General features: G+C 66.5%; 42 protein-coding genes and 3 pseudogenes. 14 read left to right on the top strand and 31 right to left on the bottom strand.

Annotated features, from left to right (window positions below; all coding sequences use genetic code 11):
• Window positions 1-136: 136 nt before the first annotated feature.
• Window positions 137-1,003, top strand: a complete 867-nt coding sequence (pdxY, locus tag ABQJ48_RS32030; RefSeq protein ID WP_367841946.1) for a pyridoxal kinase PdxY — start codon at window positions 137-139, stop codon at window positions 1,001-1,003.
• Window positions 1,004-1,130: 127 nt separating this feature from the next.
• Window positions 1,131-1,592 carry a hypothetical protein gene (locus ABQJ48_RS32025; protein WP_367841953.1) on the top strand — a complete coding sequence of 154 codons (462 nt, stop codon included), beginning with the start codon at window positions 1,131-1,133 and terminating at the stop codon, window positions 1,590-1,592.
• 210 nt (window positions 1,593-1,802) lie between these two features.
• Here ABQJ48_RS32025 and ABQJ48_RS32020 read toward each other — a convergent pair whose 3' ends face one another.
• The gene (locus tag ABQJ48_RS32020; RefSeq protein ID WP_367841945.1) at window positions 1,803-3,701 is read right to left on the bottom strand and encodes a DUF3857 domain-containing transglutaminase family protein; all 1,899 of its coding nucleotides are present in this window, start codon (window positions 3,699-3,701) and stop codon (window positions 1,803-1,805) included.
• Entirely contained in the window at window positions 3,698-4,615 is a 918-nt protein-coding gene (locus tag ABQJ48_RS32015; RefSeq protein ID WP_367841944.1) for a helix-turn-helix transcriptional regulator, read from the bottom strand. Before ABQJ48_RS32015 ends, ABQJ48_RS32020 begins: the two co-directional genes overlap by 4 nt.
• Window positions 4,616-4,722: 107 nt before the next feature.
• On the opposite strand from ABQJ48_RS32015, the gene ABQJ48_RS32010 reads away from it, so the two are divergent.
• Window positions 4,723-5,280: a hypothetical protein gene (locus ABQJ48_RS32010; RefSeq protein ID WP_367841943.1), complete on the top strand. Its 558-nt coding sequence runs from the start codon at window positions 4,723-4,725 to the stop codon at window positions 5,278-5,280.
• A 57-nt stretch (window positions 5,281-5,337) separates the two neighbouring features.
• Here ABQJ48_RS32010 and ABQJ48_RS32005 read toward each other — a convergent pair whose 3' ends face one another.
• Complete coding sequence (locus ABQJ48_RS32005) at window positions 5,338-6,003, bottom strand: hypothetical protein (RefSeq protein ID WP_367841942.1); 666 nt, start codon at window positions 6,001-6,003, stop codon at window positions 5,338-5,340.
• 339 nt (window positions 6,004-6,342) lie between these two features.
• Here ABQJ48_RS32005 and ABQJ48_RS32000 point away from each other — a divergent pair, with 339 nt between their 5' ends.
• The gene (locus ABQJ48_RS32000; protein WP_367841941.1) at window positions 6,343-6,477 is read left to right on the top strand and encodes a hypothetical protein; all 135 of its coding nucleotides are present in this window, start codon (window positions 6,343-6,345) and stop codon (window positions 6,475-6,477) included.
• A 344-nt stretch (window positions 6,478-6,821) separates the two neighbouring features.
• On the opposite strand, the gene hutG is transcribed toward ABQJ48_RS32000, so the two are convergent.
• The 8 genes from hutG to ABQJ48_RS31960 all read right to left on the bottom strand — a co-directional run bounded on the left by hutG (window position 6,822) and on the right by ABQJ48_RS31960 (window position 16,355).
• Window positions 6,822-7,634 carry an N-formylglutamate deformylase gene (gene hutG, locus ABQJ48_RS31995; protein ID WP_367841940.1) on the bottom strand — a complete coding sequence of 271 codons (813 nt, stop codon included), beginning with the start codon at window positions 7,632-7,634 and terminating at the stop codon, window positions 6,822-6,824.
• Window positions 7,635-7,695: 61 nt separating this feature from the next.
• On the bottom strand, window positions 7,696-9,093 hold the full coding sequence (locus tag ABQJ48_RS31990; RefSeq protein ID WP_367841939.1) for a formimidoylglutamate deiminase: 1,398 nt from the start codon (window positions 9,091-9,093) through the stop codon (window positions 7,696-7,698).
• A 46-nt stretch (window positions 9,094-9,139) separates the two neighbouring features.
• A complete protein-coding gene (gene hutI, locus ABQJ48_RS31985; protein WP_367841938.1) occupies window positions 9,140-10,375 on the bottom strand; it encodes an imidazolonepropionase in 1,236 nt (411 codons plus the stop codon).
• An 88-nt stretch (window positions 10,376-10,463) separates the two neighbouring features.
• Complete coding sequence (locus ABQJ48_RS31980) at window positions 10,464-11,072, bottom strand: HutD/Ves family protein (protein ID WP_367841937.1); 609 nt, start codon at window positions 11,070-11,072, stop codon at window positions 10,464-10,466.
• Between the two features lie 29 nt (window positions 11,073-11,101).
• On the bottom strand, window positions 11,102-12,790 hold the full coding sequence (gene hutU, locus ABQJ48_RS31975) for a urocanate hydratase (protein WP_367841936.1): 1,689 nt from the start codon (window positions 12,788-12,790) through the stop codon (window positions 11,102-11,104).
• Window positions 12,791-12,854: 64 nt separating this feature from the next.
• Window positions 12,855-13,550 (bottom strand): histidine utilization repressor, encoded by a 696-nt coding sequence (gene hutC / locus ABQJ48_RS31970; protein ID WP_367841935.1) that lies wholly within the window; start codon window positions 13,548-13,550, stop codon window positions 12,855-12,857.
• A gap of 24 nt (window positions 13,551-13,574) precedes the next feature.
• Complete coding sequence (gene hutH / locus ABQJ48_RS31965) at window positions 13,575-15,095, bottom strand: histidine ammonia-lyase (protein ID WP_367841934.1); 1,521 nt, start codon at window positions 15,093-15,095, stop codon at window positions 13,575-13,577.
• 363 nt (window positions 15,096-15,458) lie between these two features.
• Window positions 15,459-16,355 carry a LysR substrate-binding domain-containing protein gene (locus ABQJ48_RS31960; RefSeq protein WP_367841933.1) on the bottom strand — a complete coding sequence of 299 codons (897 nt, stop codon included), beginning with the start codon at window positions 16,353-16,355 and terminating at the stop codon, window positions 15,459-15,461.
• Between the two features lie 163 nt (window positions 16,356-16,518).
• Between ABQJ48_RS31960 and ABQJ48_RS31955 the strand changes: the two genes are divergently transcribed.
• Complete coding sequence (locus tag ABQJ48_RS31955; RefSeq protein WP_367841932.1) at window positions 16,519-17,415, top strand: NAD-dependent epimerase/dehydratase family protein; 897 nt, start codon at window positions 16,519-16,521, stop codon at window positions 17,413-17,415.
• 177 nt (window positions 17,416-17,592) lie between these two features.
• Window positions 17,593-17,775, top strand: a complete 183-nt coding sequence (locus tag ABQJ48_RS31950; protein WP_367841931.1) for a hypothetical protein — start codon at window positions 17,593-17,595, stop codon at window positions 17,773-17,775.
• A 278-nt stretch (window positions 17,776-18,053) separates the two neighbouring features.
• Here the strand turns inward: ABQJ48_RS31950 and ABQJ48_RS31945 are convergent, their stop codons facing one another.
• A complete protein-coding gene (locus ABQJ48_RS31945; RefSeq protein WP_367841930.1) occupies window positions 18,054-19,436 on the bottom strand; it encodes an NCS2 family permease in 1,383 nt (460 codons plus the stop codon).
• 497 nt (window positions 19,437-19,933) lie between these two features.
• On the opposite strand from ABQJ48_RS31945, the gene ABQJ48_RS31940 reads away from it, so the two are divergent.
• Together ABQJ48_RS31940 and ABQJ48_RS31935 are read left to right on the top strand one after the other, a co-directional pair.
• Window positions 19,934-20,899: a PRC-barrel domain containing protein gene (locus ABQJ48_RS31940; RefSeq protein WP_367841929.1), complete on the top strand. Its 966-nt coding sequence runs from the start codon at window positions 19,934-19,936 to the stop codon at window positions 20,897-20,899.
• Window positions 20,896-22,149 carry an MFS transporter gene (locus ABQJ48_RS31935; RefSeq protein WP_367841928.1) on the top strand — a complete coding sequence of 418 codons (1,254 nt, stop codon included), beginning with the start codon at window positions 20,896-20,898 and terminating at the stop codon, window positions 22,147-22,149. The genes ABQJ48_RS31940 and ABQJ48_RS31935 overlap by 4 nt, the downstream gene beginning before the upstream one ends.
• Before the next feature lie 159 nt (window positions 22,150-22,308).
• On the opposite strand, the gene ABQJ48_RS31930 is transcribed toward ABQJ48_RS31935, so the two are convergent.
• Both ABQJ48_RS31930 and ABQJ48_RS31925 read right to left on the bottom strand, forming a co-directional pair.
• Window positions 22,309-23,673: an MFS transporter gene (locus ABQJ48_RS31930; RefSeq protein WP_367841927.1), complete on the bottom strand. Its 1,365-nt coding sequence runs from the start codon at window positions 23,671-23,673 to the stop codon at window positions 22,309-22,311.
• A gap of 89 nt (window positions 23,674-23,762) precedes the next feature.
• Window positions 23,763-24,926, bottom strand: coding sequence for a M20 aminoacylase family protein (locus ABQJ48_RS31925; protein ID WP_367841952.1), 1,164 nt, complete (start codon window positions 24,924-24,926; stop codon window positions 23,763-23,765).
• A gap of 126 nt (window positions 24,927-25,052) precedes the next feature.
• Here ABQJ48_RS31925 and ABQJ48_RS31920 point away from each other — a divergent pair, with 126 nt between their 5' ends.
• Window positions 25,053-26,003 (top strand): LysR substrate-binding domain-containing protein, encoded by a 951-nt coding sequence (locus tag ABQJ48_RS31920; RefSeq protein WP_367841926.1) that lies wholly within the window; start codon window positions 25,053-25,055, stop codon window positions 26,001-26,003.
• A gap of 49 nt (window positions 26,004-26,052) precedes the next feature.
• Here ABQJ48_RS31920 and ABQJ48_RS31915 read toward each other — a convergent pair whose 3' ends face one another.
• On the bottom strand, window positions 26,053-26,946 hold the full coding sequence (locus tag ABQJ48_RS31915) for a LysR family transcriptional regulator ArgP (RefSeq protein WP_367841925.1): 894 nt from the start codon (window positions 26,944-26,946) through the stop codon (window positions 26,053-26,055).
• A gap of 97 nt (window positions 26,947-27,043) precedes the next feature.
• Between ABQJ48_RS31915 and ABQJ48_RS31910 the strand changes: the two genes are divergently transcribed.
• Complete coding sequence (locus ABQJ48_RS31910) at window positions 27,044-27,661, top strand: LysE/ArgO family amino acid transporter (RefSeq protein ID WP_367841924.1); 618 nt, start codon at window positions 27,044-27,046, stop codon at window positions 27,659-27,661.
• A gap of 149 nt (window positions 27,662-27,810) precedes the next feature.
• Here ABQJ48_RS31910 and ABQJ48_RS31905 read toward each other — a convergent pair whose 3' ends face one another.
• From ABQJ48_RS31905 to bcsB, 9 genes are all read right to left on the bottom strand, one after another.
• Window positions 27,811-28,056 (bottom strand): hypothetical protein, encoded by a 246-nt coding sequence (locus ABQJ48_RS31905; RefSeq protein WP_367841923.1) that lies wholly within the window; start codon window positions 28,054-28,056, stop codon window positions 27,811-27,813.
• Window positions 28,057-28,307: 251 nt separating this feature from the next.
• A complete protein-coding gene (bcsG, locus tag ABQJ48_RS31900; RefSeq protein WP_367841922.1) occupies window positions 28,308-29,861 on the bottom strand; it encodes a cellulose biosynthesis protein BcsG in 1,554 nt (517 codons plus the stop codon).
• A 42-nt stretch (window positions 29,862-29,903) separates the two neighbouring features.
• A complete protein-coding gene (gene bcsA / locus ABQJ48_RS31895) occupies window positions 29,904-32,399 on the bottom strand; it encodes a UDP-forming cellulose synthase catalytic subunit (RefSeq protein WP_367841921.1) in 2,496 nt (831 codons plus the stop codon).
• A gap of 353 nt (window positions 32,400-32,752) precedes the next feature.
• On the bottom strand, window positions 32,753-33,541 hold the full coding sequence (gene bcsQ, locus ABQJ48_RS31890) for a cellulose biosynthesis protein BcsQ (protein WP_367841920.1): 789 nt from the start codon (window positions 33,539-33,541) through the stop codon (window positions 32,753-32,755).
• Window positions 33,538-33,744 carry a hypothetical protein gene (locus ABQJ48_RS31885; RefSeq protein ID WP_473094219.1) on the bottom strand — a complete coding sequence of 69 codons (207 nt, stop codon included), beginning with the start codon at window positions 33,742-33,744 and terminating at the stop codon, window positions 33,538-33,540. Before ABQJ48_RS31885 ends, bcsQ begins: the two co-directional genes overlap by 4 nt.
• Window positions 33,744-35,723 carry a cellulose biosynthesis protein BcsE gene (gene bcsE / locus ABQJ48_RS31880; RefSeq protein ID WP_367841950.1) on the bottom strand — a complete coding sequence of 660 codons (1,980 nt, stop codon included), beginning with the start codon at window positions 35,721-35,723 and terminating at the stop codon, window positions 33,744-33,746. Before bcsE ends, ABQJ48_RS31885 begins: the two co-directional genes overlap by 1 nt.
• 77 nt (window positions 35,724-35,800) lie before the next feature.
• Window positions 35,801-39,784 carry a cellulose synthase subunit BcsC-related outer membrane protein gene (locus tag ABQJ48_RS31875; protein WP_367841949.1) on the bottom strand — a complete coding sequence of 1,328 codons (3,984 nt, stop codon included), beginning with the start codon at window positions 39,782-39,784 and terminating at the stop codon, window positions 35,801-35,803.
• A 77-nt stretch (window positions 39,785-39,861) separates the two neighbouring features.
• Window positions 39,862-41,121 (bottom strand): cellulose synthase complex periplasmic endoglucanase BcsZ, encoded by a 1,260-nt coding sequence (bcsZ, locus tag ABQJ48_RS31870; protein WP_473094220.1) that lies wholly within the window; start codon window positions 41,119-41,121, stop codon window positions 39,862-39,864.
• Between the two features lie 51 nt (window positions 41,122-41,172).
• A complete protein-coding gene (gene bcsB, locus ABQJ48_RS31865; protein WP_367841918.1) occupies window positions 41,173-43,518 on the bottom strand; it encodes a cellulose biosynthesis cyclic di-GMP-binding regulatory protein BcsB in 2,346 nt (781 codons plus the stop codon).
• 374 nt (window positions 43,519-43,892) lie between these two features.
• Between bcsB and ABQJ48_RS31860 the strand changes: the two genes are divergently transcribed.
• Together ABQJ48_RS31860 and ABQJ48_RS31855 are read left to right on the top strand one after the other, a co-directional pair.
• Window positions 43,893-44,309, top strand: a complete 417-nt coding sequence (locus ABQJ48_RS31860) for a diacylglycerol kinase (protein WP_367841917.1) — start codon at window positions 43,893-43,895, stop codon at window positions 44,307-44,309.
• Window positions 44,310-44,536: 227 nt separating this feature from the next.
• Window positions 44,537-44,698 (top strand): DUF1328 domain-containing protein, encoded by a 162-nt coding sequence (locus tag ABQJ48_RS31855; RefSeq protein ID WP_367841916.1) that lies wholly within the window; start codon window positions 44,537-44,539, stop codon window positions 44,696-44,698.
• Between the two features lie 319 nt (window positions 44,699-45,017).
• Here ABQJ48_RS31855 and rfbC read toward each other — a convergent pair whose 3' ends face one another.
• The 6 genes from rfbC to ABQJ48_RS31825 all read right to left on the bottom strand — a co-directional run bounded on the left by rfbC (window position 45,018) and on the right by ABQJ48_RS31825 (window position 56,366).
• Window positions 45,018-45,569: a dTDP-4-dehydrorhamnose 3,5-epimerase gene (gene rfbC / locus ABQJ48_RS31850; protein ID WP_367841915.1), complete on the bottom strand. Its 552-nt coding sequence runs from the start codon at window positions 45,567-45,569 to the stop codon at window positions 45,018-45,020.
• A 106-nt stretch (window positions 45,570-45,675) separates the two neighbouring features.
• A complete protein-coding gene (locus tag ABQJ48_RS31845) occupies window positions 45,676-46,671 on the bottom strand; it encodes a GlxA family transcriptional regulator (RefSeq protein WP_367841914.1) in 996 nt (331 codons plus the stop codon).
• Between the two features lie 833 nt (window positions 46,672-47,504).
• Window positions 47,505-53,399: an excinuclease ABC subunit UvrA gene (gene uvrA / locus ABQJ48_RS31840; RefSeq protein ID WP_367841913.1), complete on the bottom strand. Its 5,895-nt coding sequence runs from the start codon at window positions 53,397-53,399 to the stop codon at window positions 47,505-47,507.
• A gap of 435 nt (window positions 53,400-53,834) precedes the next feature.
• Complete coding sequence (locus ABQJ48_RS31835) at window positions 53,835-54,161, bottom strand: single-stranded DNA-binding protein (protein ID WP_367841912.1); 327 nt, start codon at window positions 54,159-54,161, stop codon at window positions 53,835-53,837.
• A gap of 199 nt (window positions 54,162-54,360) precedes the next feature.
• Window positions 54,361-55,284 (bottom strand): LysR family transcriptional regulator, encoded by a 924-nt coding sequence (locus ABQJ48_RS31830; protein ID WP_367841911.1) that lies wholly within the window; start codon window positions 55,282-55,284, stop codon window positions 54,361-54,363.
• Window positions 55,285-55,457: 173 nt separating this feature from the next.
• The gene (locus ABQJ48_RS31825; RefSeq protein ID WP_367841910.1) at window positions 55,458-56,366 is read right to left on the bottom strand and encodes a LysR family transcriptional regulator; all 909 of its coding nucleotides are present in this window, start codon (window positions 56,364-56,366) and stop codon (window positions 55,458-55,460) included.
• A 136-nt stretch (window positions 56,367-56,502) separates the two neighbouring features.
• Here ABQJ48_RS31825 and ABQJ48_RS31820 point away from each other — a divergent pair.
• A pseudogene (locus ABQJ48_RS31820) lies at window positions 56,503-56,952 on the top strand (SDR family NAD(P)-dependent oxidoreductase); the annotation flags it as partial.
• On the opposite strand, the pseudogene ABQJ48_RS31815 reads toward ABQJ48_RS31820, so the two are convergent.
• Window positions 56,952-57,185 (bottom strand): annotated as a pseudogene (locus ABQJ48_RS31815) (PPC domain-containing DNA-binding protein); the annotation flags it as partial. The pseudogenes ABQJ48_RS31820 and ABQJ48_RS31815 overlap by 1 nt on opposite strands.
• Window positions 57,186-57,553: 368 nt before the next feature.
• Here ABQJ48_RS31815 and ABQJ48_RS31810 point away from each other — a divergent pair.
• Window positions 57,554-57,671 (top strand): annotated as a pseudogene (locus ABQJ48_RS31810) (IS5/IS1182 family transposase); the annotation flags it as partial.

The following is a 57,671-nucleotide window of genomic DNA, read 5'->3' as shown; positions in this document are numbered from 1 at the left end:
CAGTGCAAAGCGCGCCTTTTTCTTGCACCATCTGAAGGCAGTCCTGCCGCGCCGCGACGGGCTCTCGTCGGATTCGTCGCGCGGCGCAGCTTCCGCTTTTTTCTGATCCCGCATCACCGCTTGCGCGGGCCCTACCATGACGAAAAACGTTCTGAGCATTCAGTCACATGTCGTCTTCGGACACGCCGGCAATAGCGCGGCCACGTTTCCGATGCGCCGGCTCGGCGTCAACGTCTGGCCGCTCAATACCGTGCAGCTCTCGAATCACATGCAGTACGGGCATTGGAGCGGCAGCGCGATCGACGCGTCGCAGATGGAAGACCTGGCCGAAGGCATCGGCGCGATCGGCATGCTGCCGCGCTGCGACGCCGTGCTCTCCGGCTACCTGCACACGCCCGAGCAGGCGCAGTCGGTGGTGGAGATCGTGACGGCCGTCAAGGCCGCCAATCCGCGCGCCTGGTACTTCTGCGATCCGGTGATGGGTGGGGCGAGCGGCTACGGCGTCGAGCCCGGCATCCAGGAGTTTCTCGTGCGCACCATGCCGCAAGTGGCCGACGCAATGGCGCCGAATCACCCGGAATTGCAGCGGCTGGTGGGCCGCGAGATCGAGACGCTCGAAGAAGCCGTGACGGCGTGCCGCGAAGTGATCGCGCGCGGGCCGAAGCTCGTGCTGGTCAAGCACCTGTTGGACCGCGACAGTCCCGCCGACCGGTTCAACATGCTGGTCGTCACCGAACGCGAAGCGTGGATGGGGCAACGCCCGCTTTATCCGTTCGCGCGGCAGCCGGTGGGGGTCGGCGATCTGACGAGCGCGGTGTTCGTCGCGCGCACGCTGCTTGGGGATTCGATCTGCGCGGCGTTCGAGCATACGCTTGCCGCCGTGAATGCGGTGGTCAAGGCGACGTGGCAGGCCGGACGATACGAGCTGGAGCTGGTGGCCGCGCAGAACGAGATCGCGCAGCCGCGCGAGTGGTTCGATGCGTGGGTGGCGGAGACGGCTTAGGTGGAATTGCGTCGGCGCCGGCTGGCGGCCGGGTCCGGCCCGGTCCTATAATGCGTGCCGCGTGGACGACGCAGCCGCCGTTCACCTGGCCATTTCCGGCATCCGGCATTCAGTAGACGAGGCATCGATGGACGGTTATATCCGCAGCGAGCGGGAAGAATTTTTCGAGCAGTTGTGCATCAGCGTCGACGCCGACGAAGCGCACGAACAGGAAGCCATCGAGTACTTCGAGAGCCAGTTCGACGAGGCCGATTTCGATCCGGCGCAATGGCTCGATATCGCGCTCTACTACTCGCCGGCGGTCGCGCGCGGCATCGTCGAAATGGTGACGCCGGACGACAGGGCGCGCAGCAACATCGCCGAGGTCATCGCCGACAACCTCGACATCTCGTACGGCGAAGACGAATGCCAGCAGTTCGCCGAGACCATCGAGTTCGCGCTGAACAATGGTGTGCCGGTGGATCTGGACCTGGTGCTCGACGGCTGCCAGCGCGCGATCGACGACCTCGATACCTGGGCCGACGAGGACACCAAGGCGCCGCTGCTGCGTCTGCGAGAAGAGTTGCTGCGCCAGCAAGGCGAGCGCTGAGGGCTGTGGTTCGACGATGACCGCGCGCTCGGCCCGCTGGTCGGGCAACGCGCTTTGCGACGAGTACACGAACCACTACGGCCAGGACATCCTGGCTTATGCGCCGAACGGCAACGACGGCGCCCGCCGTCGCTGCCATCGACACAAACAGCGGCACCCGAGCGCAAGCGAGGCGCGGCCCCAGGCTGAGTGCGGCCAGGCCTGCTGCGCTTACTTCCCGTTCGCCGCCTTGACCACCAGCTGCGCATCCAGATCGCGCTCGATCCGCACGAGGTCGTCCTTGATGTCGGCAAATTCGCCGGCGGAACACATCTGATGCGCGAACGCCGCGCGCAGGTGCCGGCTGACCTGCAACGTCCGCGTCGCGGGATCGAACACGTAGTGCGAAGAGAACGCCACCAACCCGTCCTGTACCGCCGTATCCGTCGGCAAATCGGTCACACGGGCAAAGCCCGGCAGTGTCATTTCCAGCGTCTCGTCGAATTCGCCGCCCAGGCACGCCCACGGCTGGGTGCGGGCCGGCTCGGCGAGCCACGTCTGCACCTGCGAGCCCATGCCGCCGGAGAAGCTCGATAGCACCGGCACCGCCGTCGTGCCGTCGCGCCACACGAAGTGCGCAACGCTTCCTTGCGTCGATGTCGCAAACGGCCCGCTCGTCGCCGCCACGTCGTCGCTCGTCAACTGCGCGGTGCCGTGCAAGCCCGTCTGCAGTAAACGGTTCGCCGCGATTTGCTGCGCGCGCTGCGGCGTCGCGCGGCGAAACGTGTTGCGCTCGAGCTCCGCGGTGTAGCCGGCATCTAAGACGCGATAAGCGTAATTCGCCATCCCGCTTTCGTCGATGTCGATCTGCAGGCGTGCGGTGCGTTGGCGCAGTTGCGTGGGCGGCGTGCGCGAGAGCACCCCTTCGCCGACCAGCAGCACGGGCCGGTCCATCACGCCCGGCGACAAGTAGCCGAAGGCGATGCCGCCCGCGGTCGTATCCGCGAACAGCGACAGCTCAGGAATCCAGACGATTGCATGATTGATCGCGCTCGCGCCGTAACCGGGCACGTCCGGCAAGCTGTAATTCGGCCCGAGGTTCAGCAGCACCGCCTCGCTGCGAATGCCGACCGCGGCGAGCAGCGCGCTGTACAGCGCAACGTGATCCTTGCAGTCGCCATAGCGGTTGCGCAGGATGTCGATCGCCTTGTGCGGGATCGCCGCGGTCTCGCCGAGAAATAGCGCGACATAGCGGATGTTCAGGCGCATCCAGTCATACAACGCCTGGGCCTTCGCGCGCGGATCGGCCGCGCCGGCGGTGAGGCTTTGCGCGAGCTGCACGATGGCGGGATCGTTCATCGTCGGGTCCGCGGCGGCCCCACGATAGCGCGCGGCGAAACTCGCGAAATCCGGCACCGTCGACACCATCAGTCGATCGCCCCAGTTCCCATAACCCACCGCGCCCGCTTCGAGCGGCGCATAGGGACCGTGGCGGTAGTCGAACTCGTAGCGCGTGCGCCCATTGGCCGTCACCGGCGGCACGGCAATGTAGCCGCGCGCGTCGGCATAAAGCGGCACATCGGCGGGCAGATCGAAGATCAGCCGTTGCTGCTCGACCGGCTCGCGCGTGGGCTCGACCAGGTAGGCGAACGTGCCGGCCTGCAACGGCTTCGCGCGGGTCTTGCGAAACGTCAGATGCACGCGCGAACCGGGTGCCACGCCGGGGAAGATCACCGTGCGCAACACGCCGTCTTCGAAACTCGGCGCGCCGGCCGAGCGCGGCTCCTGCACGTCGCGGATCGCCTCCGGGCCGACCGGATGCACGGCGCCGTCCGGGTCGATGGTTTCGGCGGCGACGAGCTGCACCTGCTCGATGTCCTTGTTGAACCACACGTAGCGTTGCGCGATGTCGTCGACGCCGCTCGCGGTGTTGGCCCGCAACACTGTGTCGTCGTGCTCCTCGATCGAGCCGTCTTTCTGGATCGTGAACAGGTGGACGTCGCGCTCCATCGTCGATGGTGCACTGTCGTCGCTGGCAACGAACGACGCGGCGGCGGCGAAGCTCGAGGCGGTGTATGTGCCTAGCGCCAAAACAGCGGCCAGCGCGACCGACGCAACCCTGCCGCTCATGAGCGCTGCGCCCTGCCCCGCGCACGCCACGCACGCGGGCTCGCGGCGAACTCCGCGCGAAACGCGTGATTGAAGTTCGACAGATCGTTGAAGCCGCACTCGAGTGCGATATCCACGATCTTCGCGCCGCCGTCCTGAAGACGCAGCGCCGCGGCCCGCAAGCGCGCACGCAACAGGTATTGATGGGGCGTCACGCCGCTCACGTGCTGGAAGGTGCGCAGGAAGTAGAACTCGCTCAGGCCCGCGGCGGCGGCTAGGCTCGTCAGCGTGTGCGGCGCACCGGGCGTGTCGTCGATCAGGCGCGCGACCTGGGCGACGCGCGACGTTGCAGCCGCGCCGGCCGTGCCGCCTGCGGGCGCTTGCGCGCGCGTCGACACGCGGGCCGCGTGCAGCGTCGCGGCAGCCAGTTCGACGGCCAACTCGCCCCACCCCGCCGCGTCGACGTCAAGCGCTCGTGAACCCGCGCAGGCCCGCGCGATCAGCGGCGACAACGCGCGCTGCGGCGGGATGCGCGCGCGCCTGAAACTGAATTGGCCGCTGGCAACCCCCGCGTCCGCGGCAAGACGCTCGAAGTAAGCCGGCTCGTAGCGAAAAGCAATGCAGCGGTCCCCCGCTGCATGCCGATGCCCGCACTCGAAGCACTCGCCCGCGTTGCCGAGCAGCAGCGTGCCGGCCGTGAGCAATTCGCGACCCGTCGCGGTGCGATAGTCGAACGAGCCGGCCACCACCATCGCGATGCAGACGCCCGCGTGCCGTTCCTCGAACGGCTGGTCGCGCGGGCCGAACGTGCAAAGCAGATCCGCGACGTCCCAGCCGGCGCCTTGCGCGAGTGCCCGCGCGCGGGTGGCGCCGCGCGCGCCGTCGCGCTCGCGCCGCGCGAGCGCCTGCTGCAAAGTGACGGCAATTTTCCCCAAGATGCGCCTCGGCCGAGTCCGTATCGTGGTTTTAGCACATCGGCGGCGGGCACGGTCGACCTGTGTCGTCGATGTCGATCCGACCATGAACCCACGGAGCTTCCACTATGAGCCGATTCGAAACCGACCTGGCGGGCGGCTTCCCCGCCGCGTTGAGCGCGCCCGCGCGCGCCGCCGACATCGCCGCCGACGATGACCTGTACGGCTGGCTGATCGGCAGTTGGGACATGGAGGTGGTGCACTACCGTGTCGATCTGCGACACGCGCCACGGCACGGCGAGATTCATTTCGGCTGGGTGCTCGAAGGCCGCGCCGTGCAGGACGTGTGGATCATGCCGCCGCGCGGCGGTTCCGCCGGCGGGCGCGAGGCGGGCGACGCCGACCTCGCGATGTACGGCACCACGTTGCGCATCTGGGATGCCGCGCTGCGCGTGTGGCGCGTCACCTACGTCAATCCGCTGACCGGCCAGCGCGATGAGTTGAGAGGCCGGCGCGTCGGCCACGATCTGGTGCAGATCGGCACCCATGCCGACGGCACGCCCATCCGCTGGAATTTCACCGACATCACGCGTGACTCGTTCTGCTGGACTGGTGCCGCGCTCGCGCAGGACGGCGCGACGTGGAGGCTCGAAGCGGAGTTTCATGCACGACGCAGGGGCGCGTGAGGGGCGCGCGGGGGCGCGAGGGAGCTTCCACTGGCAACCCCTACCTTGCCGCCCTCGTCAATCGTCTTCCCCGATCTGCCCCAGCAGCGCCTGCAGGCGCTCGACATGCCTCAACAGCAAATGGCGATGTTTCTCGATCTGCTCCAGCCGTCCCGCGAGATCCGCCTGGATCGGGTCAGCGCTATTGGCCGCGGCGATCACCTCCTCCACTTTGGCGCGCATGGACGACAACTCCACCGGCGCGTGACTCAGATGCCGCTCGAAGCGCCGCACCTCCTGGATCGCCAACTCGCGGATCTGGCGAAAGTGCACCTGGCGCCGATGCGCTTCGACGTCGAGCGTGTCTTCCTCGATGCGTCGGGCAGGCTGCGGCTGACCGAAGATCGGCTCGGGCGGACGCAGCACCGTCTTCTTGCGCACCGGATGAGCAGTGCCGCGAAACCGCGCGAGCGGCCGTTCGTTGTCGATCGCCTCCCGGGCATTCTGCGGGATGTCGTGCTCGCCATGTGGCACGTTCATCCAGCCTGCCGGCAAACCCGTGACCGCTTCGACCCCACGCACGAACTCTTCGCTGAATTCCCGCTGGCCGGACAGCATCAGTTTCAGGTAGCTGGCGGAAAACGTCATCATGCGCGCGAGGCGGCTCGCCGCGCCGACCTCGCGGGTCAGCAGTACCAGGTTCGCTCGCCAGACCGGGAGCAGCAATTCATCGGAATCTTCCATCGCTGGGTCTTCCATCTCTTGGCCCGATGTCGTGATGGCACGCTTGCGCACGTCATCGTTTTTAAAGGGTAGCCGCTTCGTAGGCACTGGGTAGCCACTTTGCCGCCCGGCTGCGCAATGCGTGCGCGCCGATCGGCGTATCCGCTCACTGATGTCTGCAAATCACACGCTCGCGCGCGCCGCTCCCACCGCGCCCGCGACGTGCCCAGTGTTGCATTGACACACGCATTCGCGCAGTGTTCCTACGCGCGACGCGCGCAATGTGGCATCCTTGCGTGCCGACGCGGCGCGCCCCGTGCTGCATCGGTTGCTTCCCAACATCGATTTAAGGGTCTTGTAATGAAGAAAATTGTTTTGGCCATTGCCGCCGCTGTTGTTTCCCTGAGCGCGATCGCTCCCGCACAAGCTAATGAGCATCGTCACGAATGCCACAAAGTGCGGGTCCATCATCACTGGGAAAAGCGCTGCCATTAAATGGTGATGATGCTGTGCCTCGCAGCACCGCAACCACCGCTAAGCCCCGCATACGCGGGGCTTTTTTTCGCATTCGGCGTTTTCATCCAACAGGGTGCGCGCCGAGTGGTTCGACGCTGACTACGTTCCGCGCGAAATCGGCGGCACGCAATCACGGACACATGCTGTTACACCTTCGCGGTGCAGGGGCTGCGGACCCACGCTTGGCGCGCAAGCCCGCGAGGGGAACGGGGTGGTGAAGAGATGAGCCCAGCGGCAGCGCAGGGACCGGCTCCTGTGCCTGCTCTTGTGCTCTTATGTACTTTGAGATCATGCGCCTTCAGCAGCGCGCAAGCATTGCCCGCTCAGGCCGCCTTCACGCGCTCCAACGCCATCGTCACGAGCGCTTCGAGCACCGGTTCGACCTTCGCGGCCAGCGATTCGTCATACGCGTAGGGCAGTTGCTCTTCCATATACGTGATCTGCGACAACTCCAGTTGCACCGCATGCACGCCCTGGCCGGGCTGCCCATAATGCCGCGTGATGTAACCGCCCTTGAAGCGTCCATTGGCGACCGCCGTATAGACGCGATGCTGCTGGACCAGTGCCGCCAGTTCTTCGGCCACGCCTGCCAGCGCGCTGGCGCCATTCGCGGTGCCGAAGTTGAAATCGGGCAGACGTCCGTCGAAAAAACGCGGCACGTGCGAGCGGATCGAATGCGCTTCCCATAGCAGCGCTTTGCCGTACGTAGCCTTCAGCGCCGCGAGTTCGCCGCTCAGCGCGTCGTGATACGGCTGCCAGTATGCGTCGCGGCGGCGCGCGATTTCGGCGTCGTCGGGAAGATGGCCTTCGAGGTAGAGCGGTTCCTTGTCGAACGTGTCGACCGGCAACAGACCGGTCGTGTCCTGGCCGGGGTAGAGATTGGCACCATCGGGCGGGCGGTTCAGGTCGATCACGTAGCGCGCGTAGGTCGGCACGAGAATGGATGCGCCCATCCGCTGGGCAAACGCGTAGAGACGGCCGAGGTGCCAGTCGCAATCGTCGGTGCGGTGCGCGACCGGAGTCATCGTCGCAGCGATATCGGCAGGTATTTGCGTGCCCACATGCGGGATCGAGATCAGCAACGGCAGGCTTCCCCGATGCAGCGAGAAAACGGGCGGCGTGTTCAATGCAGTCATGTCAGTCCGGAATCGAAGGAATCCAAGGAATGGGCCGATCAGTTCGGCAGCTCGCGCATGCTCATTTGATCAGCTCGGCTAGCGCCGCGCGATAGCGCGCGTAAGCGCCTTCTTCATCGCCATGCCGGCGGTTGTCGACGACTTGCTCGCCGCCTGTGTAGACGTCGCGAATCGGCGTGTCGCCGTGCTCGCAGAATACGACACCGGACAGCCACGCCGCGCTCGGGTGCTCGGCGATGCTCGGATGATCCGGATCGAGCACGAGCCAGTCCGCGCGGCGCCCGGCCTGCAATGCGCCGATCGCGCGGCCGGTGGCGCGCGCGCCGCCGTCGAGCGCGGCGTCGAACAGCCGGTCCGCGACATGTGTGGCTTGCGCCGACGCCAGCACGTTGCGCTGGCGCCGCGTCAGACGCTGGCCGTATTCGAGCAGCCGCAACTCGGCGCGCCAGTCTACGCCGATATGACTATCCGAGCCCACACCGATGCGCCCTCGCGCATCGAGATAGTCCTGCGCCGGGAAGATGCCGTCGCCGAGATTGGCTTCGGTGGTCAGGCACAAGCCGGCCACCGCGCCGCTCTTCGCGAGCGCCAGCGTTTCGTGCGCATCGACGTGCGTCGCGTGCACGAGGCACCAGCGGCTGTCGACATCGAAACGATCCAGCAGCCATTGCACCGGCCGCGCGCCTTCGGTTTCGACACACGCGTCGACCTCGGCGGTCTGTTCGGCGATATGGATATGCACGGGCGCGTCGGCGTCGATGCCGCCGAGCAGCGCGCGCAACGACTCCGCCGAGACCGCGCGCAGCGAATGCGGCGCCACCCCGTAACGCAGCGCGGCGCTCTCGGGACGCGCCGCGCGCAAGGTGCGGAGCAGATCGAGCAGGCTTTGCGGCGTGTTGATGAAGCGCCGCTGGTCGTCGCGCGGCGGGCGCGAGCCGAAGCCGCTGTACTGATACAACACCGGCAGCATCGTCATGCCGATGCCGCTCGCCGACGCGGCATCCACCACACGTTGTGCAAGCTCAGCGCAATTCGCGTAACGGCCGCCGTTCTGCGCGTGATGCACATAGTGAAATTCGCACACCGACGTATAACCCGCCTTCAGCATCTCGATGTACAGCCATTGCGCGACGCTAGCCAGTCCCTCCGGCGTGATGCGCTCGGCAAAGCGATACATCAGGTCGCGCCAGCTCCAGAAGTTGTCGGTGGCGCCTGCGCCGCCGGCCGCGCGATACTCGGTGAGGCCCGCCATCGCGCGCTGGAAGGCGTGCGAATGAACGTTAGGCATCCCAGGCAATACCGGACCGGCTGCTTGACGCACGCCCGCGGGCGTGGCCGGCATATCCGGCGTGACCGTCGTCAGCGTGCCGTGCGCATTCCATTCCAACAGCACATTACGGCGCCAGCCGTCCGGCAGGTACGCGCGCTCGGCGAACAGCGCTTGATTCGATTGGGTCATCGATTGAGTCGTCTCTCAGGTCTTGGCGGGGGTCTCGGTTCGGTCCTCAGTTCGAGGCCTGGTTCGACTCACGCCGCGTATAAACAGTCTCCCCCGCGCGCACCACTCGCGCGCACAGCGGACGGCCGATCCAGTAAGCCAGCTCGGCCAGCGAATCGGCCGACCAGACCGCGAAATCCGCCGCGCGTCCCACCTGCAGCGAGCCGTGCGTGTCCGCTTTGCCGAGCGCGCGGGCCGCGTGCGTCGTTACGCCTTGCAGTACCTCGGGCACGGTCATGCGAAACAGCGTGGTCGCCATGTTCATCATCAGCAGCAACGACGTCGCGGGCGAGGTACCGGGGTTGCTGTCGGTCGAGATCGCGATCGGCACTTCGTAGCGCCGCAGCAAGTCGAGCGGCGGCAGTTGCGTCTCGCGAATGAAGTAGTAGGCGCCCGGCAGCAACACGGCCACCGTGCCCGCCTCTTTCATCGCCGCGACGCCCGCTTCATCGAGGAATTCGAGGTGATCGGCGGATAGCGCGCGATGGCGCGCGGCGAGCGCCGTGCCGCCGCCGTTCGACAACTGCTCTGCGTGCATCTTCAAGGGCAGCCCATAGCGTTGTGCGGCGTTGAAAACAAGTTCGCTTTGTTCCAGCGAAAAACCGATGCGCTCGCAAAACACATCCACCGCGTCGACGAGGCCTTCGCCGGCAAGCGTGGGCAGCATCGTGTTGCAGACTTCGTCGATGTACGCATCGGCGCGGCCCGCGAATTCGGGCGGCACCGCGTGCGCGCCGAGAAAGGTCGTGTAGACCGTCACCGGATAGCGTTCGCCCAGTTGCCGCGCGACCCGCAGCATCTTGCGCTCGCTGACGAGATCGAGGCCGTAGCCGGATTTGATTTCGATCGCGCTCACGCCTTCGGCGAGCAGCGGTTCGAGCCGCGCAGCCGCTTGCCGGAACAGCGAGGCTTCGTCCGCGGCGCGTGTGGCGCGCACCGTCGAGACAATCCCGCCGCCCTGCTGCGCGATTGCTTCATAGCTGATGCCGGCGAGGCGCTGCGCAAATTCGTCCGCGCGTTGCCCGCCGTACACCAGATGGGTATGACATTCGACGAGCCCCGGCGTCACCCATGCGCCGCGCAGGTCTTCGCGCGGCCATGCGGCATAGTCGGCGGGCAATTCCGAGGCAGCGCCGAGCCATGCGATGCGGCCGTCTTCGACGGCGATCGCGCCATCGGCGAGCGTGTGTTGCGGGTCGCCCTCCGGGCACAGTTTCAGCTGATGCCAGACGGTTTGCTTCATCGCGTGCTCTTTGCAGCTCGTTGCGTTGTCTGTGGGCTTCTTGTGCGCGCGCCTTGCAGCGGCGGCGCGCTCACGCGAAGCGTCGTCGTCATCGCGGCGTGTAGTGGATGCTGATCGCGAGCAGCGCGCCCGTGCCTTCAAGCGCGCATTGCAGTGCGCTCGGCGCGTCGATGCGCAGCGTGTCGCCGGCCTGGAGTTGCAGCGCTTGCGTGTGGCCGGGTGTGAGCGAGACCGAACCGCTTGCGCAAAACAGCAACGCCACGTCGGCCGACAACGTGTGCTGCGTGCTGTGCTGCGATTGCCCGCGCCATACGTCGAGCGTGCCTTGCGCCGCGTCGCGCCGCACCATCAGGTTGAAGTCGCGCGTCGCGCCGTCGATCAGCCGCGCGTCGATCTGCGCGTCGCCGTCAAAGCGGGCGATGTCGAGCGGGTGCGCCAATGTGTGCGACTTGCTGTGCCGTTCGTTCCGCGACGCCGTTTCATCGAGCACCATCCCCGCACCGGAGCACAGCACCAGCGTGCGATCGACGCCCTCGAAACGCGAGAACGGGCCGCCTTGCGCGACATCGGCGATGCTCACGCGCCACACGAAATCGTCGAGCCCCGCGTTCGCTGGGAACACCGCCACTTCGCGCGTGACGCCGCCGCCATTCTTCCACGGCGCCGCCACGAGGTCGGCGCCGCGAATCAGCGACACGCTTGCAGACGATGGCGTCGCGGACACGATCAGCGGCCCAGCATCGGCAGCTTGAGACCGGCTTCGCGAGCCGTCGACTGCGCGAGTTCGTAACCGGCGTCCGCATGACGCATCACGCCCGTCGCGGGGTCGTTGAACAGCACACGGCCCAGCCGCTCATGCGCCGCGTCGCTGCCGTCCGCGACGATCACGACGCCCGAGTGCTGGCTAAAGCCCATTCCGACGCCGCCGCCATGATGCAGCGATACCCACGACGCGCCGCCCGCCGTGTTCAGCAGCGCATTGAGCAGCGGCCAGTCGCTGACCGCGTCCGAGCCGTCCTTCATCGATTCGGTTTCGCGATTCGGGCTCGCCACCGAGCCGGTGTCGAGGTGATCGCGGCCGATCACGATCGGCGCCTTCAGCTCGCCGTTTTTCACCATCTCGTTGAACGCCTGGCCCAGACGATAGCGATCCTTCACGCCGACCCAGCAGATCCGCGCCGGCAGCCCCTGGAACGCGATGCGTTCGCGCGCCATGTCGAGCCAGTTGTGCAGATGCGCATCGTCGGGGATCAGTTCCTTGACCTTCGCATCGGTCTTGTAGATGTCCTCGGGGTCGCCCGACAGCGCGACCCAGCGGAACGGTCCCTTGCCTTCGCAGAAGAGCGGCCTGATATACGCGGGCACGAAGCCGGGGAAATCGAACGCGTTCTCGACGCCCATTTCCAACGCCATCTGGCGGATGTTGTTGCCGTAGTCGAGCGTCGCGGCGCCGCGATCCTGCAGCGTGAGCATCGCTTGCACCTGTTTGGCCATCGACTGCTTGGCCGGCGTGATGATGCTGTCCGGCGCGGTCTTCATGCGCTCGCGCCAGTCTTCGACGCTCCAGCCTTGCGGCAGGTAGCCGTGAATCGGATCATGCGCACTGGTCTGGTCGGTCACGCAATCCGGCGTGATGCCGCGCGCCACGCATTCGGCGAACACGTCGGCGGCATTGCCGAGCAGACCGATCGACACCGGCTTGCCGGCCTGCTTCGCCGCTTCGAGCATCGCGAGGGCTTCGTCGAGCGTCTTCGCCTTCTTGTCGACATAGCGCGTCTTCAGACGGAAGTCGATGCGCGACTCATCGCACTCGACGGCGATCATCGAGAATCCGGCCATCGTCGCCGCGAGCGGCTGCGCGCCACCCATGCCGCCGAGGCCGCCCGTCAGAATCCAGCGGCCCTTCGGATCGCCGTTGAAATGCTGGTTCGCCACCGAGAAGAACGTTTCGTACGTGCCCTGCACGATGCCCTGACTGCCGATGTAGATCCAGCTGCCCGCCGTCATCTGCCCGTACATCATCAGGCCCTTGCGATCGAGCTCATGAAAGTGTTCCCACGTCGCCCAATGCGGCACCAGGTTCGAATTGGCGAGCAGCACACGCGGTGCGTCCGCATGCGTGCGAAACACGCCCACCGGCTTGCCCGACTGGATCAGCAGCGTCTCGTCTTCGTTCAGGTCCTTCAGCGACGCGAGAATTTGATCGAAGCAATCCCAGTTGCGCGCCGCCCGGCCAATCCCGCCGTACACGACGAGCGCGTGCGGATGCTCGGCTACTTCGGGGTCCAGATTATTCTGGATCATCCGGTACGCGGCTTCCGCGATCCAGGTCTTGCAGGTTTTCTCGCTGCCGCGCGGCGCTCGGATCGTGCGGGTGGGGTCGAGTCGCGGGTCGATGTGTTTCGGGTTGTTCATGGTGGCCCTCGCAAGGCTTGGAGAGGTTCAGAAAAGATTCAGCAAAAGATCCGCAGACGCGCAATCAGAAATGGCCGGTAAAGCGGTAGCGGCTACCCGGGTGCCACAGATTCGCGATCGACGCGACCTTGCTTTGCGACCACGTGCGCCGATGCAGCACGAGGCAAGGCTCCAGTTCATCCATCGTCAACAGTTCGCGGGTGTCGGCGTCCGCCGCCAGCGCTTCGATCCGGTACTCGACCCGCTGCAATGGCGCGACGCGCACCAGATACTGGTTCGGCGTGGTGTTCGTGAAGTCCTGCAACGCGTATTCCGGTGCGACCGCAGGATTGACCCAGCGCTCTTCGAGTTGCACCGGTTCGTCGTTTTCGAAATGCAGCAGGCGCGAATGAAACACCGGACTGCCCGCGCCGACCTGCATCTCTTCGGCGAGCGCCTCGTCGGCGATGCTCGCGCCGATGTGCAGCACCTTGGCCTGATAGCGATGACCGCGCGCGACGATTTCATCGGAGATGCTGCGGATTGCCACCAGCGTCGACTCGTACTTGGGACGCGCGACGAACGTGCCCGAGCCTTGCACGCGCGTGAGCACCTGCTCCGAGGTCAACTCGCGCAGCGCGCGGTTGACCGTCATGCGCGCCACGTTGAATTCGCGCGCCAGCTCGTTTTCCGAGGGCACCTGATCGCCTTCACCCCATTCGCCCGCATGAATGCGCGCGAGGATGAAGTCCTTGATGCCCTGATAAGCCGGAGCGTTCATTGGCGTGATCCGGGTACTCGAGACTTACTGTTCGGAGGCGAACGAGAACGGGCTCAGCTTCGCGATCGTGCCGTCCTGCACGAGCTTCGTGACCGCCGCGATGTCCGGCGCGAAGTAGTGATCGAGTTCGTAATGCGCGACGTCCTTGCGCACGGCGTCCATCACCTTTTGCAGGCTCGGGCTGGTCTTGTGCGGCGCGCGCAGATCGACGCCTTGCGCAGCGGCGAGCAGTTCGATCGACAGGATGTTCGCAGTGTTCTCCGCGATGTCGCCGAGCTTGCGCGCGGCGAACGTCGCCATCGACACGTGGTCCTCCTGATTCGCGGAAGTGGGCAGCGAATCGACCGAGGCGGGATGCGCGAGCGTCTTGTTTTCCGATGCGAGCGCGGCAGCCGTCACGTGGGCGATCATGAAGCCGGAGTTCACACCGCCATCCCTCACGAGAAACGGCGGCAGGCCCGAGAGCGTCGCGTCGATCAGCAGCGCGATGCGGCGCTCGGCCAGTGCGCCGATTTCGGCGGCGGCCAGCGCGAGGTTGTCGGCGGCGAACGCGACCGGCTCGGCGTGGAAGTTGCCGCCCGACAGCACTTCGCCGGTGTCCGGGAAAATCAGCGGATTGTCGGAGACCGCGTTGGCTTCGAGCAGCAGTACGTCGGCCGCGTGGCGCATCTGGTCCAGGCACGCGCCCATCACCTGCGGCTGGCAGCGCAGGCTGTACGGGTCCTGCACCTTGTCGCACCCGGCATGCGACGCGTTGATGCCCGAGCCTTGCAGCAGCGAGCGATAAGCGCCCGCCGCGTCGATCTGGCCTCGATGGCCGCGCAGTTCGTGAATGCGTGCGTCGAACGGCTTGACCGAACCCATTGCCGCATCGACCGAGAGCGCGCCGGCCACGAGCGCTGTGCGGTACAGGTCCTCGATCGCGAACATGTTGTAGAGCGCGAGCGCGGTCGATGCCTGCGTGCCGTTGAGCAACGCGAGGCCTTCCTTCGCCTGCAGCGTGAGCGGCTTCAGGCCGACGAGCGCGAGACCTTCGGTGGCGGGTATGCGCTCGCCCTTTGCGAACACTTCGCCGACGCCCAGCAGCGCCGCGGACATATGCGCAAGCGGCGCAAGATCGCCCGATGCCCCTACCGAACCCTTCACCGGAATCACCGGCAGCACGTCCGCGTTGTACAGCGCGATCAGCGCTTCCATCACTTCGCGGCGGATGCCCGAGTGACCGCGGCCCAGGCTCGATAGCTTCAGCGCGATCAGCAGACGCACGACCGGACGCGACATCGGCTCGCCGACGCCCACCGCGTGCGACAGCACGAGATTACGTTGCAGCAGTTCGAGCTGGTCGTGCGGGATATGCGTGCTGGCGAGCCGCCCGAAGCCCGTGTTGATGCCGTAGGCCGGCTCGCCCTTTGCGGCGATATCGGCGACGGCTTGCGCGCAGGCGTCGATGGCCGCGCGGCTGGCGGGATCGAGTTGCAGCGCGACGTGCTCGCGTGCGATGCGGCGCAGTTGCGGGAGAGTCAGATGGCCGGGCGTGAGAATCATGGTGTCGTTGTCCTGTCTATACAATTTCAATGAAGTCTAGCTGCGCCGTCTTGTATATACAACTTGTTTTTTCGGCTTTGGAGCTAGGTACTTTCCATTAGAGGAGGCGCTCTCGGTCAGCGGTCGCGCTATCACCGCCGACCTGGACAACGCTCCGAAGCGGGCAAGCGGGCGGCGTCTCGAGCCACCAAGTTGTATATACACCCTCGCACAACCCGCGCCAAATGAACAAAAACCCTCCGCGTGCTGGTTGGCCGGGGACCCGCCCTGCGCGCAGTCACGAGAGCCGCTTGCGTTAAGAAACGCGCATGGGTTGGCGGGCAGCGAGCCTGTGCCGCGGGGGCAGAAGAAAAGAAATTCCCGCTAAAGTTTCACGCGCGCCGCGATGAAATCCAGGAAGCACTGCACGCGCCCCGCCAGCGACGCGCTCTGGTAATACACCGCGCTCACCGGCTGACGTTCGTCGATCGAGACGTTGCCGAGAATCGGCACAAGGCGGTTGTCGCGCACGTCGGCGGCGGTCATGAAGTCCGCGAGACAGGCGATTCCCCAGCCGGACAGCGCGAGCTGCCGCAGCGTCTCGCCGCTCGATGCGGTGATCGCCGGTTCGATTTTCAGCGACCGCTTTGCGCTCTTGCGTCCCTCGCGCAGCGGCCAGCGATTCAGATGCTCCGGCGCCGTGAAGCCGATCAGCCGATGCGCGCGCAATGCATCCACGCTTTTCGGCTCGCCGTGTTCGGCCAGATACGCCGGGCTCGCGAGCACCCGCAGCCTGCTGCTGCCGAGCGTGCGCGCATGCAACGTCGAGTCCTGCAACGCGCCGATGCGGATCGCAATGTCCACCTTCTGCTCGAGCAAATCGACGATCCGTTCGTTGCTGGTCAGCTCGAGGCGGATCTCCGGATACAAGGCCGAAAACGCGGTCATGTGCGGCGCCACGCAATGCAGCATGAATGGCGACGCTGCGTCGACCCGCAAGCGCCCCGACGGCCGCTCGCGTCCGCGAGCGACCGATTCCTCGGCCTCTTCCATCGCGTCCAGAATCGCCCGCGCGCGCTGCAGGAACGCCTCGCCCTCTTCGGTCAGTTGCAGGCGGCGCGTCGTGCGCCGCACGAGCGCCGTGTCGAGTTTCTTTTCGAGGCGCGTGAGCGCACGGCTCACGCCGGACACGGTTTGCCCCAGCTTTTCGGCCGCCGCCGTGATCGAGCCGCTGTCGATCACGGTGACGAACACCAGCAGCTCATCGGTGGACGTTTTCATTGTTGACTTCAAATCAAGATTGATTTGAGACTAACACGCTTTTTGCGAGAATCGGGACGTCGGATACTGAGTGCCTTCGTCCTGTGTCGATCGGCAGCCAGCGATTTAGCGCTGACTCCGGTGTCATGGGAAAACGGTTGCTGTTTCCCTCAAGGAGAATGTCTTGAAGATTTTCATCACGGGCGCGAGCGGTTTCATCGGCGGTTCCATCGCGGCGCATCTCGTACGCGCCGGCCATCAGCTGCGCGGCCTGATCCGCCAGACCCAGCAGAGCGCCGAGCTGCAACGGCTCGGGATCGAACCGGTGATCGGCACGCTCGACGACCGCACGTTGCTGGTCGCCCAGGCGCAAGCCGCCGATGCCGTCATCAACGCCGCGAGCAGCGACCACGAAGGCGCGGTTGCCGCGCTGATCGAAGGTCTGACCGGCTCGGGCAAGCCGTTTCTGCACACGAGCGGTTCGAGCATCGTCGGCGATGCGTCGGGCGGCGAGGCGGGTGACGCGCGCATCTATCACGAGGACGCGCTGCCCATCCCGAGCGCCGACAAAGGCGCGCGCGTCGCGATCGACCAGCGGGTGCTGGCTTCGGCGCAACAGAACATTCGCGCGGCGGTGCTGTGCAACACCCTCATCTACGGTCACGGCGTAGTGGCCGGCAGCGCCAGCGTGCAGCTGCCGCGGCTCGTGCGCCAGGCCCAAAAGAGCGGCGTGGTGCGCCATGTCGGCAGCGGGGGCAACATCTGGTCGAACGTGCACATCGACGACGTCGCCGAACTGTATCGCCTCGCGTTGGAAAAGACGCCGGCCGGCACGTTCTACTTTGTCGAGAGCGGCGAAGCGTCGTATCGCGACATGAGCACCGCCATCGCGCACGCGATGAAGCTCGGCGAGCCGCAAGACTGGCCGCTCGATGAAGCGCAGAAGGAATGGGGCTACGAAATGGCGTCCTATGGCCTGGGATCGAACAGCCGTGTGCGCGGCGAGCGCGCCCGCAAGCTGCTCGGCTGGCAGCCAAAGCGCACGTCCGTGATCGAGTGGATCGAGCGGGAGATGATGTAGCCGCAGAGGGTTCCGGCTGGGGGTCGACAGAGGGGACTCTGTTCGGGGCGTCTTCCAGCGTCGCCGTCATCGCTTTAAGCCCCGCCGTTGCTAATCCGTAAGCTCATTTCGATACAATCCCGCGCACTGACCATCCGATCCGGGCTTTGCGGATCGCACACCAGCCCGGATTGATCGATGGACCTCGCGCTGAACTTCGATTGGCTGACCAATCTGCTGGCGATTCTGTTCGTCGTAGCGTGCCTGTACGACTCACGCTACGACGAGTACGGCGTGTTGACGTTAGCCGCGGCCGTGATGAGCCTCGCCGTGATGGCGCTCGAGTTTTTCCTCAAGCCCGCTTTCGATATGGCGCTCTGACGCGAGAGTGCAACGGCTGCGGCGCGCCGCTTGCGGTAGTTGTCCGCTCATACCGTGACTCGGGCCACGCGCTTCGACGCCGCTCGAACGCATCGGCGCGATGCATTGCGGCGGCGTCGTCCCCGCACTGGACACTCCGATGGACGCGGCGCGTGGCATTCAGCGGCGGGCGCGGCCGGGCGCCGCTGGGCCGGCTCGGGATGCATGTCAAGGTTCCCGCATTCCGTCGAACGTTCAGCGCCCGCCGATCCAAACCGGGCAACTTCGGCAGTACCCGATCAGATTGCCCAGCCGCCCAGATAGAAACCCGCCAGCACGACGGCGATGACCACCGTGCCCACGTTCAGTTTGCGATACTCGCCGCTCACCACGCGGCCGATCACGAGCGTGGCAAAGCCCAGCATGATGCCCGTCACGATGTTCGCCGTCAGCACGATGAACACCGCGCACATCAGTCCCGACATCGCGTCGACCATGTCGTCCATATGCAGCTTGCTGACGTTCGACAGCATCAGCAGACCCACGTACATCAGCGCGGGCGCCGTCGCATAAGAAGGCACGAGACCCGCCAGCGGCGAAAAGAACATCACCACCAGAAACAGCAGTCCGACCACCGCCGCCGCCAGCCCGGTTTTGGCGCCGGCTGCCACGCCGACCGTCGACTCGATGTACGCCGCCGCCGGCGCGCCGCCGAGCAGTCCGGAGAACACCGAGCTGAGCGAATCGGCCGTCAGCGCGCGGCCGCCGTTGATGATGCGGCCGTTTTCGTCGAGCTGGCCCGCCTGACCGGCGACCGCGCGAATCGTGCCGGTGGCGTCGAACACGGCCGTCATCACGAGCGCGAGCACGCTGGGCAGCACGGCCATCGACAGCGCGCCCTTGATGTCCATCGCACCGATCAGCGACGCATGGCCCGGCGCGCTCAGCGAGGGCACCGCGAACACGCCGTGGAACGACACAGCCGGATCGATCGCCAGCGCGATCGCCGAAATCGCGACGATCACGATCAGGATCGAGCCCGGCACGCGGCGGCGCACCAGTCCGAAGATCGCCGCGAGGCCCACGACCGACATCAGCGCGGGCAACGCCGTGATATGACCCAGCGACACCGGCAGACCCGCGCCCGGGTTCTTCACCACGAGGCCCACGTCGTTGGCGGCGATCAGCAGCAGAAACAGCCCGATGCCGATCCCGGTGCCATGCGCGATGCCGGTCGGCAGATTGCGCAGAATCCACGAGCGCACGCCCGTCACCGAAATCGCGGTGAACACCACACCCATCAGGAACACCGCTCCGAGCGCGACGTTCGGATGCAGACCCTTGCCGAGCACGAGGCCGAACGCGGTGAACGCGGTCAGCGAGATCGCGCAGCCGATGGCGATCGGCAGACGCGCCCACACGCCCATCAGCAGCGAGCCGAACGCCGTGGTCAGGCATACGGCGACGAATACCGCGCTGGTATCGAAGCCCGCTTTGCCGAACATGCCCGGCACGACGAACACGGAGTAGACCATCGCGAGGAAGGTCGTGATGCCCGCGACGATCTCCTGACGCTGCGTGCTGCCCCGCGCCGAGATATCGAAGTAGCGGTCGACTAAGCCCTTGGCGTCGAACGATTCGGCCGCGACTTCTGAAATCGCGTGGGCGTGGGGTTCAATCATGATGAGTGCCTCCTTTATCAGCATGCTGAAACGGCCGTCGAGATGGCCGTCGTCAGGTTTCGTCTCGTTGGGTGGGTTGATGGAGCCCATCGCTTCTGGTTGCTTCGAAATCTAGGGCAACACAGATATGTCTCCAATCGCATGGATGGCATGGTGGACATGTCGGGACGCTTATATGCTCTAGCGGACGGCACAGCGCGCCGGGTCGCCGCGCGTTTACACCTACCGTGGGTCGGCTACACCTGAAAGGAAGGCGTCTGACGGTTTCGCGGCTGCCGCGCTATCCGCAAAGGCAAGCAAACGCGGCCGGCATGCGCGGCGAACCGCGAACCGGTGGCCACTGCGCGTTGCGGCGCATGGAGCGCGCGCTTGCGAAGCGCCCCTGAATCGCCGGCAAAAGCGGGCCGGCCGACGTCGCGGGTTAAACTCTCGCCCGTACCTCGATAACCGCGGCGGCCCACTGCGCCCGTCCGCATCGGCCCACGGAGTTTTTCCTGATGACTGGCGGCTCTTCGCGCCCTGCCTGGCGCGTGCTGATTCTCGCTGTGCTCGCGCTGTTCGCGCTGTCCGGCTGCAGCCTGCTATGGGGGCCGCAGCAGGCGCCGATCGTCGAGGCGACGATCATGCCGGTCGAACCCGCCAGCGCGCCGGTGGCCGCTCCCGCGCCCGAGCCGGTCGAACCCGAAACCAACGAGTCCGAGCAACCGAAAAAGCCCAAAAAGCCGGTCGTCAAGCCGCACAAGGTCGAGCCACCGCCGCCCGTCGTCATCCCTGCGCCGCCACCGCCGCCACCGCCCCCGCCGTTGATCGTGCTGCGTACGATCGAGCGCAACGAAGCACGAGCGATCCTCGACAGCGAAGTGCAAAAGCCCGACGGCAAAGTGGTCGGACGCGCGATCGACATGATTGCCGACGCGCTCGGCAGGCCACGCGAGATGGTCGTGAATCTGCAAGGCTTCCTTGGCGTCGGCGACCGCAAGGTGAGCTTCCCGTGGGGCGCATTCCGCTTCACGCCGACCGCGAAGTCCGCGCCGATCACGCTCAATGCGTCAGCCGTGCCGATCAGCGCGGCCAGGTCCGATCCCGCGCAATTGCCGATAATCGACGCCACCGTCGAGCGTTCGAACGGCGGCAAGGTCGGCCGCGTGATCGACGTGCTCATCGACAGTCATGCGCAGCCGCAGGCGGTCGTGCTCGACGTCAACGGCATCATCAGCCCCGAGCGGCGCACGATCGCGGCGAACTGGTCGGCGCTGCACTTCGTCATGCGCGACAAGGAGCTGCATCCGTTGCTCGACCTGAGTGACGCGCAGATCAACGCGACGCCGCCCTACGCCAGCGACAAACCGATCCGCGCGGTGTCGCCCCCACCCCCGCCGGCGGCCGCGTCCGCGCCCGCCGGAGGTTCCGCGCCCGGCGCATCGACCGCCGCGGCGGTCTCCACTGCACGGGCGGTCCGATGAGCGGCCGCACTCTGGTGACGGCGCGTAGTCTGCGCGCGCTCGATTGGCTCAATTTCTTCGTCGCCAACGTGCAGACCGGCTTCGGGCCGTTCATCGCGTCGTATCTCGCGTCGCACAAGTGGACCCAGGGCGAAATCGGCATGGCGCTGTCGGTCGGCACCATCAGCGCGATGGTGAGCCAGGTGCCCGGCGGCGCCGCCGTCGACGCGCTGCGCAACAAGAAGGCCGCGGCCGCGTGGGCCATCATCGCGATCATCCTGAGCGCAGTGCTGCTGGCCGCCAGTCCGACGGTACTGCCGGTGATCGCCGCGGAGGTCTTTCACGGCTTCGCCAGTTGCATGCTCACGCCGGCACTCGCCGCGATTTCGTTCGCGCTGGTGGGGCGCGCGAATCTGGGCGACCGGCTGGGACGCAACGCGCGCTGGGCGTCGATCGGCAGCGCGGTGGCGGCCGGCCTGATGGGTCTGTTCGGCGAGTATTATTCGCCGCGCGCCGTGTTCTGGCTGACGGCCGGGCTCGCGGTGCCCGCGCTGTTCGCGCTGACCATGATCCAGCGCACCGACACTGTCCAATTGCCGAAAGCCGCGCCGACGCCGCAGCAGCTCGAACGGCGCGAGAGCCTGCGCGAGTTGTTGCGCGACAAGCGGATGCTGCTGTTCGCCGCGTGCATCGTGCTGTTCCACTTGTCGAACGCGGCGATGCTGAACCTGGCGGCGGGCGAAGTCACGGCCAGCATGGGCGACAACGTTCAGCTCGTGATCGCGGCGTGCATCATCGTGCCGCAGGCGATCGTCGCGATGATGTCGCCGTGGGTCGGACGCTCGGCCGAACGCTGGGGACGCCGGCCGATTCTGCTGCTCGGATTTTCGGCGTTACCGATCCGCGCGTTGCTGTTCGCCGGAATCAGCAGCCCTTATCTGCTGGTGCCGGTGCAGATGCTCGACGGCTTGAGCGCCGCGGTGTTCGGCGTGATGCTGCCGCTGATCGCCGCCGACGTGGCCGGCGGCAAGGGCCGCTATAACCTGTGTATCGGACTGTTCGGTCTGGCCGCGGGGATTGGGGCCACGCTGAGTACGACGGCGGCGGGTTTCGTCGCGGATCATTTCGGCAATGCGGTCAGCTTTTTCGGGCTGGCTGCCGCGGGGGCGCTGGCCGTTCTGCTGGTGTGGGCGGCGATGCCCGAGACCCGCGACGCGGCGGCGGCCGACGATGCGCCGGTGGCCGATGGCGGGAAGTCGGCGGCGAGGTGAGCGTGGGCCAGTGAGCGCGGCGGCGGCGCGCCCTCAAATGCAAAGAGGCGCGACAAAAACTTGTCGCGCCTCTTTTTTATTGCGGCGGGTTTGTCCGTAGTCACAGCGCAAGCAGCAGTGCGAAGCTTGCGTCGCCCGCTCCTCTCAGCGTCGATACCGTCAGTCGATCGGCCGCCCGGCCGTCTCGCGCATCCACGGCAAGGGCAGCAAGGACACCAGCCCGCAGCCGATCAGATACCAGGCCGGCGCCAGGTTATTGCCCGAAATCTGGATCAGCCAGGTCGCGAAGAACTGCGCGAAGCCGCCGAAAATCGACACCCCGAGGCAATAGACGATCGACATGCCCGTCGCACGAATCGCACGCGGAAACATCTCCGGCAGCATCACGATGTTGGGCACGGCGGTGAACGCGACGAGTACCGCGAGCGCCGCCACCACCGTCAGCAGCACCGGCACGCTCGGCACGGCATTGATGATCATGAAAGCCGGATACACCGCGATGATCAGCAAGACGCGCGACACCCACAGCACGCGCTTGCGCCCGACGCGATCGGACAGCGTCCCGGCGAGCGGCGAGCAGATCACAGTTACCACCGCCGCGGTCCACGCCGCCCACAGCGCCGAGGCCATCGGCAGATGCAGGATGCGGATCGCGTAGGTGGACAGATAAAACAGCACGATGTAGTTCGCGGCCGTGCCGCCGATCGTCGCCAGCACACCCATCGAGATGACGCGGCCATGGTCGCGAAACAGTTCGCGCACCGGCTGCGAAGCAGGCACGTCGAGCGCACCAGCATGAGGCGTTGCGCCGTCTTCGATGCCCGGCAGCGTCTCGTCCAGATGACGCCGGATGTAAATGCCGATCGGCCCCATCGCCATGCCAATCACGAACGGCACCCGCCAGCCCCAGCTTTCCAGCGCCGCACTCGACAGCGACGACGCCAGCAACACGCCGAGCAGCGACCCGCACACCGTGTTCAGGCCTTGGCTCACGAACTGCCAGCTGCCGTAGAAACCGCGCGTCTTGTCGCTGCCGTACTCGAGCAGCAGCGAGGTGGACGCGCCTACTTCGCCGCCCAGCGCAAAGCCCTGAACCAGCCGCGCGAGAATCACGAGGAGCGGCGCGGCGAGCCCGATCGTCGCATAGGTCGGCGCGAACGCAATGAGCGCCGAGCCGAGCGTCATCAGCCACAGCGTCAGACTCATCGCGGCCTTGCGGCCCGCGCGATCCGCGTAGGCGCCGAGCACCACGCCGCCCACCGGACGCATGATGAAGCCGACGCCGAATGTGCCCACCGCCAGCATCAATTGCGCGAGCTGGCCTTCCACTGGGAAATACAGCTTGCCGATGATCGTCGCGAAGAAGCTGTAGATCGTGAAGTCGAAAAACTCCAGACCGTTGCCGAGCGTAATCGCGGCAATCGCTTTCGCATGATGCATGCGTTTAGCCGCGTGGGCGGTCGCCGCGCTCTGTCCGCCAGGCGCGTCCTCGCCTGGGGCTTGCGGTGTGACGGAATAATCCATTTGTCTGTCTCCCTGATGTGCTTTCTGCCGGCGCGGCGCGCCGCGCCGCGTTCGTGCCATGCCGTGCGCTATTGCATGCCAGGGCCCGCTCAGACCAGGAACGTCTGCGCGAGTCTGACCCAATAGGCCGCGCCGGTCGCGAGGCAATCGTCGTTGAAGTCGTAGCCGGGGTTGTGCACCATGCAGCCGCCCTCGCCGTCGCCATTGCCGATGATCAGATAGCTGCCGGGGCAACGCTCCAGCAGGAACGCGAAGTCCTCGCTGCCGGTGAGCGGCTGCATCTCCGGGATCAGCCCGTCTTCGCCGAGCCAGTCGAGCGCGACCTTGCGCGCGAGGCCGGTCATCTGCGCATCGTTGACCAGCACCGGATAGCGGCGCTGATAATCTACCTCGGCTCGCGCGCCGTACACCGCCGCCTGGCCGGTCGCGACCGCCGTGATGCGCTCCTGCAGGTAGTCGCGCACCTCGGCTTTGAGCGCGCGCACCGACAGGCGCATCTCGGCGGTCTCCGGAATCACGTTGGGCGCTTCCCCGGCGTGCACCGCGCCGACCGTGACGATCGCCATGTCCAGCGGCGCGACGTTGCGCGATACGATCGACTGCAAGGCCAGCACGATCTGCGCGCAGACCACCACCGGATCGATGGCCTTGTGCGGCACCGCGCCGTGGCCGCCGCGTCCCGTGACCGTGATGATCACCGTATCGGACGAGGCCATGAACGAACCCGGCAGAAAGCCGAGCTTGCCGGTCGGGAAGCCCGGCATGTTGTGCATCGCGAAAACGGCGTCGCACGGAAACTGTTCGAACAGGCCGTCTTCGAGCATCTGTTTCGCGCCGGCCTGGCCTTCTTCGGCGGGCTGAAAAATGAGATTCAGCGTGCCGTCGAAGCTTTTGTCCTGTGCGAGGTGTTTGGCGGCGGCCAGCAGCATCGCCGTATGGCCGTCGTGGCCGCATGCGTGCATCTTGCCGGGCACCTTGCTCGCGTACGGCAAGCCGGTTGTTTCGTGAATCGGCAGCGCGTCCATGTCGGCGCGCAAGCCGAGCTTGCGCGTGCCGTTGCCGAGCTTCAACTGACCGACCACGCCGGTTCGCCCAAGCCCGCGATGCACGGCGTAGCCCCACTCCGCAAGGCGTTGCGCGACCAGCTCGCCGGTGGCGAACTCTTCGTAAGCCAGTTCCGGCTGCGCATGGATGCGGCGGCGCAGCACGATCATTTCGTCTTCGAGTTCGGCGATGCCCGCCGGAATGGCCATGGTGTTCACGTATCGTCTCCGTCTATGAAAGCGTGGACCCAGCATAGCGACGCCGATTTTCCGGCGGCAGGCGTAGAATCGTTGCGGCGGCAACTGCCGGTTGCCACCTCACTCTCATCTCGTCCGATGAAACTGCATCAACTCAGTACCCTCGCGGCCATCGCGGACACCGGAAGTATCCGGGCTGCGGCCCGCACGTTAGGACTTTCGCCGGCCGCCGTGACGAAGGCGATGCGCGAACTGGAAGCCGATCTACGCGCGCCGCTCCTCGTGCGCAGCGCGAGCGGCGTCGCGTTCACGGAGTTCGGCCGCGCGCTGGTCGTGCATGCGCGGGTGGTGCTCGGGCAATTGCAGCGCGCCCAGGCCGAGATCGAAGCGCTGCGCGGCGCGGCCGCCGGCAAGCTGTCCATCGGCGTCACCCCGTGGGTCGCGCTGACCTTTCTGCCGCTCGCCGTGCAGCGGTTCCGGCAGCGCATGCCGGAAGTGCAACTGGAATTCTTCGAAGGCCTGCTCGGCGTGGTGCAGCCGCGCCTGCGCGACGGCAGTCTCGACTTCTCGATTGGCCGGCCGCCGCCCGCGTCGCCGCAATCGGAGTTTCACAACGTGCCGCTCTTTTCGACGCATTCGGCGGTGGTCGCGCGGCGCGATCATCCGAAGGCCGGTTGCCGCACGCTGCTGGAACTGGAGGACGCGGAATGGGTGCTGAACTGGGACCCGGCGAGCCGCGAGTCGATCTCAGACAACCTGTTCCGCAAGCGCGGCATGCGTGTGCCGCACACGATTCATCTCGCCCATTCGCTGGCGGTCGTGCTGGGGCTGCTCGCGCATACGGACATGTTGAGCGTGTTTCCGTGGCCGCTCGTCGAAGTGACGCTCGCGAAGGAGAACCTCTGGGCGCTGCCGCTGCGGGAGACGGTCGACGAAACGCTCGTCAGCATCACGTCCCGGCGCGGTGCGCCGACCAGCCCCGCCGCCGCGTGTTTTCTCGGCTGTCTGCGCGAAGTGATCGACGAAGGGGCGCGCTCGCAGGACCCGGAGCAGCGTCGGCTGTTCCATTCGATCGAGTTGCTGCTTTGACGGCCCCGCGCGCTTAATGCCGAACCGGTCGCGAGCGGCCCGCGCGGCTTCAGTCGAGAAACTCTGCCGCCCGCTTGCGCAGCACCGCGCTAAAGTCGTCCAGCCAGCCGATCGACAAGCGCCAGCTCTGCCAATACAGATCGACGTCGATGGGCTTGCCCGGCGCCATCTCCACCAGTTCGCCGCTCGCCACCTGCGCGGCGATCATCCGTTCGGGACACATGCCCCAGCCGAGCCCGGTCACGCAGGCCCGCAAGAAACCGGCGACGTGCGGAATCCAGTGCAGCGGCGGATCGACTTCGGCTCGCGTGATACGGCGCATGAAGCGCTTTTGCAACTGGTCCTTGGGGTTGAAGTCGATACATGGCGCGCGCCGCAAATTCTCGCGCGTGACGCCGTCGGCGAAGTACCGCTCGCGAAACGCCGGTGCGCAAACCGCCAGATAACGCATCCTGCCTAGCCGCGCGGAGCGGCAACCCTGCACCGGTTCAGCCTGCGTGGTGAGCGCGCCTTGCACGCTGCCGTCGCGGATTCGTTGCGCGGTATGGTCCTGATCGTCGATCACCAGATCGAGCAGCATTTCCCGCTCGATACAAAATGGCGCCACCGCGTCGATGAACCAGCTGCCGACGCTGTCGTCGTTGACGGCCACGCGCAGCGCGGGCCATGGCTCGACGAGCGCGCCCGGCAGCGCGGGCAGGCGGCCGTTGAGCTCGGCTTCGAGTAACTGCACGCGTTCGGTATGGCGGCACAGCAGCGCGCCGGAGGGGGTCGCGACGCATGGCTGGCCGCGTTTCACGAGCACGCTGCCGACCCGCTCCTCCAGCAGTTTCACCCGCTGCGATACCGCCGACGGCGTGACATTGAGTTCGCTGGCCGCGCGGTCGAACGAACCGTGGCGAACCACGGCGGCCAGCGCGTCGAGCAACGCGTAGTCGAGCATTAGCGTTCCTTAATCGGCATTACGTAAATTAGCTTCTCTTATGAGACGCGAAATCGCAGACTAGCCCTGTTCGTTTCTTCCGTCTACGGGACCGTTTATGAACTGGCTGTCTTTTTCTCACGGCGCCGCCCTTTGCGCGTCGCTGATCGTAACCATTGGCGCGCAGAACGCGTTCTTGCTGCGTCAGGGCATCATGCGCTCGCATGTCGGCAAGATCGTCGCGCTGTGCGCGCTGTCGGACTTCATTCTGATCGGCGCGGGTGTGGGCGGCGCGTCGGTGCTCGTCGAACGGTACCCGTCGTTCGTGCATGCGATGCTGTATGTCGGGCTCGCCTATCTGGCATGGTTCGGCATCAGCGCGCTGCGCCGCGCGGTGCGGCCGGGGCACGCGGTGCTGGATGCCGCCGCGGGCAGCGCGGCGCCTACCCAGCGCGCGCTGTCGATCATCCTGATGACGCTCGCCTTCACCTGGCTCAACCCGCACGTGTACCTCGATACGTTCCTGCTGATCGGCACGGCCGGCGCGCGTGAGCCGCAGGGCGCACGGGTCGCGTTCGCGCTCGGCGCGATGGCGACCAGCGGGATCTGGTTTGTCAGCCTGGGTTATGGGGCGCGCATGCTGGCGCCGCTGTTTCGCCGCGCGAGCGCGTGGCGTGTGCTGGATGGCGCGATCGGCAGCATGGTGTTGCTGCTCGCGATCACGCAGTTGCGGTGATCGGGGCGTGTTGCAGAGAGGGCGCGGTTAGGGGGTGCTGCGTTGGCTGAATTCGCTGAATTCCCCGAACTCGCTGCATTGGCTGCATTGCCTGCCTTCCACTGCGCGCGCTCCCTCGGGCGCCTCCCCTTGGTAGGTCTCACAGCGATTTATTCGGCTTCCTGCTCCTGCACGGCATCGTGCTCGACGGGCACGCTGGGTTTATCGGCAGGCACCAGTTTCATCAGCCGCGCCAGCACCGGCCACCTGATCAGCGACTGCTGAAACGACTCCTTCGCCTGACCGTCGAAATACCTCGCGGGAGCGAGTTCAGGCAAACGGCGCGCGAGGCCGGTGATGTCGTCCACCGGCCAGCCGCCCGCGCCCGGCGCGATGTTCGCGGCAGTCTTTGCCACCGCTTTCGCAGCCTGTTTCGCAGCCGTTTTCGAAGCCTCTTGCGAAGCCGTTTTCGAAGCCTCTTGCGAAGCCGTTTTCGAAGCCTCTTGCGCAGCCGTTTTCGAAGCCTCTTGCGCAGCCGTTTTCGAAGCCTCTTTCGAAGCCTGTTGTGAAGCCGCTTCCGGAGGCGCTTCCGAAGCCTGCTGCGAGGCCGCGTCTGCGACGGCCCCGCCCTCTGGCTTCACCCCTGCCCGGTCCAATTCCGTCTGCGTCACTTTCCGTCCACCCACACGCCGTCCGGCGTCTTCACCACGTATCCGGAGGCCGTCTTCATCGTCACGGTACCTTCGTTTTCACCGACCATCGGCGTTTGCGGCAGATTGGACGCGTACTGCGACAAGCTCACGCCCGGCTTGAACGGACTGTTCGACACGAGGTTCGACAGCAATTGCGCGATCGCGAGGAAGCTGGTCGGATTGTCGATCACCGTGGTCGGCCCATGATTGCCCTGGAAGCCGACCACCCGGACACCCACCGGACCATGCACGATCCGCGGCGTCGGAATTTCGCGCAAGCCCGCCACCTGGTTCGCGTCGCCGCGCAGGGCCGCGCCGTGTTCAGGCACGAACACGATCACGGCGCGCCGGCCCGAGGCCGCGATCAGATCGGCGAACCGGTCGAGGTCGCTCATCAGCTTGTTCACGCGCTGTGGGTACGAATCGATGCTCGACAGATTGCTGCCCGGTAGCCGATTGCCGTCGTGCAGGCTGATCGTGTTGTAGTACAGCGCAACGGGCCCCGGCGTGCTGGCGCGCTGCGCGTACCAGTTGGCGAGCGTCGCGTAGTCGTCGCGAATCGGCGAGCCGTCGAATGCATGCATCGCGACCGGCACGCTGGTGTTCGAAATCATCGGCACGTTCGGCACGCCGGTGTTGTCGTGCACCAGTTGCAGGAAGTTGTCGAAGTGGCCGTCGTGATTGAGCATCGTCTGCGGCGTATAGCCCGCCTGCGCGAGATCGGCCAGCAAATGGCACTGTTGCGGCGCGTCCTTGTACAGGTCCGCGTGCGCCTCCTGCCCGCAGCTCGCGCGCAGCACGCGAATCGCAGCCGGCCCGCTATAGCTCGCCGCCGTGCTGAAGTTCGTGAACAGATAGTCGAAATGGCTCAGCATCGGATGATTGCGCGCCTTCGCCGCGTCGAGGTCGTCCCACGACAGCGAACAGATATGCAGCACGATCACGTCGAACTGCGTATTCTGATCGGCGCCGAGGTGGCCGAAGCTCACCTGTCGTTGCGACTCCTCGCTGCGGAACGCGGCGAGCGCCGCGTTGTGGTCGAGCGGTTGCGCGGCCAGCGCATCGCCCGATGCGGCGGCCGCGGCCGGGACAGTGCGTAGTTGCGCGAGCAAGGTGCTGCCCTCATGCCACAGCGGAACCGCAATGAGCGCGAGCAGCACGAACGTCGCGACGCGCACCCAGCGGTTCACGATCAAATACGCGACCAGGCCGCCGAGCGCGCCCAGCAGCAGCATCGGCGGCAAAAAGCGCTGCGCGAGTTCGAGCCAGTAGCCGAAGCTGAATGTCGTCAGATTGCCGAACTCCTCGGTCAGACGAGAGAACGGCGGCACGTTCGCTTCGTGGTACATCAGCGGCACGCCGAGCGCGAGTCCGAGCAGATTGCGCAGCACGCGCAGCCCGCGATGGCGCAGCGTCGCGCTGACGACCAGCGCCAGCGCGAAGCCGAGGTTGACGAGCCACAGCGGCTGCAGATGGCCGCCCGCGTACAGGTACAGCTTGAGGATGAAGTACAGGTTCCACACAGTCATGAACGAAGTTCTCTCTTTGCCCGGGCGCGCGCGCCGCCGGCGTCAATAGCGGGTACGGTCCAGCGCGAGCAGCGACTGGCACGCGCGCAGCAGGCCGCTTAGCAGCCGCGAATAACCTTCGATGCCCATCGTCAGCACGTCCTTCAGACCGCCCAGCGGCGTGTCCTCGACGGTCTGCTCGCCCCAGTCGAGCCATGCGTCGGCGCGCCCGAACGTGCATTGCACCATCTGCCGTTCCTGGTCCAGCGTGAGCTCGTCGAAACGCACGCCCAGGTGCCGCCCGACGAAACGGCTCACGTGCACCGGGAAATGGAATTGCCGGTCGCCACGGCTCAGGCACACGCCGAGGCTGTCGCCGAGCGCGAGCTTCAACTCCGGATCGACTTCGAGACCGAGACCCCCGGTCGAATAATCGCTGGTGGTGCACGCCACCGTGGTGCCGTCCGCGAGCAGCAAGGTGGCCGCCGCGCGCATCGCGATGCGGTGCGTGATGCGCACCTGCTTCGCCTCGCGCGCGACGCTCGCGGCCGCGCCGAGCATCACGAGGTTGTACAGCGTCCAGAAGACGTTCATCAGGATCGTCGGGGTCTCGCCGCCGTCGCCGAACGTCAGCCGGTACACGCCGGCCATCATCGCGCTCGCGTTCAGGCCGAGCAGCACCAGATACGGCTTGGACACCGCCCAGTCGAAGTAGCCTTCTGCGATCCGGCCGCCCTTGTCGGTCACGTTGAACTTGCCGTGCTTCGGGCTGAAGAACGCGATGGTGGTCGGCAGCGCGATGTACCACGCGAGCACCGATTCGTACACTTCGGCCCAGAACGAATGGCGGAATTTGCCCTGCATCCGCGAGTTCGCGATGTTGGCGAGCACGATGTACGGCAGCACGAAACCGGCGATGGTGGTCGCCGATGCGTTGATGAAATACATCTGGAAGAACAGGTACGCCATCGGCATGGTCAGGAAGACGAGCCGCGGTACGCCGTAGAAGAAATGCAGCATCGCGTTGCCGTAGCACAGCCGCTGAAAAAAGCTGAGGCCGCGGCCGAGGAACGGGTTGTCGATGCGGAAGATCTGCGCCATGCCGCGCGCCCAGCGCGTGCGCTGCTTGATGTGGCTCGCGAGACTCTCGGTGGCGAGGCCCGCGGCCTGCACGGTCGGCAGATAGGCGGTGGTATAGCCGCGCCGGTGCAGCTTTAGCGCGGTATGCGCGTCTTCGGTGACCGTTTCCACCGCGACACCGCCCACGGCTTCGAGCGCCGTGCGCTTGATCACCGCGCACGAGCCGCAGAAGAACGACGCGTTCCACAGATCGTTGCCGGACTGCACCAGCCCATAAAACAGGTTGCCTTCGTTGGGCACGCGGCGGAACGTGCCGAGGTTGCGTTCGAACGGATCGGGCGAGAAGAAGTGATGCGGGGTCTGCACCATCGCGCAACGGGCATCGCGCAGGAAGGTGCCCATCGTGGTTTGCAGGAACGAGCGCGTCGGCACGTGATCGCAGTCGAAGATCGCAATGTACTCGCCGTGCGTCTTTTCCAGCGCGCGGTTGATGTTGCCCGCCTTCGCGTGGCGGTTGTCGGCGCGCGTGATGTAGCCGATGCCGCTGTCGCGCGCGAACTGTCTGAATTCCTCGCGATGGCCGTCGTCGAGCAGATACACGCGCAGCTTGTCGGCCGGCCAGTCGATGCCTTGCGCGGCGAACACGGTCGGGCGCACCACCGACAGCGGCTCGTTGTAGGTCGGAATGTAGATGTCGACACTCGGCCAGCTCGCGGTGTCGGCGGGCAGTTCGGCGACTGCGCGATCGAGCGGCCACGCGGTCTGCACGAAGCCGAGCAGCAAAATGAGCCACGTGTAGGCTTCCGCGCCGAACAGCAGATAACCGAGGATCGCCTCGCCAGGCGTCTGGAACGACAGGGTCTGGGTCACGCGCCACCACACATAGCGCGCCATCGCGAGGAGCGCAAGCGTCGTGAGAACCAGCACCGGCATGCGGCCGGGAAAGCGCCGCACGAAGAGCGCCACGATCGCCAGCACCATGAAGAATTCGACCTGGCCGTCCGTGCCCAGCGGCGAGGTGCCGATCAGCATCCATAAGCAAGCGCCCCCTGCCACGAGAATGGGCAGCAGCCAGCGAACGTGGCCGACGCGCTGCGCACCCGCTTCGAGTCCCACGCCCCAGCGCTCCCACGGCAGCGTCGGCAGCAGCGCGACGACCCGGCGGCGCAGGCCCCGCCAGCGCAATAGCAGCGGCACCAGCCAGCGGTCGATCCACACGAGCACCGCACGCCCTTGCGCCGCGCTGCGCTGCTCCGGCAGGCGCGGCGCACGGACCAATGCGCGCCACAGCCACGCGCGCACCCGGTGCGGTTCGAGCACGCCCCATTGCAGCGCCAGATGCAGCACGGCGGCGCGGATACAGCGACGCGCGTAGTCGGGCTTGCCCGGACGCGCAGGCTGGAAGAACAGGCGCACGAACCAGTCGAGCGGCGTGCGGCTCTCGGGTACGCCGAGGCCATCCGCGAGCCGGTCGAGCATGCGCCTGCCGAGTGTGCGGGCGGGGGCGCGGGTTATCAGTTCGGAGTCCCTGGTGTGGCTGGTGGTGGGCTCGTTGGTGGAGCCGGTTGTGGGCTCGCTTGTGGGCCCGCTTGTGGGCCCGCCTGTGGGCCCGCCTGTGTGCCCGCCTGTGTGCCCGCCTGTGTGCCCGCCTGTGTGCCCGCCTGTTTGCCCGACTGTTTGCCCGACTGTTTGCCCGCCTGTTTGCCCGACTGTGTGCCCGCCTGTTTGCCCGACTGTGTGCCCGCCTGTGGCCCCGCTCGCGCCTTCGCCGCGTTGCCCACTATCACGCGCGCCAATCGGCTCACCCCCCGGCGCTTCTGGCTTCGATTCGCTCATGTGCGCTCACCCTGACGGCGCGCGGCCGTCGCCTGCGCGCCCACGACCCACGCGTCCACCCAGTTAGCCAGACCGTGGAGGTCGTGCGACGCCTGCGAATGCGGCGCATCGTCGAAGAGCCACGTGCCGCGCGCGAACGACTCCGGCAGCGCCACGTCCAGATGCACGCGCTGCGCGAGCGGCACACCGTCGCCGAGCGCCGCCGCGAGCATCGCGAGCACGTCGCGCTGCATGTCGCGCGCGGGATTCAGCCGGTTCACGATGATCCGCACATTCGCGCCGTCGCGCCGCAAGCCATCGAGCCGCGCGACCAGCGTCGCGCACGCGGCCGGTTCCGGCGGGCTCACGCACAACACCAGGTCGGCGCAGCGCACCGCCTGGGCGGCTTGCTGCGACGGATAGCGCGCCGTGTCGATGAGCACGACGCCGTCGCGCGGTAGATCGAGTTGCGCGAGCGCATTCGCGAGCCAGCGCGGCTCGCCGGCGAGGCGCAAATCGCAGCGCGTCTGCTGCTCAAGCGACACTCCGCCGTACGGCACGAACAGCACGCCCTCGGCATTGCGCCAGGTATGCGCATGCCACGCGACGGTGTCGTCGAGCAGCGCTTGTGCGATCCCCGCCGGCGCGAGTCCGTCGATGCCGAGATGCGCGCCGAGCATGTTCTGCGGGTCGAGGTCCAGCGCGACCACCTGACGGCCGCGCCGCGCGAGCAACACCGCCAGCGCCGCGCTTAGCGTGGTGCGGCCGGAGCCGCCCGCAGTGGAGACGACGGCGATGATCTTCATCGCGTGGCCTCGTCGGCAGGCTGCGTTTCGGGCAGCAGGCGGGCGCGCAGCGCAACCGGTTCGATGACGCATTGCACGGCGTCGCGCGGATCGAAACCCCGCATCGCCGCGAGCGCGCGGCGCGAGCCGGCACGCTGCCAGACGATCCATACCGGGACCGCCAGGATCAGCCCGATCGCGAAGTAAGTCAGCAGGAATTCCATCAGTCGCTCTCCTTGCTGCGCACCGGCATCGTGTGGGGTTCGGCGTGGCGGTGTGGCAGGGTGGCTCGGGGGGTGGCGGTGCGCGACGCGCTTTGCGGTTGTTGCGTCGAGTCTTGCGCCTGTGTCAAATCGGGAGGCGTGCTGTTGCGTGGGGTGGGGTCCACTCGATGAACTTCCGCCCGCGCGAGACTCAACGCCTCCTCCAGCGTGGCAAGCTGCACCGCAGCCGAGGGCGCCGCATCTTGCAACGCTCTCGCTTTTTCGCCCACGGCCTGGTCATGCCCATCATCCGGCTCGCCGCGTTGCTGCATCGTGAACAGATCGCTGTAGTCGGCAATGGGCGCGCGACGGTTCGCCGCCTGCAGCGCATCGAGCTCGGCGCCGATGCCCTCTTCCGCCAGATGCACCAGCGTCTGCGCAACGGCATCGACCGGCACATCGAAAATGCGTGCGAGCGCCGCATCCGCGTCGGCCAGCCGGCACGCGAACAGGAACACGTACAGATGCGCCGCATCGGCGGTGAACACGTCGCCCGCGCGGCGCGGTACGCAGTGGTTCAGCGCATCGATGTGCGCGCACTGCGGCAGCAGCGTCAGCTTGACGAGCACGTGCGGCAACTGCAGCATCGCGCTGCGCTCGAGCACCGTGTGCACCCGCTCGCAGAACGCGGCGGGCGGCAGATAGCCGAGCACCGCGTCGCTCAGCGCGGCGCTCAGCGCGGCGCGATAATCGGCGGCCACGGGCCGCGTATGCAGCTGCCCTTGCAGCGATTGCAGCAGCGACTGCAGCCGCGAGAACGGCAGATCGCGGCCCACCACGAGGTTGGCGCCGAGCGTCAGCACCAGCAGCTCGTACTGATGGCGCAGCACTTCCCCGCGTTCGACCACCACGATCTTCAGCGCACGTCCGGCCTGACGGCGCAGCGAATGGATCGCTGCGCACAGCGCATCGAGCTGCGCGCCGCCCTGGTACTCGAGCAGCACGGTCGCTGCCTGCGCATTGGCGCAGGCGCTCAGCACCGCGGCCTGGTCGGCGACGACTTCCCAGTGCGGCGGCACCCACGCTTCATGCCCGCTGACCACCGCGCGGCTGACCACGACGCGCTGTTCATCGCGCGCGAGCAGTCCGTCGCCGCGCGCCGCGGCGCCGCCTGGCGCATCCGATGCGACGCTCAGGCGGCCGCTTTCGGTAAAACGCAACGAGCGCACTTCGCCGGTCACGAGGGTGCGATCCGCACGCCAGAAGTCGACGTGCCACAGCAACTCGCCGTGCGTGTGTTCCATCCGGGCGACGCCCGCGCAGGCGGCATGAAACTCGTTGCGGCCTTGCTCCGTCGCAGCCGGTTGCGCCGATGTGCCGGAGTCGAACCACCCGGCGTCGTCGGGTTCCGAGGCGCCCGGCGGCGCGCCGAGCAGCAGCACCACCGTGATGTCGCGTGCAGCGCACCAGTTCGCGAGCATGCGACCCTCGCGTGCGAGCGCGTGGGGGTCGTCCCAGTCGAACCAGCGCTCGGCGCCTTCGATGAAATACAGCGAACGCGCGCGGAATCCGAAGCGCTTGAGCGCGCGCAGACCGCCAAATACTTTGGCGAGCACGGCCGGAGTGGCCGGCCCAGCGTGCAAAGCCGCGGCATCGGCCGCCTCGCCGTGGACCGGCGGCATCGCCAGCACGCTCAGGTTGCGCGGCCAGCCTGCGGCGGGCGCGTGGGCGCTAAAGCCGATTTCCCGCAACCGCTGCGCGACGGCGGCGCGCTCACGCGCGAGCACCACCGTGACGTCGCGCGTGCGGGCCTCGCGCGCGCTCTCGAGGATGAGCGCATCGGCGCCCGGCGTGCGCGGCGCCGCATAAATGGCATACAGCTTGCCTGTTTCAAGCGCGGCCCATTCGTCCGGCAGCGCGTCGACGGCGAGCCGGCCCAGCCGCCGCGCGTCGTCGCGCGAGCCGGCGTGGCCCAAGCTGCGCAGCCAACGTCGCACCATGTTGCCGGACGGCGCCGGCTTGAGTGGATTCGGAACGGTGCTCACGCGTGGTTTCCCTGATCTCGTTGCATCGCCGGTCAAAAGCTCGAGTAAAGTCGCACGGGTCTGGGCGACAGGCTGTTGTCCTGCTTGCGGGCGTCGAACGTGTAGCGCAGATAGACCAGCGCCGAGCTCGGTGCGTAGTCGTGCGAACGATCGATGCTCAGCTGCGCGCCCACCACCAGAAACGGATTGAAGCGGTATTGCACGATGCCGGCGAGCCCGTACGAAAACGCGACGCCACGCGTCGAACTGGCCGGGTTCACCAGCGAGTCGAGCCCCGGCGCGAGCGCGAGCGAGCCAGGCAAGCCGTTGGGGTAATACGGCGAATCTTTCTCGTATGAGTTGGACAGGCCGACCGTCGCCGTCACGTCCCAGTTCAGCGCGTCATGCCGCCCGGCCCACTCGATCGGCACGCCGAGCGACAGATAGCGTTGCGGGCTGTAGTAGCCGCCCTGTCCGAACGAATAGAAGCGCTGGTTGTTCGTGTAGTGCCACGCATTGCCGACCAGCCCCGTGCTCACCAGCGTGTCGATGCGCCGATAGACCGGCACCGTGAAACCGGTGCGCAAGATGATCTCCTGATTGCTCGCGACGTTGCGCCCGCTCAGGATGCCCGCGCCGAGATCCGCGAACAGGTTCGTCTTGCCGACATCGACCGATGAATGCAGATCGACGCCATCGCGGCGCACGCCGCCCCATACGGTGCCCGTCACCGGGTCGTGCATGCCGGCATAGGAGAGCTGACTGCTGGTCTCAGGACGGCGCGACGCGCTGACCGAAAAGCTCGCCGGTCCGGCGTCGAACTGATAGCGCGCGCCGCCGACCAGGTAGTGCACCGGGAAGCCGAGCGGCGTCGTGCCGAGGTCGAGGCGCCACGCGTCGGACACATAGCCCGCGCCGAGCGCCACGCCGGTCGCCGACTGATGCAGATAGCGCGAGCTCGCGAGCCCGCTCGCGAACGCCGCGGCGGAATCCTGTGCCGCAATGCCGAGCGCGTTGCCGAGCGAGGCCGCGAGATTGTCCGCCGCGCCGATCGTGCCAAACGTGTCGCGGGTGCCGGCATTGCCGGGGCTCACTTCGAGGGTGCCGGCGTCGAGATGCACCGTATCGACATGCGCGAAGAAATGGCCGTCGTAGCGATACGGAATCTGCACGTACACCGGCACCTGCCACGCGTGAAACTGCGAGATGCCGGCATCGCCGGACTTATACCCGGGCAGCCAGCCGGTCTCGACCTCCGGATTGCGGCGCTGTTCCAGATCGGCCAGCGCGGCCTGCGCGGGCGTGCCGTCGGGACCGGCGCTCACGCCCGCCGCGCGCTCCTGCGAAAGCGACAGACGGTACAGCGACGCGGCGTCATCGTATTGCCCGAGGTCTTGCGCCACCCGGCCGCTTTGCACTGTCACGTCAGGCCGCGTCGGATACGCGACGCGCAGCGCCCCGGTGACCTGCTGCGCTTCCTGCGTCGCGCGCAATGCCGCCAGCCGGCGCGCCGCCGAGAGCCGCGTCTCGACATCGTCGGGCGCCGCGCCGTCGAGCACGCTGCGCACCAGCTCCAGCGCGCCGCGGCGCTCGCCGCTCTGTTCGAGCACGCGCGCGAGCGCCAGTTGCGCGTCCGGGTCGCGAGGCGCTGCGGCCAGCACAGGCCGCAGCGCGGCGCGCGCGGCCGCGTAGTGCCCTTGCAGCCGTTCGAGGTCGGCGACTTCGAGCGCATAGCGCTTGTCGCGCCGGCCCGCCGGACTCACGCGGGCAAGCAGTTGCCGCGCCTCTTCGTACTCCTCACGATCCAGCGCTTCGTCGGTTTCGCGCAGCACGAGCCGCAGCGCCTGATCTTCGAGACGCGCGCTTTGGGCGGCGTCCAGCTCGACGCGCGGGTCGTCGCGCAGGCGGGTCAGCCACGCGTCCAGTGCGGCGTTGCGCTTCGCGCTGCCGAGCAGGTCGCCGTAGCGCAGACGCACATCGGCGTCGGTCTGCTCGGGATGCGTGTCCATCCAGTTCTGCAGCAATGCGAGGCCGCGCTCGGCTTGTCCCTGTTCGATCCACACCGCGCCGACCGCCGCCAGCAGATTGGGATCGTCAGCGGCGAGCGCGCAGGCTTCGTCGAGCGCCTGGCTGGCGAGCGCGCGGTCGTCGCGCGCGAATGCGGCGCGCGCTTTCGCGAGCCACTGCTGCGCGCGCAGATTGCGATCGAGCGCACGCATCGCGTCGCTGCGCTCCTGCTCGGCGACCGGCGCGAGCACGGCTTGCGCGCCGCTGACGTCGTCGATCGAGTTGCGGTACAGCGCGCTCGCGTAGCGCATTTCCGGCGACGCGGAGACTGCCAGGCCATCGTCCAGCACGACGCGTCCGAGCTGCGGCAAACCGAGATCGCGATACAGGCGTGCGAGCGCGAAGCGCGTCCACGGCGCGTCGGGCGCGGCCCGCAAAGCCGCCTCGTAACGTTGCGCCGCGGGCCCGCGTTGCCCCGCGGCCAGCAGCTTGTCCGCCTCGGACGTCAGCACACCGGCGCGCAGTTGCGCGAGGCTCTCGCGATCGTCCGCGGCGGTGAAGCGGCTTTGCAGTGCATCCAGTAAAGGCTCGACCTGCGCCGCGCGGCCGGTGTTCTCGAACAGCGTCTCGGTGCTGCGCAGCGCCGCGATGCTCGGCTCGCGCGCGCTCAGCAATTCGCGCAAGAGCGGCTCGGCAGCGCGCCAGTCGTGCTGCGCGAGCAGCGCGTCGGCCAGCATCAGCTTCGCGTCGGCGTTGCCTGGCTGCATCGCGAGCGCGGCGCGCGCGAACCGCTCCGCGTCCTGCGGCCGGCCCGCCGCCGCGGCATCACGGCTTTGCGCCAGCGTTCCCCAGAACTGTGCGGCCCGCGCGAGGCTCTCCCACTTCGCGCGGTTATCCGGCGCGAGCGCGGCCGCGCGCAGAAAGAGCGCCCGGGCTTCGTCGCGCCGCCCTGCCCGCATGCGCACGAGACCCAGGCCGCCGACCGCTTCCGGATCGTCCGGGCGCGCTTGCGCGGCGCGCGCGAGCAGCGGCTCGGCGGCCGGCAGATCGTTGCGCGCGAGCGCCTGCAAGCCGCGCTGCTGCGCGATGTAGTCGGGGTTGCGTTCGAGCTGCCGCTGCGCGTCCAGCCTGGCCTCGATCGCGGCGACGCGCTCCTTGAATTCGGCGTCGTCGGGAACGAGTTGCAGGTAAGCCTGCAACGCCGCGAGATAGGCCGGGTCCGCGCCCGCCGATTGCAACACGTGCCGCCATGCGTCGAGCGACGCCGAGCGATCCGAGTCAACCCGCGTCGCCAGATTCCAGGCGATCCGGTTGGCCTCGGCGCGCGTGTCGCCGCGCGCATTCAGGAGGTTCGCAAGGACCAGCGCCGAATCGACATCGGACGGATCGCCGGCCACCCGCTCGCGCAGCGCGCCCATCGCCTGCACGCGGCCCTCGGGCGTGCCGGCGATGATCTGGTAGTACTCCGCCCCGAGCGCGCCCGACGGCGCGCCATGCGGAAACAGCGCCAACAGGCGGCGCGTGGCTTCAGCGGACTGACCGCTGCGGGCGAGCAGGCGCACCGTGGCAAGTTCCTGGCGGCCGTCGGTGGCGACGCGGAATTCGTCTTCGATCTGCTGCGTCGACGCCGCGTCCGGCGCGCGCTTCTGCAGACGCGCGAGCGCGGTTTGGGCAGCTTGCGCGTGGCCGAGGCGCAGTTCGATACGGACCTGCTCCGCGAGCAACGCCGGATCGTTCGGCGCGATCAGCAAGGCTTTATAGATCGCTTGCGACGCCAGGTCGTCGCGATGTTTGGTCGACCACATGCGCGCCGTCGCGAAGAGGCGCTGCGCGGCGGGGTCCCGCAGAGCAGCCGTCTGCGAGGAAACAGCGGACGGGCTGGGCCGTGCAGCGGGCCTCGCTGCGGTCGTTGCCGTGGACGCGGTTCGCGGCGCCACCGCTGGCTGCGAGGCTGCGCGCGCGACGGACGCGCCCGGTCTGGCAACGGCAACCGTATTGGACGCCGCCTCGGGCGCCAGAGCGCGCGCCATCGCCGGCTCGGCCGGGTACGCGCGCGCGCCGCCCGCCACGGCGACGCACCCGAGAACGAGGAGCCGCGCCGCGCGGCTTATCGAAGCGCCGCGGGACACGTCGAACTCCATTGCGGATCGAGGCTGCCGTCAGCGGCAAAGCGGTAGCGGCCGTCGCGCCAGCCCAGCGCGAACAGGCTCAGCACGCTGCTGTAATAGCCGATCGGCGTCGCGCGATCGAGCTGTTCGGCGCGCGCGATCTGCGCATCGGCGAGCGCATGCTCGCCGCGCGCGTCGAGAAACGGCACGGCCGCCGCGGAAAAACCGGAGTTGCCCATGTTCGGGCCCGCGTTGCCGTTGGTCGTGTCGACTTTTTCCGGCGGCGCGCCGTGCGCGTCGATGAAGTTGGCGAACGGCGCGAAACGCGCGAGCAGCGTGGGCGCCAGCGGATCGCGCGGATCGAGCATGCCCGCCCACAGATAGACGCGAATCGCGTTATATGCGCTTTCCGCCTGGGTCTGCGGGTCCGGCGCGAAACCCTGCTTCGCGCGATACAGTGCCCAGTCAGGCGCGAAGCCGTGCGGCGCGGTGTCGGTCAACACGCGGGCGGTGCTGGCGAGGAGCCGCGTCCAACGCGCGTCGTCCGGCAGCCGCGTGGCGATGCCGCGCAGCACCTGCGGCGGCGAGTAGCTCGGGTTGACGCGCCACACATCGGCAGCCGGATGAAAACCGGCCGGACCAGGCAGCAATGTCAGGCCGAGTCCTGGAACGCTGGCGGTTTCCTCGTCGAGCACGCGTTTGGCGAGCACCGCGCCGCGCGCAGTGTAGCTGCGCTCGTGCCACGCGCGGCCGGCTTCGAGCAGCGCATAGGCGATCCACACATCCGCGTCCGACGACGCGTTCGCATCGAGCACGCGCCACTGTCCATCGTCGGCGCGGCCCCAGAGCCAGGCCGGCAGATGCGCGGTCAGGTCGCCCTGCGCGAGATTGCGCTCGGTCCATTGGAGGATCGTGTCGAAGGCCGGGCGATCGTTGGCGACCAGCGCGAAGAAAAGCGCGTACGACTGCCCTTCCGAGACGGTCCGCGAATCGGCGGAGCCGACGTCGATCACGCGGCCATCGGCGGATAGGAAGTCGTGTTTGAACTGCTGCCAGCGTGGCCATGTGGGCTGCATGCAGGGTGCCGGAGCCGCCGTGCCGACTGCGTGGGCCGGGCCAACCACCGATACCTCGGCGGCCAGCACCGCGCGCGGCGCGAGCACCGCCCATACCGCCGCCACCGCCAACGCCAACGCACGACGTGCAGCGCCTGCAACGGCGGCCCGCGCGATACGATCTGCGCGCGGCTGCGCCGGCATATCGCCGCGCAGCCACCGTAGTGGCGCTTTGCCCTTCGCCGGCGTCATCGATCAAACTCCCCGGCGGCGCGCGGCCAGTTCCTGCAACCCGGTGAACGCGCCGATGGCCAGCAGCAACCCGGCTATCGCGCCGAGCACGCCCAGCAACACCGGATGCTCGATCGCGCGGCTCCACAGCTGCGCATACCAGGGCACGTAGCCGACGAGGTACGGTTCGCCCACCCGCATGCTGTCGACTTCGCCATCGCGCAGCAATGCGACGTCGCCCTGCAATTGCGCGACGCGGTCTGGCTTTTCGAGCATGTCGAGCAACTGCGGCAACTGCTGCTGATCGGTGCCCGTCAACGCGACGACGCTGCGCCCCTCGCTGCCCGGCAACTCGAAGCCTAGCAGCGCGGCGAGCGGTCCATCGCGCTCGATGCGCGCGCTGCCGTCCGGCTGGTGCGCGCCGTTGCGCCACTGCTCCTTCACCGAAAACGCCGCGCGCGTCACCAGGCTGTCCGCGCCGCCTTCGTGCGCCGCCGCGCCGATGCTCAACGGCAGCGCCTGACGCCAGCGCGCGAGCACTGGCGACGCTGCGTCGCCGCTGATCACCAGCAGATCCTTGCCTGCCACCTGCGCCAGTCCGGAAGGCCGTGCGACCTGCACACGCAGCGCCGGATAGCCGGTCCATTGCCCCATGTGGCCGAGCATCGTCAGCAGGCTCTCCAGTTCCTCAGGCGCGGGATGCTCGGGAATCACCACCGCTGTCTGCGCGAGGTCGGCGTAGCGCGTGAAGGGGAAGCCGCTGTTGGCGAAGTACGCGAGGTTCGGCATCTGCGCGTAGTGGACGAACCCCGAGAAGTCGATCGTCGAATCGGGGTCGACCGCCGCCTCGACGGGATTGGATGCCACCGACTGGCACAGTCCGCTCTTCTGCGAATCCAGATTGAAGCGCAACTGCAACTGGTTCGAACTGCCGACCCGAAACGCCGGAATGTCGAGCGCGTTGCTCGAACGGCTACCGCCGCTCGAGAGCACCGGCAACTGCAAACGGCCGTGCGCGTCGTCTGCGCTGGCGGGCGGGAGCCGGTACGACTTGACGAGCTGATCGTTGATCTGAACGGCGAGCGCCGAGTTGTTTTGCACGGTCGGCGCCGTATAGCGGTACTTCAGATTCAGCGGCACACCCGCGCCGTTCCACGAGAACAGATCGGCGGGCACGCGCAGGTTCACGCGGATCGGGTCGGGCGCGCTGCCGTGCACCTGCAACTGGTTCGGATTGTCGATCAGCTCCTTGAACGCGACCGGGCGATCCACCCGCACCCAGCGCGGCGCATCGTACGGTTTGCGCGGCGCGCCGATGTCGATCTGGCCGATCTGCACCGCCGGGCCGGTCATCGCCGTCGTGCCGAGCACGAGCGCGTCGCTGGCCTCATCGACTTCCGCCGCATTGCGGCCCGTGACGATCAGCAGTTTCTTGCCGGGCGCGGCGGGGTTGTCGGTGACGATCAGCAGCGGGCCGTTGACCGGCGGCAGCTTCAGAGCGGCGGGCAATTGCGCGCTGCGCGCGATCACCACCGCGTGAGCGTCGGTGGGCAACGCGGACAAGGCGGGAAAGCGCGCCTGCCGATAATCGGCCTGCGCGCCGAACCACGATGCCAGCACCCCGGCGCTGCGCAGCGTCGCGTCGTCGGCGGCGGCCGGCAGCACGAACGGCAAGCGCAACCGGCTCACGTCGCGGCGATCGAAAAACGGCGCGGGCAACAGCGCGAGATCGTTAGGCAAACGAATCGGCGTGGTATCGAGAATCAGCTCACTCGCCGGACTCACGTCGGCCCACAGCGCCGAGTTGTCCGGGTCCTCACAATGGTCGAGCGTGTAATGCGCGATCAGGCGCAGGCCGAGCTGGTTGTAATCGGTGAGAAAGCGCGGATCAAGCGCGATCTCCTGGGTGACGACCTGGCCGGCATGCTCGCGATCGAACGGCACGGTGGCGACCACTTCGTTGTTGATCGACACCTTCAGATGCGAGAGCGCAAACACCAGCGCGGGCGAGTATGTGTAGCGCAGGCGCAGCCGCGCGGCGGTCACCACGCGGTCGAGCCGCACGCCGACGTTGACGGTGCGCGCGTCCTCGACGCCGCGCAGGTTCAGGGTCTGGTATGCCCCTAGCGCCGCGAACGACAGGTGCGTCGTCGTGGAGCCCGTCGCGGGCGCTGCGGTGTTCGCGGAGCTGGCGGCATCGGTCGCTTGAGCGGCATTCGCGCCGCGGGCTGGGGCCCCACCGATGACAGCGGCCGGTGTCGCGAGCGCGGACGATGCCTGAGGCAAGGACGGCGCAGCGGCCGATACGGCGGCATACAGAGCGCCGAGCAAGGCGCTCAGCGAAACACGCAACGACACGACAGATTTCATGAACAGATCAGCTTGTTGGACCTCGGCCGTCCGCCCGCGACGATGTCGGGCTCTGTGCGAGTTCGGTCGATCGCACTCGACGTGCGAAAAATAAAAACGGACCGCCGCGCGAGTGAACTGCGGTCCGAGGCGATCCTCACCCTTGTATACGGAAATTGCGGTGAAAACTTAAGCGAGGGGCCGCGCCCTTGGGGTACCCGAAACAAAGGGGAAACGAAGGGAAAATGACGCCGTGCGCGGGCTGCACACCCGGTGCTTGCCCGCCTGGCCGGCAGACCGTTCTGCGCTGTCAGGGCGGCGCAAAGATATCACAAATCTATGACAATTTGGGACGCTTCAGGCATGCTGCCCGCTTGCCGACTTGCACGCCGATCATGAGTAATCCGACTGAATCTTCATCCGGCCGCCCTGCCGCAAAACGTAGTGGTCCGGCGCGCGCATTATTCGCGCTGCGGCATTCGTTCGACGGCATTGTCGCGACCTTGCGGGAGGAGAGCGCGTTTCGTCAGGAGGCCGCGCTCGCGGCGCTCCTGTTGCCGGCGGCGTTGCTGATGCCGCTCAGCGCGATCGAGCGGGTGTTGTTGATCGTGTCGGTGCTGCTGGTGCTGCTGGTGGAATTACTGAATTCGAGCATCGAAGCGGCCATCGACCGGATCTCGCTCGAACGTCACGAGCTGTCCAAACGCGCGAAAGACTGCGGCAGCGCGGCCGTGGCGATCGCGCTGCTGATTTGTGCCGTGACGTGGGGGGTGTTGTGCTGGCCGATCGTTCATCGCTGGCTGGGCGGCTGACGCGGTCGCGTTTTTAGGTGGTGCGAATCATGTGCATGCGGCGCACCGGATCCCGCGCCCACCAGTGAAGTTCACATACTGGGACGCTCCCGCGTGCATGCGCGGCGCACGTTGGGCACACCTATTGCTCCCCTCCGCTCAGCGGCAAATAACTCGTCAAAAGCGCAGGCTGCCCGCGACGAGTCGCCGTTTCGACGTTCGTCCAGCATCCATCGGTGGGAGGCCCCATGCTTCGATACGCTGCAATCTTCTTTGTCATCGCCATCATCGCGGCTGTGTTCGGCTTTGGCGGCATTGCCGCCGGCGCGACCGAAATCGCCAAGATCCTGTTCTTCATCTTCCTCGTGATCTTCCTCGTCACCTTGCTGATGGGGGTCATCCGACGCTGACCGGCGCATCCCCGTGTGCGCTGGCAACCGGTGATGCAGGCCCCGATGCAACAGCAAGCTCCAGTGCAATACTTGCCGCATGGTATTGCAATACTTGCCGCCGGCATCGGGGTTTCACTGCCCGTTCGCCGCAGGTGCCTCAAGGAACGTAAGTGACGTGCGCGCGCTCGTAGCGGCGCCGCTCGTCACTGCGCCTTCCTTCCTGATTCCCAGTCGTGTATGAAAGGTATGGACCGACGCTCAGCCCGTGTCGGTTTCGCCGGTGAGGATGCGCGCAGGTGAGTGCCTGATTGTCATGTTGTAACAACTCACATGTATTTCAGGCGATGTTTTCCGCTTCGTAAAGACGGCGGCCGGCAGCGTCCTTCGCGCCGAGAATCGGCGCGAAATCGATCGGCCATTCGATGCCGATGTCCGGATCGGACCACAAGATGCAGCGCTCGAGTTCAGGGAACCAGTACTCGGTGGTCTTCCACGCGCACTCGGCGACGTCGGACAGCACCACGAATCCATGCGCAAAGCCCGGCGGCACCCACATTTGCCGCTGATTCGCCGCGCTCAGAGGTTCGCCGATCCATTTGCCGAAGTTCGGCGAATTGAGGCGCACATCCACGACGACGTCGAACACTTCGCCTACCACCACCCGTATCAGCCGGCCCTGCGGACGTTGCACCTGATAGTGCAGTCCGCGTAATACGCGGCGCACCGCGCGCAAATGGCGGTCCTGCAGGAAATCGAAACCTTGCGCGACGTCGTTGGCAAACTCATCCGCGCTGAAGCTCTCGAAGCAGAAGCCGAATTCGTCGCAGAACACCTCGGGCTCGATAAGCTTGACCTCCGGCAATGCCGTCGCCGTGACCTTGTTGCCCATTGCCACTATGCTCGTAAGAAGGCTGGCCGGCGAAATAACGGCCGCTACCGCGGCCGCATCAAACGATGATGAGGCGCACCCGTCGGCGCGGGCGCCTGCCTATATGCTACGCCTCATTTGACACCCTGCTGCGCGCACGATATTCCGTTGGCGAGAGCGCCATGCGCTTGCGGAAAATTTTCGCGAGGCGGTCGCCGTTGCCGGTGCCGCTGCGGCGCGCGATCTTGTCGACCGGCAGTTCCGTTTCAGTGAGGAAGTTGCACGCGATGCGCAGCCGCACCTGAAGCAGATAGTCCGAGGGCGTGACGTGCATTTCGTGCTTGAAACGCCGCAGGAAGTTGCGCTCGCTCATTGCCGCGACCTGCGCGGCGTCGGCCACCGACACCGGACGGTCGCAGTTCGCTTCCATCCAGCGCGCCGCGGCGCGGATTTTCTCGGCCACGCTCAGCGTGCCGCCCTCGGCCGGCAATGGCACCCAGGTGGCGGCCATGCCCGGCATCACACGATCGGCCACGCTGCGCGCGAGTTCCGCGCCCAGATCCCGCTTGATGAACATCAGCGCGCTGCGCGCGCAGTCATGGCGGTCGCTGACCGCGTTGAATGCAGTCTCGCTCGGCGCGCCGCCGGGATAGCGGTTCAGTTGCAGCCCGTCATGTTCGGTGGGGCCGGCGGCTTCCAGCACGAGGCGGCCCTCGCCGATGGTTTCGATCGCCCGGGTGCGCGCCTGCACCGTGCGCAGCCAGTTGAGCAGCCGCTCGTCGCGCGCGGCCTCGCGTGCGCCGCAGCCGCCCGCGATGAACAGCACGTCGAAACCGCTGCTATAGCGCGTGTCGATACGTTCGGTCCAGATGCGCGCCGACGACGAACTGGCGACGCTGCCGCCGTCGAGCGACAGAAACTGCACCTCGTAAGGCGGCTCCTCTCCGGCGCGCGAGCCAGCAAGTTCATTGGCGCTCTGAAACATCTCGACCACGGTGCCCGGTCCGAGCAGCCAGAAACCGTCGAATAGCAAAATGCCGATTCGCCGCGCTGCGGTACGCACGTTCACGGTAGGCGTATGCAGCCAGGTAATTCTCGCAGTATCAATGTGCATGTGCGGCATGATCTCTCCCAGACGGTCGTACATTTGGACCCCGACGTCCCGTTGGTCAGCTCTGACCAACGAATGAAGTTATTACGGCCTAAAACCGCCGGCAACGCCGTTTAATAGATTATGCGTGATGTTAGCGGAATGGAACACGATAGTAAATTTGAAAAGAGAATTGGCAACATTGCGACGTATGTATGAGGAAAACCATTATTGCTTATTCGATATGACGGCGCGACGACAGCCCGCCGTGTGCCACAACCGCAGCGTACCAGCTTTGTTGGCTGCCCGGAAAGCCGCGTGCGGCGTGCGTCTCGGGGAGAATGCGTTCAGATTCTGCGAACCAGGGCTTTGCGCTGGATCACCCTTTCCCCACATTTCTCAAAACGTTTCAGAGCTGAAAGGTGTTACCCGCAGATAATGCTCATGCTTTCGCTTTTTTATTCGCAAAGCGGGAATTTATTGCCGTTATTTCCGCGATGATCGCCTGTGCTTCCGATTGCGCCGATTACTGGATTCCACGACGAAATGCGGTCCTCGCAAATTTGATTCATTTTTGAAACATGCAGGCATTCATTAATGTGAAGTAAGCGCTTTTCAAGTTAAGCGAGCAACCAAGGTCGGACTATTGCGCTGCAGCATGAGTGGCGGAGGAACGCGTGCTCGCGCAACGGCGAGGCGACGGAAAGCCACCGATAGCATGCGACCCGGGCAGCCTACTCACACGCCGAATTCGCGCTGCTGGACGCCATTTTCAGGCCACGACCTGAAGCTCCAGGGATTGAAGCGAACCATGTGCGCAACAGCCCAGCAAAGCGGCGCAAATCCATTTGCGCCGCTTTGCTACATCAACCGTTGGTGCCCTCGCCCGCAACGATAGCGGCGCCGTTCGGGGCTCGCGCAAGCACAGCGCGCAACGCTGCGCCGGTATGGCTGGCTGGGACGCGGGCCAAGCCTTCCGGATCTGCTGCGGCGACGATCGCGCCGCCGCCGACGCCGCCTTCCGGACCGAGATCGATGATCCAGTCCGCTTCGGCGATCACGTCCAGATCGTGCTCGATGACGACTACGCTATGCCCGCCATCCGCGAGACGATGCAGCACGCGAATCAGTTTCGCGACGTCGGCCATGTGCAAACCCACGGTTGGCTCGTCGAGCACGTACAGCGTGTGCGGCGGCTTCTGGCCGCGCCGCGTGATGTCGTCACGCACTTTGCTCAACTCGGTGACGAGTTTGATCCGCTGCGCTTCGCCGCCCGACAACGTGGGCGACGGCTGGCCGAGCGTCAGGTAGCCGAGCCCTACGTCCTTCATCAATTGCAACGGATGGGCGATGTTGGAGATGGGCGCGAAAAACTCGACGGCCTCGTCGATTTCCATCGTCAGCACGTCGCCGATATTTTTGCCGCGCCACGTGACGGCGAGCGTCTCGGGATTGAAGCGCTGCCCGTGACAAACGTCGCACGACACTTTCACGTCCGGCAGGAAGCTCATGCCGATGGTGCGCACGCCCTGCCCCTCGCAGGCCGGACAACGGCCTTCGCCGGTGTTGAACGAGAACCGCGAGGCCGTATAGCCCCGCGCGCGCGCCTCCAGGGTGCCCGCAAACAGCTTGCGGATCGCATCCCACACGCCGATGTAGGTGGCGGGGCACGAGCGCGGCGTTTTGCCGATGGGCGTCTGGTCCACTTCGAGCACGCGGTCGATGCTCTCCCACCCGGTGATCGAGTCGCAGCCTTGCCAGGCATGCGTGACGTTCAGCGGCGCACGCGGCGCCGAGCGCGCCAGCACGCTGGAGCGCCGGTTGGCGGCTGGTTTTTGCTCGGCCGCCGCGCGCGCGCGCCGCGTAGCCGGCGACGACAGCACCGAGCGCCCGACCGCATCGAGCAGATTGGTCATCAGCACGTCGCGCGCAAGCGTCGACTTGCCGGAGCCGCTGACGCCGGTCACCGCCACCAGCCGCGACAGCGGAATACCCACCGTCACGTTGCGCAGGTTATGCAGCTTGCCGCCATGCACGGTCAGCCAGTTTTCCGGCACCGCGGCCGAGCGCTTGCCCAGCGCGACCACTTGCCGGCGCGCCTGCAACGGGTGGACGATGGGCTGCGCGAGAAACTGTCCGGTCAGCGAATCGGGCTGCGCCGACAGGTCCGCCACGCTGCCCTGCGCGATCAGCGAGCCGCCGCGCTTGCCCGCGCCCGGCCCGATGTCGATGATGTGATCGGCCCGCCGGATCGTGTCTTCGTCATGCTCGACGACGACCAGCGTATTGCCCTTCTCGCCCAGCTTGCGCAACGCGTTGAGCAGAAACTGGTTGTCACGCGGATGCAGGCCGATGGTCGGCTCGTCGAGCACATAGCACACGCCTTGCAGGTTGCTGCCGAGTTGCGCCGCGAGCCGGATGCGCTGCGCTTCACCGCCCGACAGGCTCGGCGCCGCGCGATCGAGACTCAGGTAGCCGAGCCCGACTTCTTCCAGAAATTGCAGGCGGCTGCCGATCTCGCTGATCACGTCGCGCGCGATTTCCGCGTCGCGGCCGCTCATGTGCAAGGTATCGATCCACGCGCGCGTGTCCGACACGGTCCAGCGCGCGACATCCACGATTGCGTTCGAGTGGAACCTGACCGCGCGCGCGGTCGGGTTCAGGCGCGTGCCCGAGCAATCCGGACACGGTTCGTCGACGAGGCCTTCGGGTTCCTGCTCTTCCGACGGCAAGCTCTGCTCGCGCCCGCGATTGTCGTCGACGACGATGGTGTCGTCATAGGCGGCGCGCTGCTCGCGCGTGAGCGACAGCCCCGTGCCCACGCAGGTCGTGCACCAGCCGTGCTTGCTGTTGTACGAGAACAGGCGCGGGTCGAGTTCCGGATAGCTCGTGCCGCACACCGGACACGCGCGTTTGGTGGACAACACCTTCACCACGCCGAGCGTCGCCGTGGGATGGCCGCCGTTGATCGCGTCATGCAGACCGTCGAGCGGCGCGAGCAGATGCATCACGCCCTTGCCTGCTTCCAGCGTGCGCTCGAGCGTCTCGCGCAAGTCGGCCTCATGATCCGCCGACACCACGAGGTCGGCCACCGGCAATTCGATCGTGTGCTCACGGAAGCGGTCGAGCTTCGGCCATGGGTCCACCGGCACGAACTCGCCGTCCACGCGCAGGTGCGTGTTGCCGCGCGCTTTGGCCCATTTCGCCAGATCGGTATAGACGCCCTTGCGGTTCACCACGAGCGGCGCCAGAAAACCGACGTGCTGCCCTTTGTGATCGCGCAAGAGCTGCGCTGCAATCGATTCCACGCTTTGCGACGTGACCGGCGCGCCGTCGTGAATGCAATGCTGCAAGCCGAGCTTCACATAGAGCAGCCGCAGAAAGTGCCACACCTCGGACGTGGTCGCCACGGTGCTCTTGCGGCCGCCGCGCGAAAGGCGCTGCTCGATCGCGACGGTCGGCGGAATGCCGTACACCGCGTCGACTTCGGGCCTCCCGGCCGGCTGCACGATGGAACGCGCATACGCATTCAGCGATTCCAGATAACGGCGCTGCCCTTCGTGGAACAGAATGTCGAACGCGAGCGTGGACTTGCCCGAGCCCGACACGCCGGTGATCACGTTGAACTTGCCATGCGGGATGTCGACGTCCAGCGCTTTCAGGTTGTGCTCGCGCGCATTGACGATGCGCACCACGTCCTCGCCTTCGATCGCCCGGCGCGCGCGCGCGGCGCTCAGCGCCTTTTGCAAGGGCACGCCCGCTGACTCCGGATGCGCCGCCGCGCCCATTGCGCGGTCGTAGTCGAGCAACGCTTCGCCGGTATGCGATTGCGGGCACTGCTTGACCTCTTCCGGCGTGCCGGCACACAGCACGCGCCCGCCGCCGTCGCCGCCTTCGGGACCGAGGTCGATCAGCCAGTCGGCCGCGCGGATGACGTCGAGATTGTGCTCGATCACGATCAGCGAATGACCGCTCGCAAGCAGCTTGCCGAATGCCTGCATCAGCTTGGCGATGTCGTCGAAATGCAGGCCGGTGGTGGGTTCGTCGAACATGAACAGACGCCTCGCGAGCGGCTGCTTCGCACTGCGCGCAGTGCGCGCCTGCGCCGATTCGGCGAGAAAGCCCGCGAGCTTGAGCCGCTGCGCCTCGCCGCCGGACAGGGTGGGCACCGGCTGGCCGAGCTTCACATATTCGAGGCCGACGTCGATGATGGGTTGCAACACGCGCAATACTTCGGCGTCCTGCGCAAAGTAGGCGGCGGCCTCGCTGACGGTCAAGCCCAGCACGTCGGCAATGCTGAGCGCACGCGCCGGCTCGCCGCGTTCGATCTTCACTTCGAGCAGTTCCGCGCGATAGCGGCGGCCGTCGCAATCCGGACAGCGCAGATACACGTCGCTCAGAAACTGCATTTCGATGTGTTCGAAACCGGAGCCGCCGCAGGTCGGACAGCGGCCGTCGCCCGAGTTGAAACTGAACATGCCGGGGCCGTAGCCGCGTTGCTGCGCAAGCGGCGCCTTCGCGAACAGCTTGCGGATTTCGTCGAACGCACCGACGTAGCTGGCCGGATTCGAACGCGCAGTTTTGCCGATCGGCGACTGGTCGACGAACACCACGTCACTGACCTGGTCGGCGCCGGTGAGGTTGCGGAACGCGCCCGGCGATTCTGTGGCGAGCCCGAAGTGCCGCGCCATCGCGGGATACAGCACGTCCTGCAGCAGCGTGGATTTGCCGGAGCCCGACACGCCCGTCACGCACACGAGCCGCTGCAACGGAATCTCGACCGTGACGTCATGCAGATTGTGTTCGCTCGCGCCTTCGAGCACGATACGCGGCGTGCTGGCGTCCACTGGACGTTGCGCCCAGTGCGCCGCGTCCGCGACATGCCGGCGGCCAGCCAGATACTCGCCCGTGAGCGTGCCTGAGTTGCGGATCGTCTCGGGCGCGCCGTCGAAAATGATCGAGCCGCCGCGCTCGCCCGGCCCCGGTCCCATGTCGATCAGCCGATCCGCCGCAAGCATCACGGATGGGTCATGCTCCACCACGACCAGCGTGTTGCCCGCGTCGCGCAGCCGGTGCATCGCTTCGACGATCCGGTTCAGGTCGCGCGGATGCAGGCCGATGCTCGGCTCGTCGAGCACGAACAGCGTCTTGGTCAGCGAGGTGCCTAGCGCCGTGGTCAGGTTGATCCGCTGCACCTCGCCGCCCGAGAGCGTGCGGCTCTGCCGGTCGAGCGTCAGATAACCGAGGCCCACGTCGCACAGATATTTCAGGCGTGTGCGCACCTCGGCGAGCAGCAGCTTCAGCGCGTCGTCGAGCAACGGGCTGGGCAGGCTGATTTCGTCGAAGAAGCGGCGGATGCGCTCGATCGGCATCAGCATCAGGTCGTGCACGGTCAGGCCCGGCAACGCTTCGAGCTGCGCGCGCGACCACTGGACGCCGCGCGGCAGGAAGCGCTGGCCGGCCGGCAGGACGTCGTCCGCGTTCGCTTTGCTGCCGAGGCGCCACAACAGCGACTCGGTCTTCAGGCGCGCGCCGCCGCAGGTTTCGCAGGGCGTGTAGCTGCGGTACTTCGACAGCAGCACGCGAATATGCATCTTGTAGGCTTTCGATTCGAGGTACTCGAAGAAACGTTTGACCCCGTACCAATGGCTTTGCCACTTGCCGTTCCAATCCGGCGAACCGTTGATGACCCAGTCGCGCTCGTTATCCGTCAATTCGCCCCACGGCGTGCCGCGGCGGATGCCGGCCTTCGCCGCGTAGCGCATCAGGTCGTCCTGGCACTCTTTCCACGCGGGGGTTTGCATCGGCTTGATCGCGCCGTCGCGCAGCGTCTTGCGTGCGTCGGGAATCACGAGGCCCAGATCGACGCCGATCACGCGGCCGAACCCGCGGCAGACTTCGCACGCGCCATACGCCGAGTTGAACGAGAACAGCGCCGGCTGCGGATCGGCGTAGCGCAGGTCGCTTTCGGGGCTGTGCAGGCCGGTGGAAAAACGCCAGATTTGCGGCTCGGCCTCCTCGCTCTGCGGCCCATGCGGCCCGCCCGGCGTAGCCGGCAGCACGTAAATGTTGACGCGCCCGCCGCCGCGCTTGAGCGACGCCTCGATCGCCTCGACCACCCGCTGCTTGTCGACCGAACGCAGGCGGAAACGGTCGGCCACCACATCGAGCAGCTTGCGCCTGCCAGTGGGCGAATCGACTTCGCGCTGCGCCTGCACGCGCGTATAGCCGCTCGCCGACAGCCACTGCTCGACTTCCTGCTCCGATGCCGACTCCGGCAGCTCGACCGGGAACGTGACCACTAGCCGCGGCTCGTCTTGCGGGGTGCGTTCGAGCAATTCGGCGTAGATGGTTTCCGGCGTGTCGTGGCGCACCTGGTGCGCGGTCTCGCGATCGAACAGTTCGGCCGCGCGCGCGTAGAGCAGCTTCAGGTGATCGTTGAGCTCGGTCATGGTGCCGACCGTGGAGCGCGAACTGCGCACCGGGTTGGTCTGGTCGATCGCGATGGCGGGTGGCACGCCGTCCACCCGGTCGACTTGCGGCCGGTCCATGCGGTCCAGAAACTGCCGCGCATAGGCGCTGAAGGTTTCGACGTAGCGCCGCTGCCCTTCCGCGTAAAGCGTGTCGAACACGAGGCTCGATTTGCCCGAGCCGGACGGCCCGGTGACGACCGTCATTTCGCCGGTTCGCAAGTCGAGATCGACGTTCTTCAGGTTGTGCTGGCGCGCGCCGCGAATCTTGATAGTGCCGTTAGATGACAATTTTTCCGACCGTCTGAATGAGTTGGGCCACCTCTCACGGACGCCTCGCGACCGCGCAAGTTCGGTGCAGCCGGCGGCCGCGCGCCCACGCGATCAACGCGCTGGCGCGACCGGAGCCGCGGCCTTGCAACGGGATACTATACTGTATGTCCATACAGTTTTCCATGACGCGCAAAGGCTGCGTCCGGTGATCCGGAGTCCGGCTCGCAGGTGGCAACAGTGTCGGGATGGCGCTTCGGGACGGGTCCCGCCGGCACCGTGCATGCCGAGACAAGTGCAGGACCGGAAGGTGGATTCCTGCCGCTGCGTGGCGAAAGACTGTGATAGCAGCGGCTGCCGTTGCGCAGGATCGGCAACGCCGAGCCGAGCGCCGGCCGATGCGTCAAGTATCTGAACGAGGCTAGCGGCAACCCCCGCGAAAACTTGCTTTTCAGCTCATTCGCCCGGTTCGGCTTGATCGCGGCGACCGTCGTAAGCCGTTAGCAGCTTGTGGGCGATCATGTCCACGGCCGGCTTGACCAGGCCATTTTTATCGGTCCATACCTTCGGGGTCAGCGTGCCGCTCAGTGCCACACTGTCGGCGTCGCTGAGCGCCAGCAGCGCGGTTTGCAGATCGTCGTCGAACGCGATCACGTTGACGAAGATCGTATCGCCGTCGTTGGTGGCCGCCCGCACCTTGCAGGTCACGAAGCGCCTGCCGTTCTGCCCCGTGCGGATCTGCGCCTCGCCGTATAGACGCCCGCCCACTAGTCCTTCGATCATCGTGTTGCTCCTGTTATTGCGCGCCGGCGGACATTTCCTTCGGGCATGCCGTGCAAAAGTCCGTTGCCCGGCATGCTGCGTATGATCCCACGAGAAGGTCCGCGAGTTCAGCCAGGCAAGCCGTGGCGCCTGCCCCGGCGAACGGCGTTGGCTTACCGCCTCGCCCGTTAGTTGCGTGCGAACGGCTGACGATCCCCACTTACCCGCCGAGCACCAGATCCAGCCCCCGCACGAGGCGTTCGGCAAGGCGCGGCTGCCGCAGCTGGTCGAGCCACCATTGCAGCGCGCGGCCCTCATGGTCGCCGCGCCACGCGACATACAACACGTTCGGTTCGCGCGGGTCGGCGGTTGCCTTCTCGACCAGTTCGCCGTTCTTCAACAGCGACGCCACCCGCTCGCGCGGCAACCATCCGACACCCAGGCCGTCGCGCTGCGCGAGAATCTTCGCGCGCATGCTGGGCACGGCGAGCGACGCCTGTCCGCCGATCAGTCCATACGCGCGCCCCGCCGTCGCACGCGACGAATCGGCTACCACCACCGCGCGATGTTCGCGTAGCCGCTCGCGGCCGAGCGGCCCCGCGACGGCCGAGAGCGGATGACGCGGCGACACGGCGAACACCCAGTCCATCACGCCGAGTTCGAACCAGCGCAGACCGGGAATCGCCGGCGGTTCGTTGGTCGCGCCGACGATCAAATCCGCGCGGCCGTCGCGCAACGCCTCCCAGGTGCCGCTCAACACCTCGTGGGTGAAGCGCAGCTTGACGCCGGAGTCGAGCGCATCGAACGCGCGCACCACCGGCATCAGCAATTCGAATTCGAGGATCTCGTCCGTCACCACCCACAGCCGGTCCTCCCAGCCGCTCGCGATCTGCCGCACGCGCTGCGTCATGCGCGACATGTCGAGCATTAGACGCGCGGCTTCGTCGGCGAGAAGCTGGCCCGCGGGGGTCAGCTGCAGACGGTAGCGGCGGCGGTCGAACAGCAGCGCGTCGAAGCGCGTTTCCAGCTGTCGGGCCGCATGCGAGATCGTGGACGGCGCCTTGCCCAGGCGCGCCGCCGCGCGCGACAGACTTCCGGTCTCGCGAATCGCGTCGAGCAGAGCCAGTTCGTCTTCGGACAACATGTTCTGTTCCTTCGAACGGGTTCGACGCCCGGATGGTACGGCAGCGCCCAGGCGCCAGTCCACCTGAGCCGGAAATTACAGCTTGACCGAGGACGCTGGCCATTCGCGCGAATGCGGCTCACGGTTCGGTTGCATCACGTCTCGCATGCCGCTCGCGGCTCTGCACGTCTCGCTCACGCTTGCCGCTCTTCCTTCCCCGCCGCTTCGAAAATATCCCCCAGCCACTGCGCAAGCACCCGCACACGCGACGACAACTGCCGGTTCTGCGGATACAACACCGAAACCGGCATCGGCGGCGGCGGAAAATTCGCGAGGATGATCTTCAGGCGCCCGGCCGCCAGCTCTGCCGCGACACGGTACTGCGGCACCTGCACGATGCCGAGGCCAGCGATCGCCGAGCCGGCATAGAGATCGGCCCCAGTCACTGAAACAGCCGACGGCAAAACCATCGCCGTATCGCGCCCGTCGATGCGAAACTCGAGCGGCACGGGCTTGCCCGTCGCACTCGACACATAGTTGACCGCCCGATGCCCAGACAACGCCGACGGATCGGCCGGCTCGCCGTACGCCGCGAGATACGCCGGACTCGCGACGGTGACTTGCGGCAGCAGCGCGACGCGCCGCCCCACCATCGACGAATCTTGCAGATTGCCCGCGCGCAGCACGCAGTCGATCCCTTCGCGCACGAGATCGACCAGCCTGTCATCCTCCCCGATGGTCAGCTCGAGCTCGGGAAAACGTGCGAGAAACGCCGGCAATCCGGGCACAACGAAATGCCGCGCCAGCGTGCCCTGCAGATTCACGCGCAGCAGTCCCTTCGGTGCGAGATGGGTGAAGGAACCCTCGGCCTCCTCCATGTCGGCGATCAGCCGCACGCAGCGGCGGTAATACGCTTCTCCGTCGTGCGTGAGCCGCACCGTGCGGGTGGTGCGCTCCAGCAGCCGCGCGCCGAGGCGCTGCTCCATGCGCTTCATCAGATTGGTGACGGTGGCGCGGGGAATCTGCAGGTCGTCGGCGGCGCGCGTGAAGCTCTGCCGCTCGGCGATCCGCACGAATACCCGCATTTCTTCGAAACGGTCCATGGTCGGCGTCCCGGCGGCTTCTCGGAGTCGATTGTTAAAGTAAATGGAATGATGATCGCCACTCTAACCCAATTATCTATGCAAGAAAAGCGTCCATGATTCGTCTCACCCACTCGCCCCATGCAAGGAAGCCACCATGATCACGCTGAACAACGCTCGAGTCGCCATTGTGACCGGCGCATCCCGCGGCATTGGCGCGGCCGTGGCGCAACGTCTCGCGAAGGATGGCTTCGCGCTCGTCATCAACTACGCGTCGCGTTCCGCGGAAGCAGAGGCGCTTGTCGCCGAACTTACCGCTGCGGGCGCACGGGCGATCGCCGTCAAGGCGGACGTGTCGAAGGCCGACGAGGTGCGCCGCATGTTCGAGATCACCGAGCAGCAGTTCGGCAAGGTCGACGTGCTCATCAACAACGCCGGTGTGCTCAAGACCCTGCCGCTCGCCGACACCAGCGACGCGCTGTATGAGCAGACCTTCGACATCAACGTGCGCGGCACTTTCAACACGCTGCGGGAAGCGGCCGCGCGGATGAGCGACGGCGGGCGCATCGTCAACTTTTCGAGCACGACGCTCGCGCTGAACATGCCCGACATGTGCAGATGCGCTCCATCAGATGATATGGACCCAGCGAGCGTTAGGATTTTCAGATCGTCGCGCAGTTCAGTCAGATCCCTGTCTCCGGCAAATCGCAGTTGGGCAACGCGGAGGCTCCCGATGCTCTGGATTACGAAGGCCGCTCTCAATTTGACCTGAGGCAGCACGTCTTCGAGGGCAACACGCAGATCGTCGCCGGAACAGAGGCGCAAAGGATGTGCTTGCATCGCGCGGTTCCAGGTTGAGGGCGTGATGACAGGTTAAGGCGGATTGAGCCCGGCCGCAATTGAGCGCCAGCTTTTGTGCATAACAGCGTCGTAGGGGCGGCAATCGGGCAACGGGGAGGTTCGCCATCAGGCAGTGACCGGCCAATGCGGTCGTTGGCTGAAGGTGTCAGGATATTGCGCCGCTTCGCAGGTTTTATTACGTCGGCACAGTTACTACACTAAGTAAGGATCGCGGAGATCAGGTGTGCGGCCTTCTCAATTACTTCCCCGCACCACACGCTGTCGGAAAGAGCAGTTACACGCTCCAAGCGGCATGCTCGTCTCGCTGGTCCATCAAACAGGAGGATGCAAACATGCAAACCGCTTCGATGACGCAACTTGGTCTTGGTCTGGATCTGTCAACGAAACGTACACGCAAACGGGAATTTCTCGATGAGATGAGGCGCGTTGTGCCATGGTCGAGGTTGATTGCGTTGATCGAACCGC

Source organism: Paraburkholderia suaedae (assembly GCF_040812055.1).
In the GTDB taxonomy this organism is placed as follows: Bacteria; Pseudomonadota; Gammaproteobacteria; order Burkholderiales; family Burkholderiaceae; genus Paraburkholderia.
The sequence above is the reverse complement of the archived record's forward strand: the minus strand, read 5'-3'. Positions and strand labels throughout refer to the sequence as shown.

What these genes read in the sequence shown, in the direction of transcription:
- pdxY (WP_367841946.1), top strand. Translation starts at nt 137, where the DNA reads ATGACGAAAAACGTTCTGAGCATTCAGTCACATGTCGTCTTCGGACAC.
- ABQJ48_RS32025 (WP_367841953.1), top strand. Translation starts at nt 1,131, where the DNA reads ATGGACGGTTATATCCGCAGCGAGCGGGAAGAATTTTTCGAGCAGTTG.
- ABQJ48_RS32020 (WP_367841945.1), bottom strand. Translation starts at nt 3,701, where the DNA reads ATGAGCGGCAGGGTTGCGTCGGTCGCGCTGGCCGCTGTTTTGGCGCTA.
- ABQJ48_RS32010 (WP_367841943.1), top strand. Translation starts at nt 4,723, where the DNA reads ATGAGCCGATTCGAAACCGACCTGGCGGGCGGCTTCCCCGCCGCGTTG.
- ABQJ48_RS32005 (WP_367841942.1), bottom strand. Translation starts at nt 6,003, where the DNA reads ATGGAAGATTCCGATGAATTGCTGCTCCCGGTCTGGCGAGCGAACCTG.
- ABQJ48_RS32000 (WP_367841941.1), top strand. Translation starts at nt 6,343, where the DNA reads ATGAAGAAAATTGTTTTGGCCATTGCCGCCGCTGTTGTTTCCCTGAGC.
- hutG (WP_367841940.1), bottom strand. Translation starts at nt 7,634, where the DNA reads ATGACTGCATTGAACACGCCGCCCGTTTTCTCGCTGCATCGGGGAAGC.
- ABQJ48_RS31990 (WP_367841939.1), bottom strand. Translation starts at nt 9,093, where the DNA reads ATGACCCAATCGAATCAAGCGCTGTTCGCCGAGCGCGCGTACCTGCCG.
- hutI (WP_367841938.1), bottom strand. Translation starts at nt 10,375, where the DNA reads ATGAAGCAAACCGTCTGGCATCAGCTGAAACTGTGCCCGGAGGGCGAC.
- hutU (WP_367841936.1), bottom strand. Translation starts at nt 12,790, where the DNA reads ATGAACAACCCGAAACACATCGACCCGCGACTCGACCCCACCCGCACG.
- hutC (WP_367841935.1), bottom strand. Translation starts at nt 13,550, where the DNA reads ATGAACGCTCCGGCTTATCAGGGCATCAAGGACTTCATCCTCGCGCGC.
- hutH (WP_367841934.1), bottom strand. Translation starts at nt 15,095, where the DNA reads ATGATTCTCACGCCCGGCCATCTGACTCTCCCGCAACTGCGCCGCATC.
- ABQJ48_RS31960 (WP_367841933.1), bottom strand. Translation starts at nt 16,355, where the DNA reads ATGAAAACGTCCACCGATGAGCTGCTGGTGTTCGTCACCGTGATCGAC.
- ABQJ48_RS31950 (WP_367841931.1), top strand. Translation starts at nt 17,593, where the DNA reads ATGGACCTCGCGCTGAACTTCGATTGGCTGACCAATCTGCTGGCGATT.
- ABQJ48_RS31945 (WP_367841930.1), bottom strand. Translation starts at nt 19,436, where the DNA reads ATGATTGAACCCCACGCCCACGCGATTTCAGAAGTCGCGGCCGAATCG.
- ABQJ48_RS31940 (WP_367841929.1), top strand. Translation starts at nt 19,934, where the DNA reads ATGACTGGCGGCTCTTCGCGCCCTGCCTGGCGCGTGCTGATTCTCGCT.
- ABQJ48_RS31935 (WP_367841928.1), top strand. Translation starts at nt 20,896, where the DNA reads ATGAGCGGCCGCACTCTGGTGACGGCGCGTAGTCTGCGCGCGCTCGAT.
- ABQJ48_RS31930 (WP_367841927.1), bottom strand. Translation starts at nt 23,673, where the DNA reads ATGGATTATTCCGTCACACCGCAAGCCCCAGGCGAGGACGCGCCTGGC.
- ABQJ48_RS31925 (WP_367841952.1), bottom strand. Translation starts at nt 24,926, where the DNA reads ATGGCCATTCCGGCGGGCATCGCCGAACTCGAAGACGAAATGATCGTG.
- ABQJ48_RS31920 (WP_367841926.1), top strand. Translation starts at nt 25,053, where the DNA reads ATGAAACTGCATCAACTCAGTACCCTCGCGGCCATCGCGGACACCGGA.
- ABQJ48_RS31915 (WP_367841925.1), bottom strand. Translation starts at nt 26,946, where the DNA reads ATGCTCGACTACGCGTTGCTCGACGCGCTGGCCGCCGTGGTTCGCCAC.
- ABQJ48_RS31910 (WP_367841924.1), top strand. Translation starts at nt 27,044, where the DNA reads ATGAACTGGCTGTCTTTTTCTCACGGCGCCGCCCTTTGCGCGTCGCTG.
- bcsG (WP_367841922.1), bottom strand. Translation starts at nt 29,861, where the DNA reads ATGACTGTGTGGAACCTGTACTTCATCCTCAAGCTGTACCTGTACGCG.
- bcsA (WP_367841921.1), bottom strand. Translation starts at nt 32,399, where the DNA reads ATGCTCGACCGGCTCGCGGATGGCCTCGGCGTACCCGAGAGCCGCACG.
- bcsQ (WP_367841920.1), bottom strand. Translation starts at nt 33,541, where the DNA reads ATGAAGATCATCGCCGTCGTCTCCACTGCGGGCGGCTCCGGCCGCACC.
- ABQJ48_RS31885 (WP_473094219.1), bottom strand. Translation starts at nt 33,744, where the DNA reads ATGGAATTCCTGCTGACTTACTTCGCGATCGGGCTGATCCTGGCGGTC.
- bcsE (WP_367841950.1), bottom strand. Translation starts at nt 35,723, where the DNA reads ATGGTGCGACGTTGGCTGCGCAGCTTGGGCCACGCCGGCTCGCGCGAC.
- ABQJ48_RS31875 (WP_367841949.1), bottom strand. Translation starts at nt 39,784, where the DNA reads ATGGCGCGCGCTCTGGCGCCCGAGGCGGCGTCCAATACGGTTGCCGTT.
- bcsZ (WP_473094220.1), bottom strand. Translation starts at nt 41,121, where the DNA reads ATGCCGGCGCAGCCGCGCGCAGATCGTATCGCGCGGGCCGCCGTTGCA.
- bcsB (WP_367841918.1), bottom strand. Translation starts at nt 43,518, where the DNA reads ATGAAATCTGTCGTGTCGTTGCGTGTTTCGCTGAGCGCCTTGCTCGGC.
- ABQJ48_RS31860 (WP_367841917.1), top strand. Translation starts at nt 43,893, where the DNA reads ATGAGTAATCCGACTGAATCTTCATCCGGCCGCCCTGCCGCAAAACGT.
- ABQJ48_RS31855 (WP_367841916.1), top strand. Translation starts at nt 44,537, where the DNA reads ATGCTTCGATACGCTGCAATCTTCTTTGTCATCGCCATCATCGCGGCT.
- rfbC (WP_367841915.1), bottom strand. Translation starts at nt 45,569, where the DNA reads ATGGGCAACAAGGTCACGGCGACGGCATTGCCGGAGGTCAAGCTTATC.
- ABQJ48_RS31845 (WP_367841914.1), bottom strand. Translation starts at nt 46,671, where the DNA reads ATGCCGCACATGCACATTGATACTGCGAGAATTACCTGGCTGCATACG.
- ABQJ48_RS31835 (WP_367841912.1), bottom strand. Translation starts at nt 54,161, where the DNA reads ATGATCGAAGGACTAGTGGGCGGGCGTCTATACGGCGAGGCGCAGATC.
- ABQJ48_RS31830 (WP_367841911.1), bottom strand. Translation starts at nt 55,284, where the DNA reads ATGTTGTCCGAAGACGAACTGGCTCTGCTCGACGCGATTCGCGAGACC.
- ABQJ48_RS31825 (WP_367841910.1), bottom strand. Translation starts at nt 56,366, where the DNA reads ATGGACCGTTTCGAAGAAATGCGGGTATTCGTGCGGATCGCCGAGCGG.